At 71.9% G+C, this 57,127-nt stretch carries 54 protein-coding genes, 3 pseudogenes and 1 riboswitch (2 of these 58 running past the window's edge); of the genes and pseudogenes, 40 read left to right on the top strand and 17 right to left on the bottom strand.

Features of this window, described 5'->3' with window-relative positions; all coding sequences use genetic code 11:
- From CLT74_RS11200 to drmC, 5 genes are all read left to right on the top strand, one after another.
- Window positions 1-109 carry the final stretch of a DNA-processing protein DprA gene (locus CLT74_RS11200; protein ID WP_486582240.1) on the top strand. It extends 890 nt beyond the left edge of the window, so only the last 109 of its 999 coding nucleotides appear in the window; its start codon lies beyond the left edge, outside the window; its stop codon occupies window positions 107-109.
- A gap of 163 nt (window positions 110-272) precedes the next feature.
- The gene (locus tag CLT74_RS31290) at window positions 273-848 is read left to right on the top strand and encodes a hypothetical protein (protein WP_281601486.1); all 576 of its coding nucleotides are present in this window, start codon (window positions 273-275) and stop codon (window positions 846-848) included.
- 95 nt (window positions 849-943) lie between these two features.
- Window positions 944-4,447, top strand: a complete 3,504-nt coding sequence (gene drmA, locus CLT74_RS11190; RefSeq protein WP_099846476.1) for a DISARM system helicase DrmA — start codon at window positions 944-946, stop codon at window positions 4,445-4,447.
- Complete coding sequence (gene drmB, locus CLT74_RS11185; RefSeq protein WP_099846475.1) at window positions 4,444-6,285, top strand: DUF1998 domain-containing protein; 1,842 nt, start codon at window positions 4,444-4,446, stop codon at window positions 6,283-6,285. Before drmA ends, drmB begins: the two co-directional genes overlap by 4 nt.
- Window positions 6,282-7,085 carry a DISARM system phospholipase D-like protein DrmC gene (drmC, locus tag CLT74_RS11180; protein WP_099846474.1) on the top strand — a complete coding sequence of 268 codons (804 nt, stop codon included), beginning with the start codon at window positions 6,282-6,284 and terminating at the stop codon, window positions 7,083-7,085. Before drmB ends, drmC begins: the two co-directional genes overlap by 4 nt.
- Window positions 7,086-7,179: 94 nt before the next feature.
- Here the strand turns inward: drmC and CLT74_RS11175 are convergent, their stop codons facing one another.
- Both CLT74_RS11175 and CLT74_RS11170 read right to left on the bottom strand, forming a co-directional pair.
- A complete protein-coding gene (locus CLT74_RS11175; RefSeq protein ID WP_099846473.1) occupies window positions 7,180-8,064 on the bottom strand; it encodes a septum formation family protein in 885 nt (294 codons plus the stop codon).
- Between the two features lie 86 nt (window positions 8,065-8,150).
- Entirely contained in the window at window positions 8,151-9,038 is an 888-nt protein-coding gene (locus tag CLT74_RS11170) for a septum formation family protein (protein ID WP_099846472.1), read from the bottom strand.
- 247 nt (window positions 9,039-9,285) lie between these two features.
- Here CLT74_RS11170 and rpe point away from each other — a divergent pair, with 247 nt between their 5' ends.
- The 6 genes from rpe (at window position 9,286) to ribH (ending at window position 14,775) form a co-directional block, all read left to right on the top strand.
- The gene (gene rpe / locus CLT74_RS11165) at window positions 9,286-9,966 is read left to right on the top strand and encodes a ribulose-phosphate 3-epimerase (protein ID WP_099846471.1); all 681 of its coding nucleotides are present in this window, start codon (window positions 9,286-9,288) and stop codon (window positions 9,964-9,966) included.
- Window position 9,967: 1 nt separating this feature from the next.
- Window positions 9,968-10,948, top strand: coding sequence for a response regulator (locus CLT74_RS11160; RefSeq protein ID WP_099846470.1), 981 nt, complete (start codon window positions 9,968-9,970; stop codon window positions 10,946-10,948).
- Between the two features lie 57 nt (window positions 10,949-11,005).
- A riboswitch (FMN riboswitch) is annotated at window positions 11,006-11,178 on the top strand.
- Window positions 11,179-11,328: 150 nt separating this feature from the next.
- A complete protein-coding gene (gene ribD, locus CLT74_RS11155; RefSeq protein WP_099846469.1) occupies window positions 11,329-12,390 on the top strand; it encodes a bifunctional diaminohydroxyphosphoribosylaminopyrimidine deaminase/5-amino-6-(5-phosphoribosylamino)uracil reductase RibD in 1,062 nt (353 codons plus the stop codon).
- Between the two features lie 2 nt (window positions 12,391-12,392).
- Window positions 12,393-13,013 carry a riboflavin synthase gene (locus CLT74_RS11150; protein ID WP_099846468.1) on the top strand — a complete coding sequence of 207 codons (621 nt, stop codon included), beginning with the start codon at window positions 12,393-12,395 and terminating at the stop codon, window positions 13,011-13,013.
- A complete protein-coding gene (locus tag CLT74_RS11145; RefSeq protein WP_099846467.1) occupies window positions 13,010-14,272 on the top strand; it encodes a bifunctional 3,4-dihydroxy-2-butanone-4-phosphate synthase/GTP cyclohydrolase II in 1,263 nt (420 codons plus the stop codon). The genes CLT74_RS11150 and CLT74_RS11145 overlap by 4 nt, the downstream gene beginning before the upstream one ends.
- 5 nt (window positions 14,273-14,277) lie before the next feature.
- Window positions 14,278-14,775, top strand: a complete 498-nt coding sequence (ribH, locus tag CLT74_RS11140) for a 6,7-dimethyl-8-ribityllumazine synthase (protein ID WP_099846466.1) — start codon at window positions 14,278-14,280, stop codon at window positions 14,773-14,775.
- Window positions 14,776-14,884: 109 nt separating this feature from the next.
- Here ribH and CLT74_RS11135 read toward each other — a convergent pair whose 3' ends face one another.
- Window positions 14,885-15,748, bottom strand: a complete 864-nt coding sequence (locus CLT74_RS11135; protein WP_099846465.1) for an ABC transporter substrate-binding protein — start codon at window positions 15,746-15,748, stop codon at window positions 14,885-14,887.
- Between the two features lie 138 nt (window positions 15,749-15,886).
- Between CLT74_RS11135 and CLT74_RS11130 the strand changes: the two genes are divergently transcribed.
- From CLT74_RS11130 to argH, 20 genes and pseudogenes are all read left to right on the top strand, one after another.
- Entirely contained in the window at window positions 15,887-16,150 is a 264-nt protein-coding gene (locus tag CLT74_RS11130; protein ID WP_099846464.1) for a phosphoribosyl-ATP diphosphatase, read from the top strand.
- A gap of 45 nt (window positions 16,151-16,195) precedes the next feature.
- On the top strand, window positions 16,196-17,041 hold the full coding sequence (gene hisG / locus CLT74_RS11125) for an ATP phosphoribosyltransferase (protein WP_099846463.1): 846 nt from the start codon (window positions 16,196-16,198) through the stop codon (window positions 17,039-17,041).
- Window positions 17,038-18,009 (top strand): DMT family transporter, encoded by a 972-nt coding sequence (locus tag CLT74_RS11120; protein WP_099846462.1) that lies wholly within the window; start codon window positions 17,038-17,040, stop codon window positions 18,007-18,009. Before hisG ends, CLT74_RS11120 begins: the two co-directional genes overlap by 4 nt.
- 68 nt (window positions 18,010-18,077) lie before the next feature.
- Window positions 18,078-18,533 carry a PH domain-containing protein gene (locus CLT74_RS11115; protein ID WP_486582718.1) on the top strand — a complete coding sequence of 152 codons (456 nt, stop codon included), beginning with the start codon at window positions 18,078-18,080 and terminating at the stop codon, window positions 18,531-18,533.
- Between the two features lie 328 nt (window positions 18,534-18,861).
- Window positions 18,862-19,511: pseudogene (infC, locus tag CLT74_RS11110) on the top strand (translation initiation factor IF-3).
- A 20-nt stretch (window positions 19,512-19,531) separates the two neighbouring features.
- Window positions 19,532-19,726 carry a 50S ribosomal protein L35 gene (gene rpmI / locus CLT74_RS11105; RefSeq protein ID WP_013732809.1) on the top strand — a complete coding sequence of 65 codons (195 nt, stop codon included), beginning with the start codon at window positions 19,532-19,534 and terminating at the stop codon, window positions 19,724-19,726.
- Window positions 19,727-19,758: 32 nt separating this feature from the next.
- The gene (rplT, locus tag CLT74_RS11100; RefSeq protein WP_093404272.1) at window positions 19,759-20,151 is read left to right on the top strand and encodes a 50S ribosomal protein L20; all 393 of its coding nucleotides are present in this window, start codon (window positions 19,759-19,761) and stop codon (window positions 20,149-20,151) included.
- 68 nt (window positions 20,152-20,219) lie between these two features.
- On the top strand, window positions 20,220-21,017 hold the full coding sequence (locus tag CLT74_RS11095) for a TrmH family RNA methyltransferase (protein WP_099851753.1): 798 nt from the start codon (window positions 20,220-20,222) through the stop codon (window positions 21,015-21,017).
- Between the two features lie 226 nt (window positions 21,018-21,243).
- Window positions 21,244-22,311 (top strand): phenylalanine--tRNA ligase subunit alpha, encoded by a 1,068-nt coding sequence (gene pheS / locus CLT74_RS11090; protein ID WP_099846459.1) that lies wholly within the window; start codon window positions 21,244-21,246, stop codon window positions 22,309-22,311.
- 36 nt (window positions 22,312-22,347) lie between these two features.
- Complete coding sequence (pheT, locus tag CLT74_RS11085; protein WP_099846458.1) at window positions 22,348-24,924, top strand: phenylalanine--tRNA ligase subunit beta; 2,577 nt, start codon at window positions 22,348-22,350, stop codon at window positions 24,922-24,924.
- A 243-nt stretch (window positions 24,925-25,167) separates the two neighbouring features.
- Window positions 25,168-26,370, top strand: a complete 1,203-nt coding sequence (locus tag CLT74_RS11080; protein ID WP_099846457.1) for a nucleotide sugar dehydrogenase — start codon at window positions 25,168-25,170, stop codon at window positions 26,368-26,370.
- Window positions 26,370-27,149 carry a glycosyltransferase family 2 protein gene (locus CLT74_RS11075; RefSeq protein ID WP_099851751.1) on the top strand — a complete coding sequence of 260 codons (780 nt, stop codon included), beginning with the start codon at window positions 26,370-26,372 and terminating at the stop codon, window positions 27,147-27,149. Before CLT74_RS11080 ends, CLT74_RS11075 begins: the two co-directional genes overlap by 1 nt.
- A gap of 8 nt (window positions 27,150-27,157) precedes the next feature.
- Window positions 27,158-28,183 carry an NAD-dependent epimerase/dehydratase family protein gene (locus tag CLT74_RS11070; RefSeq protein ID WP_099846456.1) on the top strand — a complete coding sequence of 342 codons (1,026 nt, stop codon included), beginning with the start codon at window positions 27,158-27,160 and terminating at the stop codon, window positions 28,181-28,183.
- Window positions 28,184-28,289: 106 nt separating this feature from the next.
- On the top strand, window positions 28,290-29,291 hold the full coding sequence (argC, locus tag CLT74_RS11065) for an N-acetyl-gamma-glutamyl-phosphate reductase (RefSeq protein WP_099846455.1): 1,002 nt from the start codon (window positions 28,290-28,292) through the stop codon (window positions 29,289-29,291).
- Window positions 29,288-30,454, top strand: a complete 1,167-nt coding sequence (argJ, locus tag CLT74_RS11060) for a bifunctional glutamate N-acetyltransferase/amino-acid acetyltransferase ArgJ (RefSeq protein ID WP_099846454.1) — start codon at window positions 29,288-29,290, stop codon at window positions 30,452-30,454. Before argC ends, argJ begins: the two co-directional genes overlap by 4 nt.
- 55 nt (window positions 30,455-30,509) lie before the next feature.
- Window positions 30,510-31,397, top strand: coding sequence for an acetylglutamate kinase (gene argB / locus CLT74_RS11055; protein ID WP_099846453.1), 888 nt, complete (start codon window positions 30,510-30,512; stop codon window positions 31,395-31,397).
- The gene (locus CLT74_RS11050) at window positions 31,394-32,632 is read left to right on the top strand and encodes an acetylornithine transaminase (RefSeq protein WP_099846452.1); all 1,239 of its coding nucleotides are present in this window, start codon (window positions 31,394-31,396) and stop codon (window positions 32,630-32,632) included. The genes argB and CLT74_RS11050 overlap by 4 nt, the downstream gene beginning before the upstream one ends.
- Window positions 32,629-33,543, top strand: a pseudogene (gene argF, locus CLT74_RS30785) (ornithine carbamoyltransferase); the annotation flags it as partial. The gene CLT74_RS11050 and the pseudogene argF, both read left to right, overlap by 4 nt.
- 66 nt (window positions 33,544-33,609) lie before the next feature.
- Entirely contained in the window at window positions 33,610-34,125 is a 516-nt protein-coding gene (locus tag CLT74_RS30780; protein WP_199172358.1) for an arginine repressor, read from the top strand.
- Between the two features lie 58 nt (window positions 34,126-34,183).
- Entirely contained in the window at window positions 34,184-35,647 is a 1,464-nt protein-coding gene (gene argH, locus CLT74_RS11040; RefSeq protein WP_099851747.1) for an argininosuccinate lyase, read from the top strand.
- A 111-nt stretch (window positions 35,648-35,758) separates the two neighbouring features.
- Here the strand turns inward: argH and CLT74_RS11035 are convergent, their stop codons facing one another.
- The 5 genes from CLT74_RS11035 to CLT74_RS11015 form a co-directional block, all read right to left on the bottom strand.
- The gene (locus tag CLT74_RS11035) at window positions 35,759-36,178 is read right to left on the bottom strand and encodes a DNA-binding protein (RefSeq protein ID WP_099846450.1); all 420 of its coding nucleotides are present in this window, start codon (window positions 36,176-36,178) and stop codon (window positions 35,759-35,761) included.
- A gap of 53 nt (window positions 36,179-36,231) precedes the next feature.
- On the bottom strand, window positions 36,232-36,945 hold the full coding sequence (locus tag CLT74_RS11030; protein ID WP_099846449.1) for an alpha/beta fold hydrolase: 714 nt from the start codon (window positions 36,943-36,945) through the stop codon (window positions 36,232-36,234).
- 82 nt (window positions 36,946-37,027) lie between these two features.
- A complete protein-coding gene (locus tag CLT74_RS11025) occupies window positions 37,028-37,750 on the bottom strand; it encodes an ABC transporter permease (protein WP_099846448.1) in 723 nt (240 codons plus the stop codon).
- On the bottom strand, window positions 37,747-38,532 hold the full coding sequence (locus CLT74_RS11020; protein WP_099846447.1) for an ABC transporter permease: 786 nt from the start codon (window positions 38,530-38,532) through the stop codon (window positions 37,747-37,749). The genes CLT74_RS11025 and CLT74_RS11020 overlap by 4 nt, the downstream gene beginning before the upstream one ends.
- Entirely contained in the window at window positions 38,529-39,248 is a 720-nt protein-coding gene (locus CLT74_RS11015; protein WP_486582239.1) for an ABC transporter ATP-binding protein, read from the bottom strand. Before CLT74_RS11015 ends, CLT74_RS11020 begins: the two co-directional genes overlap by 4 nt.
- A gap of 124 nt (window positions 39,249-39,372) precedes the next feature.
- Between CLT74_RS11015 and CLT74_RS11010 the strand changes: the two genes are divergently transcribed.
- The 5 genes and pseudogenes from CLT74_RS11010 to CLT74_RS10990 all read left to right on the top strand — a co-directional run bounded on the left by CLT74_RS11010 (window position 39,373) and on the right by CLT74_RS10990 (window position 43,525).
- Entirely contained in the window at window positions 39,373-40,233 is an 861-nt protein-coding gene (locus tag CLT74_RS11010) for a histidine kinase (RefSeq protein WP_099846446.1), read from the top strand.
- Window positions 40,230-40,922, top strand: coding sequence for a response regulator transcription factor (locus CLT74_RS11005; protein WP_099846445.1), 693 nt, complete (start codon window positions 40,230-40,232; stop codon window positions 40,920-40,922). Before CLT74_RS11010 ends, CLT74_RS11005 begins: the two co-directional genes overlap by 4 nt.
- Window positions 40,923-41,022: 100 nt before the next feature.
- Complete coding sequence (locus CLT74_RS11000) at window positions 41,023-41,628, top strand: DNA-3-methyladenine glycosylase (protein WP_099846444.1); 606 nt, start codon at window positions 41,023-41,025, stop codon at window positions 41,626-41,628.
- Window positions 41,629-41,766: 138 nt separating this feature from the next.
- Window positions 41,767-42,905 (top strand): annotated as a pseudogene (locus CLT74_RS10995) (LLM class flavin-dependent oxidoreductase).
- On the top strand, window positions 42,902-43,525 hold the full coding sequence (locus tag CLT74_RS10990; RefSeq protein ID WP_099846443.1) for an FMN reductase: 624 nt from the start codon (window positions 42,902-42,904) through the stop codon (window positions 43,523-43,525). The pseudogene CLT74_RS10995 and the gene CLT74_RS10990 overlap by 4 nt, the downstream one beginning before the upstream one ends.
- Window positions 43,526-43,580: 55 nt before the next feature.
- Here CLT74_RS10990 and CLT74_RS10985 read toward each other — a convergent pair whose 3' ends face one another.
- The 5 genes from CLT74_RS10985 to ppdK form a co-directional block, all read right to left on the bottom strand.
- Window positions 43,581-44,420 carry a universal stress protein gene (locus CLT74_RS10985; protein ID WP_099846442.1) on the bottom strand — a complete coding sequence of 280 codons (840 nt, stop codon included), beginning with the start codon at window positions 44,418-44,420 and terminating at the stop codon, window positions 43,581-43,583.
- 72 nt (window positions 44,421-44,492) lie between these two features.
- Window positions 44,493-45,389: a universal stress protein gene (locus CLT74_RS10980; protein WP_099846441.1), complete on the bottom strand. Its 897-nt coding sequence runs from the start codon at window positions 45,387-45,389 to the stop codon at window positions 44,493-44,495.
- Between the two features lie 23 nt (window positions 45,390-45,412).
- Window positions 45,413-48,028, bottom strand: coding sequence for a cation-translocating P-type ATPase (locus tag CLT74_RS10975; protein ID WP_199172165.1), 2,616 nt, complete (start codon window positions 48,026-48,028; stop codon window positions 45,413-45,415).
- A gap of 240 nt (window positions 48,029-48,268) precedes the next feature.
- The gene (locus CLT74_RS10970; protein ID WP_099846440.1) at window positions 48,269-48,709 is read right to left on the bottom strand and encodes a hypothetical protein; all 441 of its coding nucleotides are present in this window, start codon (window positions 48,707-48,709) and stop codon (window positions 48,269-48,271) included.
- Window positions 48,710-48,721: 12 nt separating this feature from the next.
- Entirely contained in the window at window positions 48,722-51,382 is a 2,661-nt protein-coding gene (ppdK, locus tag CLT74_RS10965) for a pyruvate, phosphate dikinase (RefSeq protein WP_099846439.1), read from the bottom strand.
- Window positions 51,383-51,510: 128 nt separating this feature from the next.
- Here ppdK and CLT74_RS10960 point away from each other — a divergent pair, with 128 nt between their 5' ends.
- The 3 genes from CLT74_RS10960 to CLT74_RS10950 all read left to right on the top strand — a co-directional run bounded on the left by CLT74_RS10960 (window position 51,511) and on the right by CLT74_RS10950 (window position 54,247).
- Window positions 51,511-51,990: a GNAT family N-acetyltransferase gene (locus tag CLT74_RS10960; RefSeq protein WP_099851739.1), complete on the top strand. Its 480-nt coding sequence runs from the start codon at window positions 51,511-51,513 to the stop codon at window positions 51,988-51,990.
- A 90-nt stretch (window positions 51,991-52,080) separates the two neighbouring features.
- Complete coding sequence (locus CLT74_RS10955; RefSeq protein ID WP_099846438.1) at window positions 52,081-52,716, top strand: hypothetical protein; 636 nt, start codon at window positions 52,081-52,083, stop codon at window positions 52,714-52,716.
- A 133-nt stretch (window positions 52,717-52,849) separates the two neighbouring features.
- The gene (locus CLT74_RS10950; RefSeq protein WP_099846437.1) at window positions 52,850-54,247 is read left to right on the top strand and encodes a hemolysin family protein; all 1,398 of its coding nucleotides are present in this window, start codon (window positions 52,850-52,852) and stop codon (window positions 54,245-54,247) included.
- A gap of 108 nt (window positions 54,248-54,355) precedes the next feature.
- Here the strand turns inward: CLT74_RS10950 and CLT74_RS10945 are convergent, their stop codons facing one another.
- From CLT74_RS10945 to CLT74_RS10930, 4 genes are all read right to left on the bottom strand, one after another.
- Window positions 54,356-54,670, bottom strand: a complete 315-nt coding sequence (locus tag CLT74_RS10945) for a PRC-barrel domain-containing protein (RefSeq protein WP_099846436.1) — start codon at window positions 54,668-54,670, stop codon at window positions 54,356-54,358.
- Window positions 54,657-55,037: a hypothetical protein gene (locus tag CLT74_RS10940; RefSeq protein WP_099846435.1), complete on the bottom strand. Its 381-nt coding sequence runs from the start codon at window positions 55,035-55,037 to the stop codon at window positions 54,657-54,659. Before CLT74_RS10940 ends, CLT74_RS10945 begins: the two co-directional genes overlap by 14 nt.
- Window positions 55,034-56,260, bottom strand: coding sequence for a divalent metal cation transporter (locus CLT74_RS10935; RefSeq protein ID WP_099846434.1), 1,227 nt, complete (start codon window positions 56,258-56,260; stop codon window positions 55,034-55,036). Before CLT74_RS10935 ends, CLT74_RS10940 begins: the two co-directional genes overlap by 4 nt.
- Window positions 56,261-56,466: 206 nt before the next feature.
- Window positions 56,467-56,847: a PaaI family thioesterase gene (locus CLT74_RS10930; RefSeq protein ID WP_199172357.1), complete on the bottom strand. Its 381-nt coding sequence runs from the start codon at window positions 56,845-56,847 to the stop codon at window positions 56,467-56,469.
- Between the two features lie 107 nt (window positions 56,848-56,954).
- Here CLT74_RS10930 and tyrS point away from each other — a divergent pair, with 107 nt between their 5' ends.
- Window positions 56,955-57,127 carry the 5' portion of a tyrosine--tRNA ligase gene (gene tyrS, locus CLT74_RS10925; protein WP_486582238.1) on the top strand. 1,120 nt of this gene lie beyond the right edge of the window, so the window shows 173 of its 1,293 coding nt (coding positions 1-173); it begins with the start codon at window positions 56,955-56,957; its stop codon lies beyond the right edge, outside the window.

Below are 57,127 nucleotides of genomic sequence, written 5' to 3'. Positions count from 1 at the left end.
CTACGTCGTCAACGGCACCGCAGAGCTGGTGGACGCCATCGACGACATCCTCAGCTACCAGCCCACCGAAGCCGGCCTGGAGAACTTCCCTGACTTCGCCCTCCGCTGACCAGCGCTGGACCATCATCCGCCGGCACATCGAGGTCCAGCGCGGCTATCTACGCAACCCGTTGCCGGCGTACGCCTGGGTCTGTCCCACCTGCCGTGGGGTCCGAGGCGAGGGCTATGCGCTCTGTTTCCGCTGCCAGTCCCACCTGACCCGATCGGGCGGCGTGCTCGCGGACCTCGTGCTGCCGATTTCCTACTCGCCGCGTACCTGGCAGCACCATCACAACCTCCGCACCTACAAGGGTGCGGCCCGGTCCGAGCAGGCTCGGCGAAACCTGCTCGCCCTCCTCCTGTTCTTCCTACGCGACCACCTTGCCTGCGTGGCGGCTCGCACCGGCGCTCGGCCAACGCATGTCATCACCGTCCCCAGCACCCGAAACAGCATCAGCACGCATCCACTCACCGAGCTTGTCGGCAATCGACTCGGACTGCCCTGGATTGCCAGCACGGTTAATCCGAGCTATGGGCCCGACGACCACGACTTCCACGCCGACTGGTTTGCTCCGGCCCTGCCTGCGGCGAGCGCCCCGGTCCACGCACTGGTCCTTGAGGACACCTGGACAACGGGTGCCCGCGTGCAGTCGCTGGCCTACGCCCTCAAGGCCGCAGGTGCCACTACCGTGGCCGCGATCATTCTCGGCCGCCACGTGGATCCGACATACCCGCCGGCCAAGCGGCTGATGGACGCCATCGCCAGCCCGCTGTTCGACACCACTCGATGTGCGACGGACGCCGGCTGACGAGCTGGGCTCCGATGTGGGCGACGGTGAGCCGTTGATGCAGGTGTGCACCGAGCGGTCCGCCGATGTCGTAGGGAAACGCTACGGTCGCTGTCATGACTGGGCAGGGCGTGCTCGCCGTACCGGATGAGCGGACGATCCGCGACGAACTGCAACGGTTGGTCGTTGCCGATCTGCGCGGCCCCCTCAGCGGTCCGGCGGAGGAGTTTCCCACCAGGGAGAGCCCGTTGGACCGCTACATTCTCGGGCGGCTGGCACCCAACGGAGTGTCGGTGGATCCGGCCACTCAGGACGTTTTCGCCGACGCCACCGCGTTGGACGCGGCCGACGGCGGCACCGAACCGGCCGCACCGAGCGTGCCGAGCCTGGCGCCCTCCGCGCTCGGCTTCACCGCCAGCGTGCCGCTGTCGGTTCCCGAGCTGTGGGTCACCGCGGCCTGGGGCAGCTACGACACCGCTGCCTCCGAGCGTGAGGAACACGCCGGCCGGCCGGTCTGGCGACGGCACCAACGCGGCGGCCTGGTCGTCGTGCCGCTGCGGGAAGGGCTGATTGAGCCCCGGTCGGTCGACGCGGCGCAGCCGAACGTCGTGGTGCGGGGTCGGGTGCGTTGCCTGAGGAAGGTCTGGCTGGTCTCGCTCTTCCTGGAGAACCGGGAGCGCAGCGATTCGTCGCGCCAGCCGAAGCGATGGATTTTCCAGGTCGAGCTGGCCGCCACCGGCCCGCAGGAGAGCGAGCCGGTCTTCGTGCCCCGGCCGGAGCAGGTCACCGGCGGAGACGACGCAGACCAGGCCGAACGGCACCGGCTGGCGATGGCCTACCGGTTCCACCCGGAGTTCGCGGTGGGGCACGGCACCGCCGTCCACGCCGAGCCGTCGCCCAGCGATCCCCAACGTGCCCATCGGGTACGCACCACGACCGTCCCGATACACGAGTTGCCCTTCACCGACGTGCCCAGCAGCGACCAGGACGACGACCTGCCCGAGTTGGCCGACGTCGAGTTGGACATGCGGCGTCTCGCCGAGCTGGCCGACGGCCCGGCCTCCGCCCTCACGGCGGCGTTGCAGCCCCTCGTTGCCGGCTATCGGGCGTGGATCGACCGCAACGAGGCGAGCGCCGGTGACCCCGCCCGGCGGCTCGACGGTTACCACCGACAGGTCCGCGAGGCGCTGCGCGACGCCTGGGAGGCGGCCGACCGGATCGCCGCCGGCATCGAGCTGCTCACCGCTGCCGACCCGGCGGCCCGCCAGGCGTTCGGGTTCGCCAACCGGGCGATGTATCTACAACGTGTCCACAGTGTGGTCGCTGCCCGGCGGCGGGAGCACCCGAACCTCCCACTGGCGCAGGCGGTCGCCGATGCTGACCGGCCCGAGAACCACCGGTGGCGTCCGTTCCAGTTGGCCTTCGTCCTGATCAACCTGCCGGCCCTGGCTGACCCACGGCACCCGGAGCGAGGTGACGACGTCGAACGCGCCCTCGCCGATCTGCTCTGGTTCCCCACCGGTGGCGGTAAGACCGAGGCGTACCTCGGCCTGACCGCCTTCACCATCGCGATCCGCCGCCGCCAGCTCGACCTGGCCGGGATGACCGGCGGGGCCGGGCTCGCCGTGCTGATGCGGTACACCCTGCGGCTGCTCACCATCCAACAGTTCGAGCGGGCCGCGACCCTGATCTGTGCGGCGGAGTCCCTACGCCGGGCTGATCCGCACACGTGGGGGAGCACACCGATCCGGATCGGACTGTGGGTCGGTGGCCGGGTCACCCCGAACCGCACCCAGGACGCGAAGGACTGGCTGGACGAGCGTCGGCGGGGCCGGTCCACCCGGGGCATCGGCTCACCGCATCAGCTCACCAGTTGCCCCTGGTGCGGCACGAGGATCGAGCCGGGCCGGGACATCAAGGTGGATCGCGAACACTGGCGGACCTTGGTGCGCTGCTTCGATGTGGAGTGCCCGTTCAGTGAGGTGGGCAGCTTTCCGTTGGCCGGCGACGAGATCGGGCTGCCGGTGATCCTGGTCGACGAGGAGCTCTACCGCCATCCGCCGGCGTTGGTCATCGCCACGGTCGACAAGTTCGCCCAGTTGCCGTGGAAGGGCGAGACCGCCACGCTCTTCGGCCGCGTCGGCAAGCACTGTGACCAGCACGGCTTTCTCACCGAAGACCTCGAATCGACCGACTGGGAACGCAAGCGGCACCGGCCAGGCAACCGCGTCGTCCCCTGCGCGCGGCTGCGTCCGCCCGACCTCATCATCCAGGACGAGCTGCACCTGATCTCCGGGCCGCTCGGCTCGCTGGTCGGGCTGTACGAGACCGCAGTGGACCGGCTGGCCAGCTGGGAGCCGGTCCCCGGGCACTGGTCCCGGCCGAAAGTGATCGCCTCCACCGCCACCGTACGCCGTGCCCAGCAGCAGATCGGCGCCCTGTTCAACCGGCGTACCCGGGTCTTCCCGCCGTCGGGGCTTGATGCCGCGGACAGCTTCTTCGCCCGCCAGCGCGAGACCGAAAAACATCCTGGCCGGCGGTACGTCGGCATCTGCGCCCACGGCAACCGGCTGCGGTCGACCCTGATCCGGGTCTACGTCTCCGTGCTCGGCGCGGCGCAGAAACTCCACGAGACCTACGGCCGCAACCGGGTCACCGACCCCTACATGACCCTGGTCGGCTACTTCAACAGCCTGCGCGACCTGGGCGGCATGCGGCGGCTGGTCGAGGACGACGTCTCCAGCCGACTGATCCGCGCCGACGAACGCGGGCTCGCCCGACGGTACGACCCGTACCTGGAGGAACTGACCTCCCGGATGCCCTCGGACGCCATCCGGCCGCTGCTGGACCGGCTCGCGGTGCGCTTCGACAGCACCCGGGCCAAGGGTGCTCCCCGGCCGGTCGACGTGCTCCTCGCCACCAGCATGATCGCCGTCGGGGTCGACATCGCCCGGCTCGGCGTGATGGTGGTGGCCAACCAGCCGAAGTCCACCGCCGAGTACATCCAGGCGACGAGCCGGGTCGGCCGGCAGGCACCGGGCCTGGTGTTCACCGTCTACAACTGGGCCCGGCCGCGCGACCTGTCGCACTACGAGCGGTTCGACCACTTCCACGCCACGGTCTACCGGCAGGTCGAAGCCCTGTCGGTCACCCCGTTCGCCGAGCGGGCCATCGACCGAGGGCTGACCGGGGTGCTGGTGGCGCTGGTCCGCGATCTGGAGAGCACCTACAACGGCAACCTGCGGGCGCGGGAATTCGACCGGCACAGTCAGCTCGCCGACCACGTCGTGCGGTTCCTCAAGCGCCGCAGCGAGGTGGCCGCCGACAACACCGTTCGCCAGCGGGTGGAGGACGAGTTGGAGGCACGCCTGGACCTGTGGGCACGGGAACGGGCCCGGCCGGCCCGACGGCTGGCCTACGACAAGCCGTACCACAGCGACGACGTCGCCGGGCTGCTGCACCGCCCAGAGGAGGGCCGGTGGGCACAGACCACCTGCCCCACCTCGCTGCGCGACGTGGAGCCCGGCATCCAACTCCAGTTGCAGCTCGGTGCCGTGGTGGATGATCCACCGCCGTTCGTGCCGCCCGTTGGGGGCGGCACCGCCGGGGGGCCGACGTGAGCAGTCCGCAGCCCCGCAACCTGCGGGTCGGCGCGTTGCGCCCCAACCAACTGCTGCACACCTACGGCGTCGGCTCGGTCGCCGACCTGCCCAACCTGTCGGTGCTGACCCTCGGCTTGGCGCACTGGGATCTCACCCACTCGATGCCGGTCACCGAGGACCGGTTGTTGACGGCGGTCCGGCGCAGGCTCGGGAGCCAGGTGGAAAGCCTTCGGCTTCCGCCGCACCTGCCGGAGACCTCCGACCTGTTCGCCGACTGGACCCGAGTGGGCGTGCCGGTGGCGCTCTTTCCCACCTGGCTGCGCTGCTCGGACACCCGGTGCAACCGACTCGCGCCGGCAGATTCCGGGCTGTTCGAGCTGTTGTCGTCGCCCTACCAGCCGGACCGGGCCCGCTACGTGCACAGTTGCCGGGGCAACGGCAACTCGCGTCCGACCGCAGTGCCGGCCCGCTTCGTGCTGGCCTGCGACAGCGGTCACCTCGACGACTTTCCCTGGTCGTACGTCGCGCACGGTGGCACGGATCCCGGTGCTGGTCACTCGCTCACGCTCGCCGAACGCGGCAGCACCGGCGAGGCGGCCAACATCTTCATCTCCTGTGAGTGCAAGGCTTCCCGGCCGATGTCGGTGGCGATCGGTCTGCACGCCGAACGGACCCTTCCCGCCTGCCGCGGACGCCACCCCCACCTCGGCACGTACGAGCCCTGCGATGCCCCCACCCGCACGCTCGCCCTGGGCGCCACCAACAGTTGGTTCGCCATGCAGTTGCGGGTCTTCAGCCTTCCCCGTTCCGAGCATCCGGTCGACCAGGTGGTCGCCAAATTCTGGTCATCGGAGCTGCACCTGCTTGCCAACCTGGACGCGGAGACGGCAAAGAAGATCATGCAGACCCAGGGCTGCTGGGCCGAGTTGCGACCCTACGGCACCGACCGGGTATGGGCGGCGATCCAGCGTCGCAGCAAGGCCGAGCCGGACGACGAATCCGACGACGGCGACGATCTACGCAAGCCCGAGTGGCTGGCCTTCACGGCCGGCACCAGCACTGAGCTACCGGATTTCACCACCCGACCGGAGCCGGTGCCGCACCAGCACCGCAGGTGGCTCCGCGAGGTGGTCCTCGTCCCCCGGTTGCGGGAGGTCTCCGCGCTGTACGGCTTCACCCGGATCGACGCTCCTGAGTGGGACGTGCTCGACACCCCCGACCAGCGGCGGGCACCGCTGACAATCGGCAAGCCGACCTGGCTGCCCTGCGCCGAGATGCGGGGCGAAGGAATCTTCCTGCGGGTCGACGAGGAGGCCGTCGTCGAGTGGGAACACCGGCCAGCGGTCAAGCAACGCGAACAGTTACTGGTCCGCGCCCACGACCTCTGGCGGGTGCAGCGCAAACTGGCCCCGGAACAGTGGCCTGGTCTTCGCTACGTCCTGCTGCACACCTTCGCCCACGTGCTCATCCGTGAGCTTGCCCTGGAGTGTGGCTACAGCGCCGCCGGCATCGGGGAGCGGGTCTACGCCTGGCCCGGTGACACCCCATCCGCCGGGATACTCCTCTACACCGCGGCACCCGACAGCGAGGGCACCCTCGGTGGTCTCGTTTCCCTGGGGCGCACGGACCGGCTCGGTCAGCTCGTTGAACGGGCGTTGGAGGCCGCCCGATTGTGCAGCTCTGATCCGCTCTGCGCCGAGCACGACCCGACCGTGCACGCCCGCCTGTCGGCTGCCGCCTGCCACGCCTGTCTCTTCGCCGCCGAGACCTCCTGCGAACGCGGCAACCACTACCTGGATCGGGCCCTGCTGGTCGACACTCTCACCGACCCCGGCTCCGGATTCTTCGCCCGATGAACCACGAGCGGTTCACGGAGGTGATCACCGACATCGCCACCACGCTCCCCGCCGATCACGTCGTTGCCTGGGCCGCCGTGCTGCTGACCGTCGACATACCTGCCGACAGCGGGGTGGCCGCCGCGTTGATCGACGCCCGGCCCGGGTTCTCGGTCGGCACCCAAGCCGCACGACTGATCAAGAGCTGGCGAACCGACGCACCCGACCTGCCCGGTTCAGCGGTCGCTCTTGCCCTGCGCAGCGCCGCCCTCCTGCACCAGCGGGTGGCCGCGAGGCGTACCGAGCTGGCAGTCAGCGGGCCGACCAGCGCGGCCATGCCGGTCCGCCTCACCAGCTCCGTGGTCGTGGAGGTCATCCGTGCGGCCCAGAGCAGACTGCTCGTGGCGAGCTTCGCCGCGTACGGGGTCGCCGAGGTGATCGCCGAGCTGCGGGCTGCAGCCCACCGAGGCGTGCACATCGATCTGATTTTGGAAAGCTCGGCCGAAGACGGCGGTGCCCTACGGGGATCCGCCAGCGCCGCCAGCACCTTCGCCGATCTCCGAAACCGGGCGACGTTCTGGCACTGGCCGGCCGCACGACGAGCCGCCAGCGGAAATCCGTACGCAGCCCTGCACGCGAAGCTGATCGCCGCCGACAGCAAGGTCGCGCTGATCAGTAGCGCCAACCTCACTGACCGGGCGCTGTCTCACAACATTGAGGTCGGCGTGTTCCTCCATGACCCAGAGGTGGTGCGAAAGCTCGTCGCGCACTTCCAAGCCCTTGTCGACTCCCGGACCGGCGTGCTGCAGCGACTCTTCTGAGTAGCCGACGGCTCGACGAGGCCAGAGCAGATCCGGAATACCGACGATCGTCGGTGCGATCTGATATCTGCTGTCCCCGGGCTTGGCGGGATGGTCAGCCGATCGGCAGCGCCCGGGTGCCGGCGCCCTTCACCGAGCGGGTGAGGGTGCGGTCGCTGATCCAGAGGAAGCACTGCACCGACCGGTTGCCGCTGCGCCACTCGCCTTCGGAGGGGTGGTAGAAGATGGTGCCGACCCGGTACTGGAGGTTGCCGTCGTCCGGCAGCTTGGCGTAGCGGGCGACGGCGCTGCGGCAACCACTGTGGATCCGCTCGGGCTTGGCCAGGAACGCCGAGAAACTGCTGTCCGGCGCTCGCCAGAGGCCCACGAACTCGGCCCGGTGCTTTGCGGTGCACGTGACGGCGACCATCTCGGTCACCTCGTCGCCCTCGGTGCGGGCGTTGAAGCAACCGTGCCGCAGTGGTGACGACCCGCCGAGCGCGCCGGTCAGGCTGGCGGTGCGCCGTACCGGCACCGGGGTGTCGAGGCCGCGCAACTCGTGGACGTCACAGCGGAACCAGCGGGCACCTCCGGTCCACGCCTGCGGCGAGGGTAGGACGACGGTGAGCCCGATCCGGGCAGTGCGCCAGTCGCCGCCCAACGTCCGGCGCACCTCGCTGTCACACTCGCCGAACGCGGCGCGCATCCCCTTGCTGCCGACGGCGGGCGGGCGGGATCCGGTCGCGCCGGTGAGGGCCCCGACGTGCAGGGTTTCGGCCCGGTGTGGCTGCGCACAGTCCACAGGTGCGTACGCGCTGAGGAAGCCGACCTCCTGCGGCTGCCCGTGGCAGCTACCGGAGTCGGGCGTGAACACCGCCGGAGCCCCCATGGACGCCCAGTCGTCGACCAGGTCACCGTCGGTGCCGGCCGGTCTGGTGCAGCCGGTCGCCGCCAGCGCCACCACGGTCGCCAGGGCGACTCCGGTCAGCCATCGTCGCATCCCCGTCGACCTCCCGCTCCCCGCTGTCGAAGCGGCAGCATACGGCACCGGGCTCAGCGACCGTCCGGGCCGTTTGCGCACCGTGCTCAGGTGACGGGCAGTCCCTGCGGGCCCACGCCGCGCATCGAGCCGGTCAGCTTGCGGTCGTCGCTCCACAGGATGCACCGCACCCCCCGGTCGCCCTCCTCCCACTCCCGCTGCGACGGCGGGTAGAAGATCGAACCGGCGCGGTAGGGCAGTTCGGCGTTGTTGGGTACGTCCGCGAAGGCGGCGATCAGCTCCATGCACCGCTTGTGGGCCTGACCGGCCGAACCGACGAACTGCTTCCAGCTCATGTCCTGCTCGACGTAGACGCCGACGAACTCGGCACCGTGCGGCTCGGTGCAGAGCACCGGGGCCATGTAGTTCAGGCTGTCGCCGATCAGCTTCGGGTCGAAGCAGCGGTGCACGAGCGGTGAGTCCCCGATGAGTGCCCCGCGCAGGCTCCCGGTCCGGTTGACCGGCCGGGTGTTGTCGATGCTGTCGGTCTCGCTCAGGTCGCAGCGGAACCAGCGGGCGCCGCCGTCCCACGCCGGCACCGACGGCAGGGAGATGTTCAGGGTCAGCCGGGCGGTGTGCCAGTCACCGCCGAGCACCAGCCGGGCCCGCTGGTCGCACTCCGCCCGGGCGGTACGCAGCGCCGCCGACCCCGGCTCGGGGCGTTTGCCCTCGGCGGCGGCGTCGGTGAACGTGCCGACGTGGACTGTCTCGGCGAGGTGGTTGCGGGCGCAGTCCACGGTCTCGTAGGTGCTCGCCTGGACGACGGCGGTGATCCGGGGCAGGCAGGCGTCGGTGGCCGGCACGAACATGGTCGGTGCCCGCAGTGTCTGCCAGTCGTCGGTGAGGTCGCCGTCGGTTCCGCCCGGCTGCACGCAGCCGCTGAGCACCATCGCAGCCACACTGGCCAGCGCCAGTGCCGCGAGCCACCGTCGCATCGTCCGCCCTTTCCGGGAGCTGCCGCCCGGCTGCCGGCTCCCGCGCCCACCGGCCTGCACGATACCGTCACCATCCCCGATGGAGTGTTGCCGCGAATCGGTCGTCTGGCCAGTGGAAGCTGAGCTTCATTCCGTTTCACCGGGTCGAAGGGGGCCATTCTGCACCATTGGTCACCTCCGGGTCACGGGGTGTCTCGGTTGCTGGCACGATGTCGTGGCTGCTGGCCGCGTTCGTACACTGGGCGCTGTGACCGTACCGCCGCCGATCGTCGCGCCCAGCATCCTCGCCGCCGATTTCTCCCGTCTCGCCGAGGAGGTCCGTGCCGTCGAGGACGCCGCGGACTGGCTGCACGTCGACGTGATGGACAACCACTTCGTGCCGAACCTGACCATCGGACTGCCCGTGGTGCAGAGCCTGCGGGCCGCCACGAAGCTGCCCTTCGACGTCCACCTGATGATCACCGATCCGCACCGCTGGGCGCCCGGCTACGCCGACGCGGGGGCGTACAACGTCACCTTCCACGCCGAGGCCTGCGCCGATCCGGTGGCCCTGGCCAGGGACCTGCGGGCGGCCGGCGCGAAGGCGGGGCTGGCGATCGACCGGGACACCCCGATCGAGCCGTACCTCGACCTGCTGCCCAGCTTCGACACGCTGCTGGTGATGACCATCAAGGCCGGGTTCGGCGGGCAGCGCTTCCTGCCGCACCTGCTGGACAAGGTCCGTACCGCGCGTCGCCACGTCAACGCCGGCCACCTTGAGCTACGCATCGAGGTCGACGGCGGGATCGCTGCCGACACCATCGAGCAGGCGGCTGCGGCGGGCGCCGACGCGTTCGTGGCCGGCACCGCCGTCTACGGTGCCGACGACCCGGCCGAGGCGATACACCGACTGCGCGGGTTGGCCGAGCGCGCGGCGGCCCGGGCCTGACATGGAAACCTCCGACGATCGCAAGGACGTGATCCTCGTCGTCGACGACGACGAGGACATCGCCCGCTTCGTCGAGTTCAACCTGCGGTTGCAGGGCTTCGAGGTGATCCTCGCCGCGGACGGCCAGGAAGCGCTGGAGCTGATCGAGCGGGAGCGGCCCGACCTGGCCGTGGTCGACCTGATGATGCCGCGGGTGGACGGGCTGGAACTGACCCGGCGGCTGCGCGCCGACCCGATGACGGCGGCCCTGCCGGTGATCATGCTGACCGCGAAGGGGATGACCCAGGACAAGGTCAACGGGCTCAACGCCGGCGCCGACGACTACCTGGTCAAACCCTTCGACAACGCCGAGCTGGTCGCCCGGGTCAGCTCCACGCTGCGGCGCAACAAGGAGTTCCGGGAGGTCTCCCCGCTGACCGGCCTGCCGGGCAACAGCCGGATCCGCCGGGAGATCGCCGACCGGGTCCGTGGCGGCGCGGACTACGCCGTCGGCTACATCGACATCGACCGCTTCAAGAGCGTCAACGACAGGTACGGCTTCGTCCGGGGTGACGGCTTCATCACCGCGCTGGCCCGTAGCCTGCACCGGGCGGTGGTCGCGGTGGCTCTGCCGCCGGCCTTCCTCGGCCACGTCGGCGGTGACGACTTCGTCTTCGTGTGCACGCCCGATCAGGTGCGACCGCTCACCCTGCGGGTGTCGTCGGACTTCGAGAAGGCCGCGGACGCCCTCTACGATCCCACCGACCGGGAACGCGGCTACGTGGAGTTGAAGGACCGGCGAGGCAACATCCGCCGGGCCGCGCTCGTCACCCTCTCCATCGGCGTCGCGATCTCGGACACCGACAAGCGGATCACGGACCCGCTGGAGGCGATGACAATCGCCTCCGAGATGAAGACCGTGGCGAAGAGCCAACCCGGCTCGTACGTGGCGGTGGATCGCCGGCGCGGCGTCGCCGAGCCCGGTCACCGTCCTGTGAAGTAGCTCGCCCGGGTGGCCCGCCGCGCCGCCGAGCGTGTAAGACTTTGCTCAGTACCCACCACGCGCTGGCGGGACTCGGTGTAATTCCGAACCGGCGGTGATCCACGGTCCGACCGTGGTAAGCCCGCGACCCGGGAGCGGTTCGTCCGCCCGGTGGACCTGGTGAGAATCCGGGGCCGACGGTTGGGGGCGGCTCGTCCGCGCCCAGACAGTCCGGATGGGAGACAGCGCGCGGGACGGAAGGGGGCCGTGTGCCTCGCCGGGCTCCGGCGTGCGCGCGTCCCGGCCGGGGCGGCTGTGCCGTCCCCGGATTCCGCTGCCTGCCCGTGGCCACCCGGCCCAGCTCCCTGCCCGCGCGTACGAGCGAGAGGGCAACGCAGGCGATGGCGAGCGTCTCCGTGGACGAGGCGATGCGTCGTGCGATCGAACTCGCGGCGCGCGGGCTCGGCACCACAAGTCCCAATCCCGTCGTCGGCTGCGTACTGCTCGACGTCGACGGCGAGGTGGTCGGCGAGGGCTTCCACGCGTACGCCGGGGGACCGCACGCCGAGATCGTCGCGCTGGCCCAGGCCGGGCAGCGGGCCAAGGGCGGCACGGCGGTGGTCACCCTGGAACCCTGTGACCACGTCGGCCGCACCAGCCCCTGTAGCACCGCGCTGGTCCAGGCGGGGGTGGCCCGGGTCGTCATCGCGGTGCCGGATCCGAACCCGGTCGCCACCGGTGGTGCCGCCACGTTGCGGGCCGCCGGCGTCCGCGTCGACCTGGGGGTACGCGGCGCCGAGGCGGAGAGCGGCAACGTGGCCTGGCTGACCGCCATGCGCCGGGGCTGGCCGTACGTGATCTGGAAGTACGCGGCGACCCTGGACGGGCGTTCCGCGGCGGCCGACGGCACCAGCATGTGGATCACATCCGAGGCGGCCCGGATGGACGTGCACGCGCTGCGCGCCACCGTCGACGCGGTGGTCGTCGGCGTGGGCACGGTGCTCGCCGACGATCCCCGGCTCACCGTGCGCAACCTGCGTGACGGCAGCCTCGCCATCCGGCAGCCGCTACGGGTGGTGGTCGACTCGGCGGGGCGTACCCCGGCTGACGCGCGGGTCCGCGACGGCGCCGCCGGCACCTGGGTGGCCACCGCCGCCGAGGTGGGCGCCGGCCCGGACGGCGGCGTCGACCTGCCGGCGCTGCTCGCCGCCCTGCACGCCCGCGGGGTCCGGGCCGTGCTGCTGGAGGGTGGCCCCCGGCTCGCCGGGGCGTTCCTCGCCGCCGGCCTGGTCGACCGGGTGGTCGGCTACCTCGCGCCCCGGCTGCTCGGCGCCGGGCCGGCCGCGCTCGTCGATGCGGGTGTGACCACCATCGCCGAGGCCATCGACCTGGAACTCACCGACGTTACGCAGGTCGGTCCCGACCTGCGGATCACCGCGCTGCCCCGGAAGAGGGAGGGCTAGGCATGTTCACCGGCATCGTCGAGGAACTGGGCGAGGTCGTCGGGGTGACCCCGACGGCGGAGGACTCGTCCCTGGTAGCGGTCCGTGGCGCACTCGTCACCTCCGACGCACGACATGGCGACTCGATAGCTGTCAACGGGGTCTGCCTGACCGTCGTCGACGTCGATGGCGGGGTGTTCACCGCCGACGTGATGGGCGAGACGCTGCGCCGTTCGGCGCTGGGCGCACTGCGGACCGGCGACCAGGTGAACCTGGAACGCGCCGCCGCGCTGGGCAGCCGCCTCGGCGGTCACCTGGTGCAGGGGCACGTCGACGGCGTGGGCGAGGTGCTCTCCCGGGAGCCGGCACCGCGATGGGAGACGGTCCGGTTCCGGTTGCCCGCAGCGTTGTCCCGGTACGTGGTGGAGAAGGGCTCGATCACCGTCGACGGGGTCTCGCTGACCGTGGCCGAGGTGGGCGACGACTGGTTCGCCGTCGGCCTGATTCCCACCACCCTCTCGGCGACCACGCTCGGCACCCGGTCCGTGGGTGACCCGGTCAACCTGGAGATGGACGTGCTGGCCAAGTACGTCGAACGGTTGCTGGCCGGTCGCACCGTCGACGGGGCGGAGGTGCCGGCATGACCTTCGCCGACATCGAGCAGGCCGTGGCCGATATCGCCGCCGGCCGCCCGGTCGTGGTGGTGGACGACGCCGACCGGGAGAACGAGGGTGACCTGATCTTCGCGGCCGAGCTGGCCACCCCGGAGCTGTTGGCCTTCATGGTGCGGCACACCTCGGGCTTCATCTGCGTACCGCTTGTCGAGAGCGAGTGCGACAGGCTCGACCTGCCGCCCATGCACCACACCAACCAGGACCGGCGGCAGACCGCCTACACGGTGACCGTCGACGCCCGGGAAGGGGTGACCACCGGCATCTCGGCGGCCGACCGGGCGCACACCATCCGGCTGCTCGCCGATCCGGCCACCGGCCCGACGGACCTGGCCCGGCCGGGGCACGTGGTGCCGCTGCGGGCTCGTCAGGGCGGGGTGCTGCGCCGTCCCGGGCACACCGAGGCGGCCGTCGACCTGACCCGGCTGGCCGGTCTGCGCCCGGCCGGTGTGCTCTGCGAACTGGTGAACGACGACGGCACCATGATGCGGCTGCCGGACCTGGAGAAGTTCTGCGCCGAGCACTCGCTGGCTCTGATCACCATCGCGGACCTGATCGCGTACCGGCGGCGTAACGAGAAGCAGGTCGAGCAGGTCGCCGACGCCCGGATGCCCACCGAGCACGGGGTTTTCCGGGCCCTGGGCTACCGCAGCGAGTACGACTCGGCCGAGCACGTGGCGTTGGTGATGGGTGAGATCGGCGACGGCCGGGACGTGCTGGTGCGGGTGCACTCGGAGTGCCTGACCGGCGACGTCTTCTCGTCGGTGCGCTGCGACTGCGGACCGCAGCTCAACGCCGCCCTGGACCGGGTGGCCCGCGAGGGGCGGGGCGTGGTCCTCTACGTGCGCGGTCACGAGGGGCGCGGCATCGGGCTGCTGCACAAGCTCCAGGCGTACCAGTTGCAGGACCAGGGCCGCGACACGGTGGACGCGAACCTCGACCTCGGCCTGCCGGCCGACGCGCGTGACTACGGCACCGGCGCGCAGATCCTCTACGACCTCGGGGTCCGCTCGATGCGGCTGTTGACGAACAACCCGGCCAAGCGGGCGGGGCTTGAGGGCTACGGCCTGACCATCACCGGCCGGGAGGGGCTGCCGGTGCGCCCGCACCCGGAGAACGTACGTTACCTGCGGACCAAGCGGGACCGGATGGGGCACCTGCTCGACCAGCTTGACGAGGTGGCCGAGGCGCCGATGGGGCGTCCGGTGCCCGGCAGAGAGATCGGAGCGTAGGACAGATGGCGGGTTTCGGGGAGCCGGGTTCGGCTCCGGTCGACGCGGCCGGGCTGACCGTCGGTGTGGTCGCCGCGCGCTGGCACGGTGACCTGACCGACCACATGCTCGACCGGGCGGTGGCCGCCGCGCAGGCGTGCGGCGCGCGGGCGGTGGTGGCCCGGGTGGCCGGCTCGGTGGAGCTGCCCGTGGTGGCGCAGGCGCTGGCCCGGCGCTGTGACGTGGTGGTCGCCCTCGGCGTGGTGGTACGCGGTGCCACAGCCCATTTCGACTACGTCTGCCGCTCGGTCACCGACGGCCTGACCCGCGTCGCCCTCGACGAGGGCAAGCCGGTCGCCCACGGCGTGCTGACCGTCGACACCATCGAACAGGCCCGCGACCGCGCCGGCCTGCCCGACTCCGCCGAGGACAAGGGCTGGGCCTCCACCGTCGCCGCCCTCGACGCCGCCCTGGCCATCCGCCACGCCGCCACCACCACCCACCCCGTCGGCTTCACCACCTGACCACCCACCCCACCCCGTTGATCAAGAAGTTCGCGTCGGGATTTCGTGCTCAGGCGACGAAAACTTCTTGATCAACACGCGGGGCGGCATGGGGAGGGGGGTCGGGCTGTCAGGTGAGGTTGGGGGCTTTTGCGGTCTGGGTGAGCCACTGGTCTTCGAGTTGCTTGAGGACGCCGTTTCCTGTGAGCTGTCCGACCGTTGCGCTGACGCAGCCGGTGAGCGGGGAGTCCTTCTCCAGCAGCAGGCCGAACGCTTCCGGGCTGCCCACCTGGGGCAACTGTCCGACGATCACCGCGTCGTCGATCTCGGTGCCGGTGATGTCGAAAGCGGTTGGCAGGTCCACCACCAGGCCGTCGATCTGCCCGTTCCGCAGGGCCTTCGTGGCCTCGCCGTGGGATTTGTAGCTCCGTGGCTCGGACTTCGGCTGCACCAGGTCGGTGATTGCCTGGTAGCTGGTCGTGCCGGCCTGGGCGCCGAGCCGGGCGTCACGCAGTTCGGCGAGCGCGGTCCGGCCGGCGATCTTGGAGGACTTCAGCGCGATGACCGTCTGCCGGACCAGGTGGTACGGCGCGGAGAAGTCGACAGCTTGCTTGCGCTCCTCGCTGATCGAGAACTGGCCGATGCCGAAGTCGAAGTTCTTCGGCCCCGGCGTGGTGGCAACGTCGGACTCCACCCGTGTCCAGGTGACGTCGTCGCGGGCGTAGCCGAGCTGCTCCGCCACCGCGTAGGCCACGGCGGACTCGAAGCCCTGACCGTTTTCCGGTTTGTCGTCGACGAACCACGGCTGATCGGCCGGTTCGGCGGTGGCGATGGTGAGCTTGCCCGCAGTCTCGGTGGGCAGGCTGTCCTTGGTGCACGCCAGGGTCGACACGATCGGCATGGGTGCGGGCTGGGCCTGCGACGTGCAGGCGCTGGCCGCGAGCAGAACGGTCGCTGCGGTGGCGAACGCGAGGGTACGCGGGGTGGTGACCATGGCGGACAGCGTACGACCAACATAGGCGGAGATCGAAGGGTTGTCCCACCGCCCAGGTAGGGAATATGGGTCCCGTCCACCGGGCAGCACCGACCCGGTGCGCGTGGCGACCGAGGGCGACTGCGAGAATCCGTCTCCGTGAAGACGTTCGAGGAGTTGTTCGCGGAGTTGCAGGCCAAGGCAGCGGCCGGCACCCCCGGCTCGGGCACGGTCGCCGCACTGGAGAAGGGCGTGCACTTCATCGGCAAGAAGGTCGTCGAGGAGGCCGCCGAGTCGTGGATGGCCGCCGAGCACGAGGGGCCCGAGCGCACCGCCGAGGAGATCTCCCAGCTGCTCTACCAGGTCCAGGTGCTGATGATCGCCAGTGGTCTCGACCTGAAGGACGTCTACCGACATCTGTGAGTGCCCCCACCGTCGACCCGAAACCGATCGAAGGAGCACTCCGTCATGCTGCGTGTCGCCGTACCCAACAAGGGCGCTCTGGCCGACTCGGCCGCCCAGATGCTGCGTGAGGCGGGCTACCGCCAGCGCACCGACAGCAAGGATCTGGTCTGCCGCGACCAGGCCAACGACATCGAATTCTTCTACCTGCGGCCGAAGGACATCGCCACCTACGTCGGCTCCGGTGACCTGGACGTCGGCATCACCGGTCGGGACCTGCTGATCGACTCCGGCGCGCCGGCCGAGGAGGTCGTCGACCTGAACTTCGGCCGGGCCACCTTCCGGTTCGCCGCCCGGCCGGACGACGTCGACGACGTACGGGAGCTGGGCGGGCACCGGATCGCCACCGCGTACCCCGGCCTGGTCGAGCGGCACCTCACCGAGCTGGGCGTCAAGGCCGACGTGATCCGCCTCGACGGGGCGGTGGAGAACGCCATCCGGCTGGGCGTCGCCGACGTGGTCGCCGACGTGGTGGAGACCGGGGCGACGCTGCGTCAGGCCGGCCTGGTGGTCTTCGGTGAGCCGTTGCTGCAATCCTCGGCGGTGCTGGTCCGCCGCACCGGCGCGGCCTCGCACCCGCAGGCCGAGCAGTTGCTGCGCCGGCTGCACGGGGTGCTGGTGGCCCGCCGCTACGTGATGCTCGCCTACGACGTGCCGGCCGGGCTGTTGGACCGGGCCAGCTCGCTCACCCCGGGCATCGAGTCGCCGACGGTCTCCCCGTTGCACCGGGAGGGCTGGGTGGCCGTGCAGGCCATGGTGCTCCGCGACGACGTACACCGGATCATGGACGAACTCTACGAACTCGGCGCCCGGGCGATCCTGGTCACCAACATCCACGCCTGCCGGCTGTGAGCCGGCCGCCCGTAGCGCTCGCACTGACCCTTGTCGCCCTCGGGGGGATCGCCTCGGCGGCCCAGGGCGCGGTGAACGCGGAGCTGGGGCAGCGGGTCGGTAACGCCTCCCTGGGCGCGGTGGTCAACAACCTCGGTGGCTGCCTGCTGGTCCTGGTCGGGCTGCTGGCGCTGCCGTCGATGCGGACCGGGCTGGTCGCCCTGCGGCGGTCCCGCCTGCCCTGGTGGACGTACCTGGGTGGGCTGGGTGGGGCGGCCATCGTGGTCTTCGCCGCGTACGCCGTTCCGGTGCTCGGGGTCGCGGTGTTCACCATCGCCCAGGTCGCCGGTGGCAGCCTCGGCGGGCTGGCCTCGGACCGGGCCGGCCTGGCCCCGGTGGGTCGGCTGCCGCTCACCGTGCCCCGGCTCGCCGGGGCGCTGCTCGGGGTGGCCGCGGTGGCTCTCGCGCAGGCCGGCCAACCCGTCGGTGACCTGGCCGTCGGCCTGCTGCTGCTCGCGGTGGCCGGCGGCGTCGCCGTGGCCTTGCAGGCCGCGCTCAACGGCCGGGTCTCGGCGGCCGGGTCGGCCGCCGCCGGGGTAGCCGTCAACTTCGTCGTCAGTACGCCTGTGGTGCTGCTCGTCGCGGCGTTGGCCGGCGCGTTCACCGGTCCGTCGATCCGCTGGCCCGACGGCTGGCACCTCTACACCGGTGGGCTGCTCGGGGTCGGCATCGTGGCCAGCCTGGTCGTCGGGGTACGCGCGGCGGGAGTGCTGCGCACCGGTCTGGCCCTGGTCGGCGGACAACTCGCCGGTGCCCTGCTGTTGGACGTGCTGCTGCCGCAGGGGCCGGGTGCCCGGTTGCCGGTGCTGGCCGGCGCGCTGCTCACCCTGCTCGCGGTGCTTGTCGCCGGGCGCGGCCCACGCACCCGGGCCGGCGTCAGTGTGGCGGCGGACGGGCAGCCGGAACCGGATGGCAGACTTGTGCCATGAGCGAGCGGCGGGACGCGACGCAGCCCAGTGCCGGCACGGGTGAGCGCGAGCGGGCGACCGGCACCGAGCTGATCAGGCTGCGGCCGCGACGGATCCGGCTGGTCTGCTGGGTGTCGGCCATCCTGCTGGTCGTGGTCTTCGCGCTGATCGCCACCACGCTGACCGGACCGACAGGTAACGGCTACGGCACCTTCCAGCGCGGTGACCAGTTGGCCATGATCGGGCTCGGGTTCGTGTTCGCCCTGGGCACGCTGCTGTTCACCCGACCTCGGGTCGAGGCGGACACGCGGGGTGTCCGGGTCCGCAACATCATCGGTTCGTACGAACTGCCCTGGGAGGTCGTCCGGGGGATCCGGTTCGACAGGGGTGCCCCGTGGGCGGCCCTGGAGCTGTACGACGACGACCTGCTCCCGGTGGTCGCCCTCCAGGCAGCCGACAAGCAACTCGCCGTGGACGGCGTCCGGGCACTGCGCCGCCTGCACCAGGCGCACCTGACCGCGCTGGCTGAGCGGGCGGCCCGCTGATCCGGCCCGCCGGGCGGGTCGGTTTGAGGTGCCCGTTACCGAGGGTGTAGTGTTGTCGAGTCGACCAGGCTGTCCGCTCCGGCGGGCGGCCGTGAAAGCGGAGCGCCTGCTCCCACCCGAGTCGCCGCCTGTGGCGTCCGGGTCCGGTCACCGGTTCCGGGCATGTCCCGGTCCCGGATGCGCGATCCTGTGATCGTGCCGACCGGTCGAGCGGGCCCTGGCATATGCCGGGGCCTTCTACTTTCCGGGCCGGCTCCCACCGGGAGTCACCGGGTCGGCCACGTATGAAGATCCGACTCGAGGAGGCCCCATCAGCGTCGAACCACGCGTGAACGATCAGATCCGGGCACGTGAGGTCCGACTGGTCGGCCCCGAGGGTGAGCAGGTGGGCATCGTCCCGCTGGAGCGCGCCCTTCAGCTGGCCGCGGACGTCGATCTGGACCTGGTCGAGGTTGCGCCGATGGCGCGCCCGCCGGTGTGCAAGCTCATGGACTTCGGCAAGTTCAAGTACGAGAGCGCACTGAAGGCGCGCGAAGCGCGGCGTAACCAGCAGCAGACCGTCATCAAGGAAATGAAGCTCCGGCCGAAGATCGATCCGCACGACTACGAGACCAAGAAGGGTCACGTGGTGCGGTTCCTCAAGGCCGGCGACAAGGTCAAGGTGACGATCATGTTCCGCGGTCGCGAGCAGAGCCGCCCGGAGCTGGGCTACCGGCTCCTGCGCCGGCTCGAGTCCGAGATCACGGAACTGGGATACGTGGAGTCCGCTCCTAAGCAGGACGGCCGAAACATGATCATGGTTCTCGCTCCGCACCGGGCCGTGAAGGCATCCGCGGTCGCCGCCACGGCGTCCCGTGGTGGACCCGGGAGCGGACTGCGGAGGAGCCTGCCACCGAGGTGGCCGCCGAACCTGCGGTGACAAGTGAGAGCGCAGCAGCCGGTGAGACCGGCACGACCGCTGACACCAGCGGTCAGTAACAGGGGAGAAGACGTTCCACATGCCGAAGATGAAGAGCCACACGGGGACGGGTAAGCGCGTCCGCGTGACCGGCAAAGGCAAGATCATGAAGCAGCAGGCCGGTCTGCGGCACAACCTGGAGAAGAAGCCCTCCACCCGTACCCGCCGGCTGACCGGCGTGGTCGAGGCCGCCAAGTCCGACGTCAAGCGCCTCAAGAAGCTGCTCGGCCGCTGACGCGCGCCACCTGAATCCAAGAAGGAGTTGAGATGGCACGCGTCAAGCGGGCTGTGAACGCCCAGAAGAAGCGCCGTACCCTGCTGGAGACCGCGAGCGGTTACCGCGGTCAGCGCTCCCGGCTGTACCGCAAGGCCAAGGAGCAGGTGCTGCACTCGATGCAGTACGCCTACCGGGACCGTCGCGACCGCAAGGGCGACTTCCGGCAGCTGTGGATCCAGCGGATCAACGCGGGTGCCCGCGCCAACGGGATGACCTACAACCGGCTGATCCAGGGCCTGCGCCTGGCCGGCATCGAGGTCGACCGCAAGATCCTGGCTGACCTGGCCGTCAACGACGCCGCCGCGTTCGCGGCGATCGTCGAGCTGGCCCGGGCCGCCGTGCAGGCCGAGGGCACCGGCGGCGCGCCGGCCCAGGCCGCCTGAGTCCCACACAGCGCAGCGAGGCGCCCCTCGGCGACGGGGGGCGCCTCGCGCGTGTGGCCGAGACGATCATGCTTTTCACACCGCGTACGCCCCGGGTGGTGGCCGCGCGCCGACTTCAGCGTCGCCGCGAGCGCGACACCACCGGCCGGTTCCTGGCCGAGGGACCACAGGCGGTCCGGGAGGCCCTGGACCGCCCTGACACCGTGCTGGAGCTGTTCGGCACCCCGGCCGCCCTCGACCGGTACGCCGACCTGGCGGCGACCGCCGCCCGCGACGACGTACCCGTCTCCGAGGTGACCGACGACGCCGTCGCCGCGCTCGCCGAGACCGTCGCCCCGCAGGGGCTGGTCGCCGTCTGCCAGCACCTCGACGTGTCCCTGACCGTCGCGCTGTCCCGGAGCCCCCGGCTGGTGGCCGTGCTGGCCGGCATCCGCGACCCGGGCAACGCGGGGACGGTGCTGCGTACCGCCGACGCGGCCGGTGCCACTGCGGTGATCTTCGCCGGTGACGCCGTGGACCCGTACAACGGCAAGTGCGTCAGGGCGTCGGCGGGCAGCCTGTTCCACGTCGACGTGGTCCGGGAACGCGACCCGGTCGCGACGCTCACCGCGGCACGGGCCGCCGGGCTCACCGTGCTCGCCGCCACCGGCCACGGCGACGACGACCTGGACGCGCTGGCCGACGCCGGCCGGCTGGCCGCACCGACGGCCTGGCTGTTCGGCTCCGAGGCGCACGGCCTGCCCGCCGAGCTGGCCGAGGCGGCCGACGCCCGGGTCCGGGTGCCGCTGCACGGGCGGGCCGAGAGCCTGAACCTGGCTGCGGCGGCGGCTGTCTGCCTGTACGCTTCAGCGAGAGCACAGCGCTGACCCGAGGTCAGACGCGCGTACGACGAAGTGCATGACGAGGAGATGCGGCCCCGATGGTGAACGCACCACGGCGTTCGTTTAGCCAGCCCGCCGGTGTCGGCGGGCGGCGGGCCTGACCTGCTCTCCACGCGACTCCCACCGGCGGGCTGCGGCACAGCCGCGCGTCCGTAGACTCGCCTAGCCGCCCGCGAGGGCTGGCGCCGTCGTGAGGGAGTGCCCGTACGCCATGACTTACCGCAACGATCCGTACGACCCGAAGCAGGTCGCCCTGCTCGACCCGGCCGCTCTGGCCGAGGCCGTGACCGAGGCCGAGAAGGCGTTCGCCGCCGCCGGTGACCCGGACGCGCTGGCCGCCGTGCGTCCGGCGCATCTGGGGGACCGGTCGCCGGTGTCGCTCGCCCGCCGTGAGATCGGCGCGCTGCCACCGGCCGCCAAGGCCGACGCCGGCAAGCGGGTCAACGAGGCCCGCCGGAGCATCGAGCAGGCGTACGCCGCGCGCGCCGAGGTGCTGGACCGGGAGCAGGCCGAGCGGGTCCTGGTCGCCGAACGAGTCGACGTGACGCTGCCGTACGACAGGCATCCGCGTGGCTCCCGCCACCCGATCACGCTCCTGATGGAGCAGATCAGCGACCTGTTCATCGGGATGGGCTACGAGGTGGCCGAGGGGCCCGAGGTCGAGCTGGAGTGGACCAACTTCGACGCGCTGAACATCCCCGCCGACCACCCCGCCCGCGGCCTGATGGACACCTTCCACATCGCACCGGAGGGTTCCGGTCTGGTGCTGCGTACCCACACCTCGCCGGTGCAGGCGCGCACCATGCTCACCCGGACCCCACCGATCTACGTGGTCGTGCCCGGCCGGGTCTACCGCACCGACGAGTTGGACGCCACCCACTCGCCGGTCTTCTACCAGGTGGAGGGTCTGGTGGTGGACAAGGGCATCACCATGGCGCACCTGCGCGGCACCCTCGACCACTTCGCCCGGGCCATGTTCGGCGCGGGGGCGAAGACCCGGTTCCGGCCGCACTACTTCCCGTTCACCGAGCCGTCGGCCGAGTTCGACGTGTGGTTCCCGGAGCACCGCAAGGGCCCGCAGTGGGTCGAGTGGGGTGGCTGCGGCATGGTCAACCCACGGGTGCTGCGGGCCTGCGGCATCGACCCGGAGGTCTACTCCGGCTTCGCCTTCGGCATGGGCATCGACCGTACGGTGATGTTCCGGCACGGGGTGGGCGACATGCGGGACCTGGTCGAGGGCGACGTCCGGTTCACCCGGGCGTTCGGCCACGGGGCTTAGTGCGGGCGCGAGTTACGGAGACGGTGGTTAACAGTCATGCGAGTTTCTCTGAGTTGGCTGCGCGAGTACGTCGACCTTCCCGACCTGTCCGTCGGCGAGCTGGAGCGGTCCCTTGTCGACCTCGGCATCGAGGTCGAGTCCATCGTGGACCTGTCCGGTACGGTCACCGGGCAGTTGGTGGTCGGTGAGGTTCTGGAGATCGAGGAGCTGACCGGCTTCAAGAAGCCGATCCGGTTCTGCCGGGTGAACGTGGGTGCCGCGAACGGCACCGGCGAGCCGCAGGAGATCGTCTGCGGTGCCCGCAACTTCGCCCCGGGCGACCGGGTCGTGGTGATCCTGCCCGGCGGGGTGCTGCCGGGTGGCTTCGCCATCGGCGCCCGCCGGACCTACGGGCGCAACTCCAACGGGATGATCTGCTCGGTCAAGGAACTGGGCCTCGGCGACGACCACGCCGGCATCCTGGTGCTGCCCGAGCACGTGGTGGCCGAGCCCGGCGACGACGCCCGGCCGGTGGTCGGCCTCAACGACATCATCGTCGAGGTGGAGATCACCCCGGACCGGGGCTACCAGATGTCCCTGCGCGGGCTCGCCCGCGAGCTGGCGCACGCCCTCGGCCTGGACTACTCGGACCGGGGCCGGATTCCCGCGACGCCCGGCACGCCCGAGCCGGCGTACCCGGTCGAGGTTCGCGACCCGGTCGGCTGTGACAGGTTCGCGGCCCGGATGGTACGCGGGGTCGACCCGACGGCGCAGACCCCGGACTGGATGCGGCAACGCCTCACCGTCGCCGGCATCCGCAGCATCTCGCTGCCTGTCGACATCACCAACTACGTGATGCTCGAACTCGGCCAGCCGATGCACGCCTTCGACGCCGACCGGATCGCCGGCCCACTCGTGGTGCGCCGGGCGGTACCGGGGGAGAAGCTGACCACGCTCGACGGGGTGACCCGCGCCCTCGCCCCCGAGGACATGGTCATCTGCGACGCCGGGCTGCCGAACCCGCTCGCCGCCGAGGGCGACGGCACACCGATCTCGCTCGCCGCCGTGATGGGCGGAGAGACGAGCGAGGTCCTGCCGGGCACCGTGAACGTGCTCTTCGAGGCCGCGCACTGGGACCCGGCGATGGTCGGTCGCACCGCACGCCGGCACAAGCTGTTCAGCGAGGCGGCGAAGCGCTGGGAGCGGGGGGTGGATCCGGCGCTGCCGCTTGTCGCCCTGGACCGGGCGGTCGGGCTGCTCACCTCGTACGCGGGGGGCACCGCGAGCGAGCAGGTGCTGGACATCGACCACGTCCGGCCGCGTACCCCGGTCACCCTGCCGGCCGATCTGCCCAGCCGGCGGGTCGGTGTGGACTACCCGCCGGCGCGGGTGGTCGCCCTGCTGGAGCAGGTCGGCTGCACCGTGGCGGGTGGCACCGACCGGCTGGCCGAGGACCCGGGCGAGGTGGCGGTGGCCGCCGGTGGCGGTGAGACGCTGAGCGTCACCCCGCCGACCTGGCGGCCCGACCTGACCGACCCGGCGGACCTGGTCGAGGAGGTGGTCCGCCTCGACGGGTACGACAAGGTGCCGTCGGTGCTGCCGACCGCGCCGCCCGGCCGGGGTCTGACCTGGCAGCAGCGACGCAACCGGGCGGTGTCCCGGGCCCTTGCCGAGCGGGGCCACGTCGAGGTACTGGCGCACCCGTTCGTCGCCGCCGAACTGGCCGACCAGCTCGGCCTGCCCGCCGACGACCCGCGCCGCCGGACGGTGCGGTTGGCCAACCCGCTGTCGGAGGAGGAGCCGCTGCTGCGTACCACGCTGCTCGGCCCGCTGCTCGGCATCGTCCGGCGCAACCTCGGCCGTGGCCTGCGGGATCTGTCCCTCTACGAGATCGGTACGGTCTTCCACCCCCGGCCGGAGGCCGGTAGCCCACCGGCGATGGGCGTCGAGCGGCGGCCCACCGACGCGGAGTTCGCCGCCGCCGACGCGGTGGTGCCGGATCAGCCCCGGCACGTCGCCGTCGTACTGACCGGCGACATCGAGCCGGCCGGCTGGTGGGGCGGTGGCCGGGCAGCGGGCTGGGCGGACGCTGTCGAGGCGGGTCGCGCGGTGCTCGCCGCCGCCGGGATGCCGGACCAGCGGGTCGAGGTGCGTTCCGCCGAGTACGCCCCCTGGCATCCGGGCCGCTGCGCGGAACTGCTCGTCGACGGAACGGTGGTGGGCCACGCCGGTGAGCTGCACCCGCAGGTCGTGGCGACGCTGGAGCTGCCGAAGCGTACCTGCGCCATGGAGCTGGACCTGGACGCTCTGCCGTCGGCCCCGCCGGTCGGCGCGCCGACGGTGTCGACGTTCCCGCCGGCGCTCATCGACGTGGCGCTCGTGGTGGCCGACCCGGTGCCGGCGGCGCAGGTGCGGCAGGCGCTCGCCGAGGGTGCCGGTGAGCTGCTGGAGTCGGTGCGCCTGTTCGACGTGTACGCCTCGGAGCAGCTCGGGGCCGGCCGCAAGTCGCTTGCCTACAAGCTCACCTTCCGCGCGCCGGACCGGACGCTGACGGTCGAGGAGGCGGTCGCCGCCCGTGACGCCGCTGTCGCCCGGGTGGCCGAACGTTTCGGGGCCACCCTCCGGGGCGCCTGACGGGACGGCAAGGGCCCCTTCCCCCGACGCCTCGCGCTGGGGAAAGGGGCCCTTGCCGTCGCCGCGGGACGCCCCGATGGCGTGCGCTGGGTGATGGCGATGGTGCGGTGGGTGACGGGTCGACCGAAAGGTCAACACCGATAGCTGTTTGGTTACCCGCGAGTCATCTCCGAGCGGTTAGCCTGCTTGGATTCCGAGTGCCGCCACCGTCACCACCCCGCCACCCCCACGGGAGTCCCCCTCATGTCCGATGATCCACCCGCCTCGGTCGACGTCTGCATAGTCGGTGGTTGTGGCCGGGTGGGCCTGCCACTGGGCATCGCCTTCGCCGCCCGTGGGCTCTCCGTCGTGCTGTACGACATCAACGCCGAGGCCGTCGCCGGCGTCAACGCGGCCACCCTGCCCTTCGCCGAGCCCGGCGCGGCTGCTCCGCTGGCCGAGGCGGTGGCCGCCGGGCGGCTGCGCGCCACCACCGACCCGGCAGCCGTCGGGGTCTCGGAGCACCTGATCGTCGTGGTCGGCACGCCTGTCGACGAGCACCTCAACCCCGATCTCGGTGCCGTGCCCCGGGCGCTGGAACGCTGCGCCGAGCACCTGCGGGACGGTCAACTGATCGTGCTGCGCAGCACCGTCTACCCCGGTGTCACCGCGCTCACCGAGAAACTGCTCGCCGGCAAGGGCCTACGCGCGGACGTCGCGTTCTGCCCGGAGCGGATCGCCGAGGGGCGGGCGATGACCGAGCTGTTCACGCTGCCGCAGATCGTGGCCGCGCGGACCCCGGAGGCGCTGACCCGGGCGGAGAAACTGTTCCGGCACCTGACCGACCAGATCGTCCCGCTCGAACCCGAGGAGGCCGAGCTGGCGAAGCTGTTCACCAACACCTGGCGGTACATCAAGTTCGCCACCGCCAACCAGTTCTGGATGATGGCCAACGACTTCGGGCTGGACTTCGCCCGGATCCGGCACGCGGTGTCGTACGACTACCCGCGCGCCGCGGACCTGCCGATGCCCGGGTTCGCCGCCGGACCGTGCCTGTTCAAGGACACCATGCAACTGGCCGCGTTCAACCGGAACAACTTCGTCCTCGGTCACTCGGCGATGCTGATCAACGAAGGGTTGCCGCTGTACCTGGTGTCCCGCCTGGAGGACCGCTTCGACCTGGCCAGCTCGACGGTGGGCATCCTCGGCATGGCGTTCAAGGGCGGCAGCGACGACCCCCGGGAGAGCCTGGCGTACAAGCTACGCAAGATCCTTGCGTTGAAGACGCGGGAGACGCTGTGCACCGACCCGTACGTGGCCGACGAGCGCTTCGTCGACCTCGACGAGGTGCTGCGCCGGGCCGACCTGCTGGTCATCGCCGCGCCGCACGAGCAGTACGCCCGCCTGGACACCGACAAACCGGTGATCGACATGTGGGGTCTGACCGGGCAGGGGGTGCGGGTGTGATGAATCCCCGGGTATCGGTGATCGTGCCGGTCTACAACGAGGGTGAGGCGATCGTCCGCTGCCTGGAGCGGATGCTGCGCGAGCTGATGCTGCCCGCCGAGGTGCTGATCGTGCACGACATGCCGGAGGACACCACGGTCCCGTACGTCGAGCGGATCGCGCGTACCGACCCGAGGGTCCGGGCGGTGCTCAACACCTACGGTCGGGGGCCGGCCAACGCGATCCGGTTCGGCATCGACGCCGCGCTGGCGCCGGTCGCGGTGGTGACGATGGCCGACGGGTGTGACGATCCCCGGCAGATCGACGAACTGGCCCGGTTGGTGGACCGGGGCGTGGTGGTCGCCGCCGCCTCCCGGTACATGCCGGGTGGCCAGCAGGTCGGTGGGCCGAGGCTGAAGCGGATGATGTCCCGCTGGGCCGGGCGCAGCCTCTACACCTTCGCGCGGGCGGGCACCCGGGACGCCACGAACAGCTTCAAGGCGTACGACACGGCGTTCGTCCGGGAGGTCGGCATCGAGTCGCGGACCGGCTTCGAGATCGGGCTGGAGCTGACCGCGAAGGCCACCCGGCTGCGCCTGCCGGTGGCCGAGATTCCGACCATCTGGCTGGACCGGCCACTCGGTGAGTCCCACTTCGACCTGGGCCGCTTCCTCCCCGGCTACCTGCGCTGGTACCTGTTCGCCTACGGTCGACGGCTGAGCCGGGAGAAGCTGACCGCCCGGGTGCGGATGGCGGCCGTGCCGAGTCCGCGTGGCACCGAGTACGAGAAGACGGCATAGGAGCGTACGTGGCGAAGGTCCTGGTAACTGGTTCGGCCGGCTTCATCGGCGGCTATCTCGTCGCGGAACTGCTCGACCGTGGCCACGAGGTGGTGGGTGTCGACAACTTCTCGAAGTACGGCCCGGTCGCCCAGAGCCACGAGGGGCACCCCCGCTTCCGGTTCGTCGAGGGGGATGCCCGCGACACCGATCTGCTGACCGGGCTGCTCGACGGCTGCGACCACCTGGTCGCCGGTGCCGCGATGATCGGTGGGATCTCCTACTTCCACGCGTACGCCTACGACCTGCTCGCCACCAACGAGCGGATCATGGCGGCGACCTGCGACGCGGCGATCCAGGCGCACCGCGCCGGCCACCTGGCGAAGGTCACCTACCTGTCCTCGTCGATGGTGTTCGAGTCCACCGAACACTGGCCCAGCCGGGAGGGCGACGAACGGCGCATCCCGCCGCCGCTGTCCTCGTACGGCTTCCAGAAGCTGGCGGTGGAGTACTACGCCCGGGCGGCCTGGGACCAGTACCAGCTGCCCTACACGATCGTGCGACCGTTCAACTGCGTCGGCGTGGGGGAGGGGCGGGCGCTGGGCCAGGCCGAGGTGCTCTCCGGCAACGTCAAGCTGGCCATGTCGCACGTGGTGCCGGACCTGGTGCAGAAGATCGTCAAGGGGCAGGATCCGCTGCACATTCTCGGCGAGGGTGACCAGGTGCGGCACTACACCTACGGCGGCGACCTGGCCCGGGGGATCGCGCTCGCGATCGAGCACCCGGCGGCCCAGAACGAGGACTTCAACCTCTCCACCGCCGAGTCGACAACGGTCCTGGAGCTGGCCGAGCTGATCTGGCACAAGATCAAGGGCGCTGGCGTTCCGTTCCGGCACGTCAGCGACGAGCCTTTCCAGTACGACGTACAGAAACGCGTACCGGACACCACGAAGGCCCGCGAGGTGCTCGGTTTCACCGCGACCACGTCCCTGGACGAGATGCTCGACGAGGTCATCCCCTGGGTCACCCGGGCGGTCGCCGAGGGCCGCCTCTGAGGGCGACCCTCGTCGGCCGATTCATTACCATACGGCTCACTGTATGAACTTGCAGACCGAGGTGTGCTCCTGCTAACCTTCGCTGCATAGTCATGCGGAGGTGGGTATGGGGATTCGGGCCGCGGTCGCCGGGGCGAGCGGGTACGCCGGTGGCGAACTGCTCCGTCTGCTCGCCGGGCACCCCGAGTTCGAGGTGGTCGCCGCCACCGCGCACAGCCAGGCCGGGCAACGGCTCGACGCCGTCCACCCACAGCTGACCGGGCTGGACGTGACTCTCGCTGCGACCACGCCGGAGGTGTTGGCCGAGGCCGATCTCGTCTTCCTCGCCCTGCCGCACGGCGAGTCCGCCGCCATTGCGGCGCAACTGCCCGCCGGAGTACGGATCGTCGACCTCGGGGCCGACCACCGGCTCGTGGACGCCGACGCCTGGGCCCGTTACTACGGCGGCCCGCACGCCGGGGCGTGGACCTACGGCCTGCCCGAGCTGCCCGGTCAGCGGGAGCGGATCGCCGCCGCCGACCGGGTGGCCAGCACCGGCTGCTACGCGGCGACGATCACCCTCGCGCTGGCCCCGCTGATCGCCGCCGGTGCCGCCCGACCGGACGACGTGGTGGTCGTCGCCGCGTCCGGCACCTCGGGTGCGGGCCGGGCCGCCAAGGCTCACCTGCTGGCCAGCGAGGTGATGGGCGACCTGTCGCCCTACAAGGTGGGCGCGCACCAGCACGTACCCGAGATCAAGCAGGCCACCGGCGCGACCGGCCTGTCGTTCACGCCGGTGCTGGCGCCGATGCCGCGTGGCATCCTGGCCACCGTCACCGCGTTGCCGACCGGCGAGGCCGACCCGCGCGCGGTGCTGGCGCAGGCGTACGTGGACGCGCCGTTCGTGCACCTGTTGCCTGAGGGACGGTGGCCGCACACGGCGGCCACGCTTGGCGGCAACTCCTGTCACCTGCAGGCCACAGTCGATGTCGACTCCGGTCGGCTGATCGTGGTCGCCGCGTTGGACAACCTCGGCAAGGGTGCCGCCGGTCAGGCGGTGCAGAACGCCAACCTGATGTTCGGTCTGCCCGAGACCACGGGCCTGTCCGTCTGGGGGACCGCGCCATGACCGTCACCACACCCCGGGGGTTCCGGGCGGCCGGGGTGGCCGCCGGCCTCAAGACCAGCGGCGGGCCGGATGTGGCGCTGGTGGTCAACGACGGCCCGGACGCCGGTGTCGCCGGGGTCTTCACCGCCAACCGGGTCAAGGCCGCGCCGGTGCTCTGGACCCAGCAGGTCGTCCGGGGTGGCAGCGTACGGGCGGTGGTGCTCAACTCCGGTGGTGCGAACGCCTGCACCGGCCCGGCCGGTTTCCAGGACACCCACGCCACCGCCGAGCACACCGCCGCCGCGTTGACCTCGGCCAACCCGCAGCCGGTCGGCGCGGGTGAGGTGGCGGTCTGCTCCACCGGCCTGATCGGCGAGCGGCTGCCCATGGACCGGCTCCTGCCCGGGGTCGACGCCGCCGCCGGAAGCCTGGGCGACAACGGGGCTGCCGCCGCCGAGGCGATCATGACGACGGACACCCGGCCGAAGACCACTGTCGTCTCCGGTGACGGCTGGACCGTCGGCGGCATGGCCAAGGGCGCCGGCATGCTCGCCCCGGCGATGGCCACGATGCTCTGTGTCCTCACCACCGACGCAGTGGCCGGGTCGGCGACGCTCGACGCGGTGCTGCGAGCGGCCACCCGGGTCACCTTCGACCGGGTGGACTCCGACGGCTGCATGTCGACGAACGACACGGTGCTGCTGCTGGCCAGCGGCGCCTCGGGGGTCACGCCGAGCGAGGCGGAACTCGCTTCGGCGGTCACCGCCGCCTGCCACGACCTGGCCCAGCAGTTGCTCGCCGACGCCGAGGGCGCCACCAAGCAGGTCGCCATCGAGGTCGTCGGTGCCGCCGACGAGGACGACGCGGTCGAGGTGGGGCGGGCGGTGGCCCGCAACAACCTGGTCAAGACGGCGTTGTTCGGCAACGACCCGAACTGGGGTCGGATCCTGGCCGCCGTCGGCACCACCGCCGCCGCGTTCGAGCCGGACGCCGTGGACGTGGCGGTCAACGGCATCTGGGTCTGCCGGGGCGGCGCGGCGGCCGAGGACCGTTCTAAGGTCGACCTCTCCGGCCGGGACGTCACCATCCGGATCGATCTGCACGCCGGTACCGCCGAGGCGACGGTGTGGACGAACGATCTGTCGCACGCATACGTGCACGAGAACTCGGCCTACTCAACGTGAGCGCGAGGAATGTAGCGCAGCGGAGTCCCGCAGTCGCGAACGAAAGGTCGGCCCGGTGAGTCTGAACTCCGATCTGAGCCGCGCCCAGGTCAAGGCCGAAACGCTCATTGAGGCGCTGCCGTGGCTGGCCCGCTTCTCCGGCTCCACGGTTGTGATCAAGTATGGCGGCAACGCCATGGTCGAGCCGGAGTTGCAGCGGGCCTTCGCCGCCGACATGGTGTTCCTGCGGTACGTGGGACTCAAGCCGGTGGTGGTGCACGGCGGTGGACCGCAGATCTCGGCCATGCTCGGTCGGCTGGGGATCGACAGTGAGTTCCGGGGCGGCCTGCGGGTGACCACCCCGGAGGCGATGGACGTGGTCCGGATGGTGCTTGTCGGCCAGGTGGGCCGGGAACTGGTCGGGTTGATCAACGCGCACGGTCCGTTCGCGGTTGGTCTCTCCGGCGAGGACGCCGGCCTGTTCACGGCGGTGCGGCGGCCCGCGTACGTCGACGGGCAGCCGGTCGACGTCGGCCAGGTCGGCGATGTGGAGTCGGTGGACGTCTCGGCGGTGGACGACCTGATCGCGGCCGGCCGGATCCCGGTGATCTCGACGGTGGCGCCGGACGTGGACGGGGTGCTGCACAACCTGAACGCGGACACCGCCGCCGCCGCCCTCGCGGTCGCCCTGCGGGCGCGCAAGCTTGTCGTGCTCACCGACGTGCCCGGCCTGTACGCCGACTGGCCCGACACGTCCAGCCTGGTCAGCGAGATCAGCACGGACGAGCTGGCGAAGCTGCTGCCGTCGCTGGAGTCCGGCATGGTGCCGAAGATGGAGGCGTGCCTGCGGGCCGTCAACGGGGGAGTGCCGGCCGCGCACGTCGTGGACGGCCGGGTCGCCCATTCCACCCTGCTGGAAGTGTTCACCTCGGAAGGGTTCGGAACGATGGTGATTCCCTCATGAGCGCGCTGGTCAGCCGGTGGCGGCAGTCGATGATGGACAACTACGGCACGCCGCCGCTGGCGTTGGTGGCCGGTTCCGGCGCCGTCGTGGTCGACGAGGCCGGCCGGGAGTACGTCGACCTGCTCGGCGGCATCGCTGTCAACTCTCTCGGCCACGGCCACCCGGCGGTGGTGGCGGCGGTGTCGAAGCAGGTCGCGACGCTCGGCCACGTCTCCAATCTGTACGTCTCCGAGCCGCCGGTGGCGCTTGCCGAGTTGCTGCTGGCACTGGCCGGCCGGCCGGGGCGGGTGTTCTTCGCCAACTCGGGAGCCGAGGCCAACGAGGCGGCGTTCAAGCTTTCCCGGCGCACCGGCCGGACCCATGTGGTGGCCGCTGTCGGCGGCTTCCACGGCCGCACCATGGGCGCGCTGGCGTTGACCGGTCAGCCGGCCAAGGCCGACCCGTTCCGTCCACTGCCGGGCGAGGTCACCCACGTCCCGTACGGTGATGTGGCCGCCCTGGCCGCGGCGGTGACCGACGCCACGGCCATGGTGATCCTGGAGCCGATCCAGGGTGAGAACGGTGTGGTGGTCCCGCCCGCCGGCTACCTGGCCGAGGCCCGGCGGATCACCGCCCGGCACGGCGCGCTGCTGGTGCTCGACGAGGTGCAGACCGGGGTCGGTCGGACCGGCCACTGGTTCGCCCATCAGGCCGACGGCGTCGAACCGGACGTGGTGACCCTGGCCAAGGGGCTCGGTGGTGGGCTGCCCATCGGTGCCACCCTGGCCTTCGGTCCGGCCGCCGACCTGCTCGGCCCCGGTTCGCACGGCAGTACGTTCGGTGGCAACCCGGTGAGCTGCGCGGCAGCCCTGGCGGTGATTTCCACGATTGCCAGCGAAGGGCTGCTCGACCACGTCAAGCGGATCGGCGAGCGGCTGCGACGGGGGCTCGAGTCCCTCGGTCATCCGCTGGTGGGCGGCGTACGCGGTGCCGGGCTCCTGCTCGGCGTCACCCTGACGGCATCGGTGTCCGCCGCCCTCGCCGGGGCGCTGCGCGACGCCGGTTTCCTGGTCAACCCGATCCAGCCCGACGTGATCCGGCTGGCGCCGCCGCTGATCCTCACCGGGGCCCAGGTCGACGCCTTCCTGGCCGCGCTGCCGGGTGCTCTGGCCGCGTCGACGGCAGCAGCGGATCGCGTCGACCAGGAACCGCCGTCCCGCAGCCCGATCCCGACGCCGACGGAGGCTTCCGCATGACCCGGCACTTCCTGCGCGACGACGACCTGTCCCCGGCCGAGCAGGCCGCGGTGCTGGACCTGGCCGCCCGGATGAAGGCCGACCGCTTCGGGTTCACGCCGTTGGCCGGGCCGCGCTCGGTGGCGGTGCTCTTCGACAAGCAGAGCCTGCGTACCCGGATCTCCTTCGACGCGGGCATCGCCGAACTCGGTGGTCACCCCCTCGTGGTGGACACCCAGGTCACCCACTTCGGGCGGGGTGAGTCGCTCGGCGACGCCGGTCGGGTGCTGTCCCGCTACGTGGCCGCGATCGTGTTGCGTACCCATGGCGACGACCGGATCGCGGAGGTGGCCGCCGGAGCCACAGTGCCGGTGGTCAACGCGCTCACCGACGGGTTCCACCCGTGCCAGCTGCTCGCGGACCTGCTCACCGTCCGCGAGTGGTGCGGCGGCACCGCCGGGCGGACGCTCGCCTATGTCGGGGACGCGGGGAACAACATGTCCCACTCGTATCTGCTGGCCGGCGCGACCGCCGGGATGCACGTGCGGGTCGCCGGCCCGGCCGGTTTCCATCCCGACCCGGACGTGGTGGCCCGCGCCGCGGCGGTCGCCGCCGGCACCGGCGGTTCGGTCCGGGTGCTCACCGACCCGGTCGCCGCCGTCCGCGACGCCGACGTGGTGGCCACCGACACCTGGACCTCGATGGGTCAGGAGGGGGACGGGCTGGACCGCAGCACCCCGTTCCTGCCGTACCAGGTCAACAAGGCGTTGCTCGGGCATGCCGGGCCGGACGCGATCGTGTTGCACTGCCTGCCGGCACACCGTGGCGAGGAGATCACCGACGAGGTGCTCGACGGTCCGCGCAGTGCCGTCTTCGACCAGGCGGAGAATCGGCTGCACGCCCAGAAGGCGCTGCTGACGTTTCTTCTGGGGAGACCCTGTGAGCGCGAGGAACGCAGCGAAGCGGAGTCCCGCAGTCGGGAACGAAAGGTTGGCTCTGTGACCGCACCACTGACCCGTGGCGCCCGGCACGCCCGCATCGTCGAGCTGATCCGCGACCGGGCGGTCCGGTCGCAGACCGAGCTGGCCGAGCTGCTCGGCGACGAGGGTGTCCAGGTCACCCAGGCCACCCTCTCCCGAGACCTCAAGGAACTCGGCGCGGTCACCGCCCGGGGCGGTGACGGCCGAGCCGTCTACGTCATTCCCGAGGACGGGCACCGTCCGCTGCGTGACGCCGAGGCAGCTCCGGCCCGCCTGGTGCGGCTGCTGCGCGAGCTGCTCAACGAGGTCGACTCCAGCGGCAACATCGCGGTCCTGCGTACCCCACCGGGTGCCGCCCACTACCTGGCCAGCGCGTTGGATCGGGCGGGCCTGTCGGAGGTCGTCGGCACCATCGCCGGCGACGACACCATCTTCGTCGTGGCGCGCGCCGCCGACGGTGGCGCCGCGCTCGGTGAACGGCTCGCCGGCTGGGCCCGTCGGGACGACAGCGCCGAAGGGAGCGGTACGGCATGAGCGATGTTGCGTCGGACCCGGGTGCCCGGTTGGGGGCCTGCTGATCGTGGGGACCACAATTGACCGGGTGGATGACAAGAGCCTGACCGAGAACAGCGCAGCGGCCAATCGGACGAGCCTGTGGGGAGGTCGGTTCGCCGGCGGCCCGTCGGAGGCTCTCGCCCGCCTGTCGGTGAGCGTGCAGTTCGACTGGCGGCTGGCCCCGTACGACATCGCCGGTTCCCGGGCGCACGCCCGGGTGCTGGCCGGCGCCGGCCTGCTCGACCCGGATGAACTGGGCCGCATCCTGGCCGCCCTCGACGACCTGGAGGCCGCCTGCGCGTCGGGTGCCTTCCGGCCCACGGTCGACGACGAGGATGTGCACACCGCCCTTGAACGCGGGCTGCTGGAACGGCTCGGCAGCCTCGGTGGCAAGCTGCGCGCCGGCCGGTCCCGCAACGACCAGGTCGCCACCGACCTGCGGCTCTACCTGCGCGACCACGCGCGGGGCGTGGCCGCGCGGCTGGTCGAGCTGGCCGAGGCGCTTGTCGAGCAGGCCGGGCGGCACGTGGACACCGCCGCACCCGGCATGACGCACCTGCAACACGCCCAGCCGGTGACCTTCGGCCACTGGCTGCTCGCCCACGTGCAGCCGCTGCTGCGGGATCTGGAGCGGCTCCGCGACTGGGACCACCGGGCCGCGGTCAGTCCGCTCGGCGCGGGGGCGCTCGCCGGTTCCGGGCTGCCGCTGGACCCGGTGGCGGTCTCGAAGGAGCTGGGCTTCCGGACGTCCTTCGCCAACTCGATGGACGCGGTCGCCGACCGGGACTTCGTCGCCGAGTTCCTCTTCGTCACCGCGATGATCGGGGTGCACCTGTCCCGGCTCGGTGAGGAGGTGGTGCTCTGGACGTCGCAGGAGTTCGGCTGGGTGGAGCTGGACGACGCCTTCGCCACCGGCTCGTCGATCATGCCGCAGAAGAAGAACGCGGACATCGCCGAGCTGGCCCGGGGCAAGTCGGGTCGGCTGGTCGGTGGGCTGGTCGCGGTGCTGACCATGCTCAAGGGCCTGCCGATGACGTACGACCGGGACATGCAGGAGGACAAGGAGCCGGCCTTCGACGCGGTGGACACCCTGGAGCTGCTGCTGCCGGCGCTCGCCGGGATGATCTCCACGATGACGGTACGCGTCGACCGACTGGTCGCCGCCGCGCCGGTGGGCTTCTCCCTGGCCACCGAGGTCGCCGACTGGCTGGTCCGCAAGGGCGTGCCGTTCCGCGACGCGCACGAGATCACCGGCCGGCTGGTCGCGCTCTGCGCGGCCCGGGACTGCGCCCTCGACGAGGTCTCCGACGAGGACCTGGCCGCCGTCAGCGAGCACCTCGACCCCAGCGTCCGCGACGTGCTCTCGGTCCGGTCCGCCCTCGCCGCCCGGATCACCCCCGGCTCCACAGGCCCCGGCCCGGTCGCCGACCAACTCGCCACCGCCGCCGACCAGCTGGTCACCTGGCGCGACTGGTCCGCCGACCCCGTCGTCCCCCGCTGACCCGCACCCCGCCCACCCCGGCTTCCGGTTTGCAACTTCGGGGAAGACGCTGCCTCCCGGTCCGCTGAGGCAGCGTCTTCCCCGAAGTTGCTGCCTCACCGTGGCCCGGGTTCAGGTGGTGGGGGACGTTCGGGTGGACAGGCGGTCGTAGCGTTGGCGGGCGGCCTGGGCGCTGCCGAGGCCGAGGCCGTGGCCGATCGCCTGCCAGGTGAGGCCCCGGTTGCGGGCCAGGTCCAGCAGCCCTGCCTCCATGGTGTCGATCTCCGCGCGCAGGTGCGGGAACAGGTTGAGCGCGGCGAGCAGGTCGTCGTGGTCGACCGGTTCCTCGCCGGGTACCGGCTCGGCGGCTCCGGCGGCCAGCGCCAGGAGCACGGCGATCACCTCGTACGGGTCGGCGGTGTACGGGTTGGTGTGCCGGCGTCGTTGTGCCTCGGTGGCGGCATGGCGTTCGGTGAGCCGGTGCAGGGCGGCGTAGGTGCGAAGGGCCCTGTCGGAAGGCGCTGCGGAACTGGTCGGTGAATCGGTGCTCATGCGCCAACCGCACCATATCAACGAAACGTTGTCAACGAAACGTTGATGTCCGGTCAGCCGCCGACCCCCCGGACCGCCTCGATGATGGTCTCGGCGACCTCGCTGGGCCGGGCCACCGCCATCGCGTGCGAGCCGCCGGGAAGCTCCCGCTGGCCCTGCGGCTTCGCCCGCTCGGCCATGAACCGGTGCGCGGCGACCGGGATGTTCATGTCGGCGTCGCCGAACACGAACCAGGTGGGCAGCGACCGCCAGGCCGGGTCGCCGGTGAGACCGTCGTTCAGCGCCTGCTCGGTGACCGGTCGCTGGGTCCGCGCCATGAGCGCGGCGGCGTCGGCGGACGCGTCCCCGGCGAACTGCCGGTGGTAGGCGTCCTGGCCGATCGCGACCTCGTTGCCGCCGGTGGACACCGGGTACTGCACGAGCGTGTCCGCGAGGGTGCTGCCAGGGAACTGCCCGGACAGCGACAGCGCGGACTCGCCGGTGTCCGGGCAGAGGGCGTTCACGTACACGAGGGCACGCACAGAAGGGTTGTCGCCCGCCGCCTGGGTGATCACCATGCCGCCGTACGAATGGCCGACGAGGATGACCGGCCCGCCGACCCCCCGTATCACGTCCGTCAGGTAGGCGGCGTCGCCGGAAAGGCTGCGCAGCGGGTTGGCGGCGGCCACCACGGCGTAGCCGCCGAGCCGCTCGATCACACCGTTCCAACTCGCCGACTCGGCGAACGCGCCGTGCACGAGGATGATGGTGGGCCGCTGATCGGACATGAGGTACTCCCTGACTCCGAGACGCTGTTCACCTACCGACCGCGCCGGATTACCCACCAGGTGAGGATGAAACGCGGCGCACTCAGGCGTCCCGGCGTCGGAAGGCGGCCACCGCCCCACCGGCGATGACAACGACCCAACCGAGCAGAACGAGCAGGCCGGTGGCGGGCGTCAGGGTCTGTGTCGGGTCGGGAAGGTAGAGCAGGCTTCCCGCCCGGTCCGGCAGGTAACGAGCATGCGGCGTGACGGCGTCCAGCACCGGCGAGACGACCAGGACCAGGCTGAGCGTGACGACCAGAGCGGAGACGACGGCCCGCAGGAGCGCGGCAAGAGCGAGCCCGAGCAACCCGATGAGCGCGAGGTAGGCCGCCGCGCCGACGACGTCCCACGGGGGACCGTCGGTGACCACCGGGACGTCCCGCGTGGCCAGCGCGATTCGGGCCGTGAGCAGCCCGGCGGCGAGCGCCGTAGCGGCGGTTCCGGCGGCCCAGGCCAGGTAGGCGAGGGCCTTGGCTGCCGGCACGGCCAGGCGGTCCGGCACGCACAGCAGGGTGGTGTGGATCTGCCCATCGGCGTACTCGGTCCCGACCGCGAGGACGCCGAGCGAGATGGCGCCAGCCTGAAGGTACGGCACCGCCTGGAGGACGACTGCGACCGGCTCGTTCGGCCCGACCGGCGAGGCGGCCAACGCCCAGGTGATGGCGACGGCTGCGCCGATCGTGCCGAAGACCGCGGCCAGCACCGCGGGCAGGCCGAACAGCTTGGCCAACTCCGCGGCGGTGGCGCGGGCGCAGGAGCGGATCACGCGTCCCGCCGCAGGAAAACCGCACTGGCCAGTGCGAGCAGCCCTGCCGTCCAGGTGGCCATGACCAGGCCGCCGGTGACCGGGGCGAGCGCGTCGTCGAACGCCAACAGGTCACCGGCGAACATGCTCGTGCCCGCGAGATCGGGCAGGAACCTCGCGAGCGGGGTGAGGTGCGACAGCAGCACGGAGACCGAGACGAGCGTGCTGTTCACCACGAGCACGATGATCGGGACGATCCCGTTGCGGGTGAAGACCGTGACCGCGAGGGCGATGAGCGCCGTGAGCATCCAGTAGATCCCGGCACCGACAGAGCGGGACAGCACCCCTTCCGGGGCAGGCGGAGCGTCGGTGCCGACTATCCCGCCGGCCAGCGCCAACGACGCGGGAAGCACCACCAGAGCCGCGACCGCGACCAGCAGGACGACGGTGACGGCCTTGGCGGCCAGCACGCCGAGGCGGTTGGGGGTGGCGGTGAGGGTCGTGGTGATCTGCCGACCGCCGCCGATCCTGGCACTGTTCGCGGTGTACTCGCCGCCGACGGCGACGACGCCGAGGACCACCGCGCCGACCGTGCCGATCGGCACCGCGGAGAAGACCGCCTCGACCGGCGAGGTGTAGGCCGTCAGCTCGGGCCGTCCGCTGCGCAGCGCGGCGCGGACGCCGATGGCGTTGATCAGAGTGATCGCGACCGGACCGAGCACCGTGACAGCCAGCGCCACAATGGTCGCCGGCAGCGTCGCCGTCTTTCGAGTCTCGGCGGCGACCGTGTCGAAGAAGGTCATCGCCCACCTGCCGTCGCCCCGGTGAGGGCGAAGAAGGCATCCTCCAGGGTCGGGTAGCCGGCCGTGACCTCGCGGATCGGGCCGGCGGCGACTACCCGGCCGTGGGCGATCACGACCAGGTCGTCGGCGATCTCGTCCACCTCCCTCATCAGGTGGCTGGAGAGCAGCACGGTGCCACCGGCTTCCGCGTGCCCGCGTAGCAGACCGCGGATCCAGCGAATGCCTTCCGGATCGAGCCCGTTCACCGGCTCGTCCAGCACAAGTGCACGGGGTTCGCCGAGCAGCGCGGCGGCCAGCCCGAGCCGCTGGCACATGCCGAGCGAGAACCGGCCGACCCTGGTTCCTCCGGCGGCGCCGAGACCGACCTGATCGAGCGCCTCGGCCACCCGTCGGACCGGGATGCCGTTGCTGCGCGCCATCCAGGTGAGGTGGTTGCGTGCGGTACGGGAGCGGTGTGCGCCGGAGCCGTCAAGCATCGACCCGACGGTGCGTAACGGCTGGCGCAGGCGCCGGTACGGCTGGCCGTCGACCAGGGCCGTGCCGGCATCCGCCCGGTCCAGGCCCAACAGGATGCGCAGGGTGGATGACTTTCCCGCACCGTTCGGCCCCAGCAGACCTGTCACCCGGCCCGGTGCGGCCCGGAAGGTGACATCGGTGAGGATCTCGCGGGAGCCGCGCCGCTTGACCAGACGCTCGACTGACAGCATGAGCACCATGTCAGCGCAGAGTGCCGGTCCGCGTCATCGGACCAGAGCCGGGACTTCCGCCAGTCCGCCCACCTCAGGTCGCTCCGACCCAGGTCCGATGTCAGGTCACGGTCCGGGTTCCTAGACTCGCGAGATGGCACCTGACGGGCGACCGACACGGCGGCCCTGGCTGTCCGCCGTCGCTGTCTCGGTGCCGGTGGCTCTGCTCCTCTGCCTGATGACGGCGGGCACCGTGGGGCCGGCCGGGACGCTCCTGCTGACGGTGATCACCACGACCTCCGTCGCAGCGTTGCTCTGGGCGGTGATTGGCGCCCGTCAGGAACGGCGGGTGTACGAGGACCGGCTGACCGCATGGGCGGCTGAGCGGGCCGCGGCGGCGGAACGGTTGCGCATCGCCCGTGAGCTTCATGATCTCGTCTCACATGGCCTGGGCCTGGTCACCGTACGTGCCGCCACCGCTGCTCGGGTGACCGGGCCAGCCGGTGAGGCCGAACGGGCGAACGCCCTGTCCGACATCGAACAGGTCGGTCGGGAGACCACGGCCGAACTGCGACGGATGCTCGACGTGCTCCGCGCACCTGGCGCCGAGCCCGCTCCCTTGCGGCCACCCGACACACTCGACGCCCTACCGGAGATCGTGCGGTCCACGACCGCCGCCGGGATCGCCGCCACTGTCGAGGTGCGGGAGGTCGGTGAGGTCCCACCGGGTGTGCAGCTCACCGTGTGCGCGATCGTCCGCGAGGGCCTGAGCAACACAGCCCGGCACGCCGGGCCGACCTGCGTGCACGTATCCGTGGATCGCGACGGCGACGCGATCGTGGTGGAGGTACGGGACACCGGCCCCCGCCCCGGCTGGCGACGCCGCCCCGGGGCCGGCCACGGCCTGGACGGTCTGCGTGAGCGGGTGAGCATGCTCGATGGTGCCCTGCGCGCCGGCCCGGCCGGGCCGGGCTTCCAGCTCACCGCGCGCCTGCCGGCCCGGCGGTCCGGATGACGACTGAAGCAGCGGGCGCTTCCACGAGCATCCGGGTGCTTGTCGCGGACGACCAGCCGCTCCTGCGGCACAGCCTCGCCCTGCTCATCGACGGCACCCCGGGCCTCACCGTCGTCGGTCAGGCTGCCACCGGCCACGAGGCCGTGTCGCTCACCCGTGAACGCCGCCCCGACGTCGTCCTGATGGACATCCGGATGCCCGACGGCGACGGCATCGAAGCGACCGGCTGCATCGCCGCCGCCACCGACCTGAGCGGTACCAGGGTCCTCGTGCTCAGCATGTTCGCACTCGACGAGTACGTGGCCGCCGCGCTGCGCGCCGGGGCACACGGCTTCCTGCTCAAGGACGCCCACCCGGACCAACTCGTCGACGCCATCCGACGGACCCACGCGGGCGAGTCCCTCTTCGCTCCCAGCATTCTCACCCGCTTCGTCGCGCATTACCTCGACCGGCCCGGCCCGCCCGCGGTCCGTAAGATCGACAGGCTGACCGGCCGCGAGACCGAGGTGCTGTCTCTCGTGGCCCGCGGCCTGTCCAACGACGAGATCGCCCGGACACTCACGATCTCGATCAAGACCGTCAAGACTCACGTCGGCAACCTGCTCACCAAGCTCGACGCCCGTGATCGAGCCCAGCTCGTCATCGCCGCCTACGAGAACGACCTCGTCGCACCTCGATCCTCTGCGTGATCTTCACGTCCTGCCTGCCGGATGTCGGCGGCTGTGGCCTGTCGCACCAGCATGGGAGCGCGGCTTGCCGGTCGGGCCCCGGGCCGGGTTACCTAAATCCGTGGACCATCCCTGGCTGCGCGCTCCCGCCGCACACGTCCCCGAGACCGCACGAACGCTGCTCGGCTGGGAGGTGGCGGCGAACGGGGTCCGGATCCGGCTGACCGAGGTCGAGGCGTACGCGGGAACCGGGGTGGATCCCGCCTCGCACGCGCATCGCGGCCCCACGCCTCGGACGACAGTGATGTTCGGGCCGGCCGGCCACGCGTACACGTACTTCGTCTTCGGTATGCACTGGTGCCTCAATGTCGTCTGCGGTGCCGAGGGGGAGGCGGCGGCGGTCCTGCTGCGCGCTGGTGAGGTGGTCGACGGCCTGGACCTCGCCCGGAAGCGGCGCGGTGGGGTGCCCGATCGCGACCTGGCCCGTGGCCCTGCCCGGCTGGTGGTCGCGCTCGGTGTCGACGCGGCGGCGAACGGCACGAGCGTGGTCGACGGGACCGGGCCGCTGCTCCTGACGCCGCCGACCCGCCCGGTCACCCCGTCGGAGGTCTCCGCCGGCCCACGCGTCGGCGTGGCCGCCGCGCACGACGTGCCCTGGCGCTTCTGGATCACCGGCGACCCCACGGTCAGTCCGTACCGCCGGCACGTGCCACGACGGCGAGGCTGAGTGTCGCCCGCCGGGATGGGACGGGCGTGACGGGGGACACTGGTACGAGGCAGGCTCGCGGAATAGTTGACTCGTCAAATATGTTGTCGGGGGCGTCGGGGTCAGCCTGCCCCGGTCGGACGACACGAGGGAGCGGTCATGCAGTTCGGAGTCTTCACCGTCGGCGACGTCACGGTCGACCCGACGAACGGCCGGGAGCCCACCGAGGCCGAGCGGATCAAGGCGATGGTCACCATCGCGCTGAAGGCCGAGGAGGTCGGTCTCGACGTCTTCGCCACCGGCGAGCACCACAACCCGCCGTTCGTGCCCTCGTCGCCGACCACCATGCTGGGCTGGATCGCCGCCCGTACCGAGCGGCTGCTGCTCTCCACCGCGACCACGCTGATCACCACGAACGACCCGGTGAAGATCGCCGAGGACTACGCGATGTTGCAGCACCTCGCCGACGGCCGGGTCGACCTGATGATGGGGCGGGGCAACACCGGGCCGGTCTACCCCTGGTTCGGTCAGGACATCCGCAACGGCATCCCCTCGCCATCGAGAACTACGACCTGCTGCGCCGGTTGTGGCGCGAGGACGTGGTCGACTGGAAGGGGAAGTTCCGCACCCCGTTGCAGTCGTTCACCTCGACACCCCGCCCCCTCGACGGCGTGCCTCCGTTCGTGTGGCACGGCTCCATCCGCAGCCCCGAGATCGCCGAGCAGGCCGCCTACTACGGCGACGGGTTCTTCGCCAACCACATCTTCTGGCCGGCCGAGCACACCCGGCGGATGGTCGGGCTGTACCGGCAGCGCTTCGAGCACTACGGCCACGGCTCCGCCGATCAGGCGATCGTGGGACTCGGTGGCCAGGTGTTCATGCGCCGCAACTCCCAGGACGCGGTGCGCGAGTTCCGCCCGTACTTCGACAACGCGCCGGTCTACGGCCACGGTCCCTCGCTTGAGGAGTTCACCGCGCAGACCCCGCTGACCGTGGGCAGCCCGCAGCAGGTCATCGACCGCACCCTCAGCTTCCGCGACTACGTGGGTGACTACCAGCGGCAGCTGTTCCTCGTCGACCACGCCGGGCTGCCGTTGAAGACCGTCCTGGAGCAGCTCGACCTGCTCGGCGAGGAGGTCGTGCCGGTGCTGCGCAAGGAGTTCGAGTCGCTGCGGCCCTCGCACGTGCCGCTGGCGCCGACCCACGCCTCGCTGCGGGCCACCGTCGGCGGTGGCAGCGACAGCACCGTCCACGCCGTCGACGACGTCACCGGCCGGGCACCGGAGGCCGCCCGATGACCACGCGTACCATCGCCGTGGTCTCGGCCGGACTCAGTCAGCCCTCCTCGACCCGGCTGCTTGCCGACCAGCTCGCCGCCGCCACCCGCGACGAGCTGGTCCGGCACGGCGAGCAGGTCGCCCTGCGCCCGGTCGAGCTGCGCGAACACGCCCACGACATCGTCAACCACCTGCTCACCGGCTTTCCGTCGGAGTCGCTCAAGCAGGTACTGGACGAGGTCACCGGCGCCGACGGGCTGATCGCCGTCAGTCCGATCTTCAACGCCTCGTACAACGGGCTGTTCAAGTCCTTCTTCGACCTGCTGGACGCCGACACCCTGGGCGGTCGCGCGGTGCTGATCGGCGCGACAGGTGGCACCGCACGCCACTCCCTGGCGTTGGAGCACGCGCTCCGGCCGATGTTCACCTACCTGCGGGCCGTGGTGGCACCGACAGCTGTCTTCGCCGCGCCGGAGGACTGGTCCGGCGGCGCCGTCGACGGTGCGTTGCGGGCCCGGATCGGTCGCGCCGGTCGGGAACTTGCCGAGCTGGTACGGCGCGGCGCGCCGTCCAGCGGGCCCGCCGACCCGTTCACCCTCACCACCAGCTTCGACCAACTGCTCCGGGGTCAGGACGCCTGACCCGCACCGGACCCGACCGGGCCGCCGAGCCGACGGCGACCCGGTCGGGCGGTGGTCACTGCTCCGGCTGGTACGGGTGGGCGATGAACACCGGACAGCGGGCGTGGTGCACAAGCGCCTGGCTGACCGAACCGAGCAGCAGCCCGGCGAAGCCACCCCGACCGCGCGACCCGGCCACCACGAGCGCCGCGGCTGCGGTCGCCTCGATCAGCGCCTGGTCGGGGTTGGGCGCGACGATCACCCGTTCCTCCACGGTCAGACCCGGGTGGCTGCCCCGCGCCGCCGCACCGGCGGTGGCGAGCAGGGCCGCCGCCTCCCCGCCGTCGTCACCCTCGCCGGCGACGTGCACCAGCACCAGCGGGCCGCCGCGCCGGCCGGCCTCCTCGGCGCCGTAGCCGACGGCGAGCTCGGCCGACTCCGAACCGTCCACACCGACAAGCACCGGACCTTCGGTGGGGAGCGGACGGTCGGGCGGACGGATCACCAGCACCGGGCAGTGGCCGTGCGCGGCGACCTGGGTGCCGACCGAGCCGAGCAGCAGCCCGGCGAAGCCGCCCAGGCCCCGGCTGCCCACCACCACCAACTCCGCCCGACGGGACTCCTCGACAAGCGTCGCGCCCGGCCCGCCGGCCACCTGACGCACCTCGACCGTCAGGCCCGGCCACCTGTCGACCAGCTCCTCGGCGGTCTGTTCGAGCATCTTGCGGCCGTCCTCCGAGGCCGCCGGGACACCCACCTCGTACGGGTTGATCGGCACGCCGTAGCCGAGCGGGTGCAGGTAGCCGTGTACCAGGTGCAGCGGCCGGGACCGCCACACCGCCGCCTGTGCCGCGTGCTCCGCGGCCACCAGGCTCGGCGGCGATCCGTCCACCCCCACCACGACAGGTCGGTTCATCGTCTCTCCATGGGTCGGTAAGCGTTCATTGTCGACGCGTCCCGTTGTCGGGACGCGTCGACACACCACCTGTCAGTTCCCCTCGACCGTACGCAGCTTGCGGACGATCGCCAGCGGGGAGTGGGCGTGGTGCAGCACGGCGTGACTGACCGAGCCGAGCAGCAGCCCGCCCAATGCGCCGCGGCCCCGCGCGCCCACCACCACCAGCTGGGCGGTACGGGACTCCTCCACAAGCGCCCGGCCGGGGGAACCACGCACCAACCGCTGCCGCACCGGCACCTCCGGGTAGCGCTCGGACCAGCCGGCCACCGCCTCGGCGAGCGTGCGCTCCTCCTCGTCCCGGTAGGCGTCCAGGTCGTAGACCAGGGGCAGGATGTCACCGGGACCGGCCGGGGTCGGATAGAGCCAGGCGTGCACCGCGACCAGTTCGGTGCCGCGCCACGCCGCCTCCTCGAAGGCGAACCGGACCGCCTCCTGGGACAGCTCCGAGCCGTCGACGCCGACCACCACCGGCCCGTCCGCCCGCGATTCGTCGCGAACCACAAGCACCGGGCAGTCCGCGTGGGCGCTCACCTGCACGGCCACCGAGCCGAGCAGCAGCCCGGCGAAGCCGCCCAGGCCCCGGTTGCCGAGCACGACCAACGCCGCGTCCCGGGCCTCGGCGAGCAGGACGGTGCTCGCCGCCCCGTCGACCACCGCACCGGTAACCGCCACCTCCGGGGCCACCTTGCCGGCCTCGGCGACGGCTTCGGCGAGGTACCGCTCGGCCTGGTTGCGCAGTCCGCCGTCGGCCGGCGCGCCCGGCGCGGGACCCAACGGCACCCGCATCAGCGGCCAGATGAAGGCGTGCACGATCCGCAGCGGACGGTGTCGGTACGCCGCCTCCCGCGCGGCGGCGCGCACCGCGTGCAGGGCGACCTCGGAGCCGTCAACACCCACCACGACGGGGGCGCCGGAGTTGCTGGCCATCACGTCTCTCCTCACTTTCCCGGTCAGCCTCGCTCACCTGACGGCGTCAGGGTAGCCAGGTCGGTTCTCGGTGCGCGTCGGGTCAACCGCAGCACGAGGCCGGGTAGGACGCTCACCGCGCCGCAGGCCAGCAGCTCGGTGACGCCGAGGGCCTCGGTGCCGAGCAGCTCCCGCAGCTGCGGCAGCAGCACCCCGGCGAGCTGGAGCAGCGCGGACACGGCGACCGCGAGCGGCAGCGCCAGGTTGCCCCGCCGTTGCCCGGGCGGGCGTGGCGCGCGGACCGCCAGGGCCACCCCGAGCTGGGCCAGGCCGAGCACCATGAAGATCACTGACTGCCACGGCCGGCCCCAGTGGGCGGCGAGCACGCCGGCGCCCAATGTCACCGCGGCGATCAACGCGCCGCCGACCAGGATCTGCCGGCCCAGCCCCGCGCCGAGCACCGACTCCTGCGGCGAGCGGGGCACCCGGCGCAGGGTGCCCGGTTCGGCCGGTTCGGCGCCCAGCGCCACCCCGGGCACCCCGTGCGTGAGCAGATTGATCCAGAGGATCTGCGCCGGCAACAGCGGCACGGGCAGGCCGAACAACGGCCCGAGCAGCATCACCGCGATCTCGGCCACCCCACCGGAGAGGGCGTAACGCAGGAACCTGCGGATGTTGTCGTAGATCCGGCGGCCCTCACCGATCGCGGTGGCGACAGTGGACAGGTCGTCGTCGACAAGCACCAGGTCGGCCGCCTGCCGGGCCACCTCGGTACCGCCACCCATGGCCACCCCGATGTCGGCCCGACGCAACGCCGGAGCGTCGTTGACCCCGTCGCCGGTCATCGCCACCACATGCCCCCGGGACTGCAACCCGACGATGATGTCGAGCTTCTGCTCCGGCTGCGTACGGGCGAACACCCGGGCCGCCGGGGGAGCCTCGGCGGGATCGCCGTCGTCGCCGCGTACCACCGGGTCGCCCTCGGACCACAGGCCCAGCTGGCCGGCGATGGCCGCCGCGGTCGCCGGATGGTCCCCGGTGACCAGCACGAGCCGGACACCCGCGTCGGCGAAGCCGCCGGCGATGTCCGGCGCCCCGGCCCGCAGCGGGTCACCGACAGCGACCAGACCCACCGGGCGCAGCCCTTCGGGGTGGGCGGGGTCGGCCGGCGGGGTGTCCACCAGGGCGGCGGCCAGCGCCAGCACCCGCAGTCCGTCGCCGGCCATCCGGTGCGCGGCGGCGGTCAGGGCGGCCACCTCGTCGGGGTCCGCGTCGAGCAGCGGCGTGGTGAGCACGTTCTCCGGCGCGCCCTTGCACACCACCAGGTAGCGGCGGTCACAGGAGCGGTGCACCGTGGTCATCCGGCGTAGCTGCTGGTCGAAGGGGTGCTCGGCGACCCGGGGCCAGGCGTTGCGGGTGGTCTGCGGGTCCAGGCCGCAGCGGGCGGCGAAGGCCACCAGCGCCGCCTCCAGCGGATCGCCCACCGCGCCCCAGCGGGGCCGCTGCTCGGTCGGCGGCGCGAGGGTCGCGTCGTTGCAGAGCAACCCCGCCCGGGCCAGCCGACGCAGCTCGTCCGGCACGGCTACCGGCGCGCCGTCGCGGTGCAACGTGCCGTCCGGGGCGTACCCGCTGCCGGAGACACCGAACCGGGAGCCGTCGCCGGTGACCGCCTGCTGCACGGCCATCCGTCCCTCGGTGAGGGTGCCGGTCTTGTCCGAGGCGATCACGGTGACCGAGCCGAGCGTCTCCACCGCGTGCAGCCGGCGGGGGATCGCCCGGGCCGCGGCCATCCGGCGGGCGCCGAGCGCGAGGGCCAGTGTCACCACCGCCGGCAGCGACTCCGGCACCGCGGCGACCACCAGGCTCACCGCGGTCACCGCCATGTCCACGAGGGACCTGCCGCTCAGCACGCCGACGACGAAGACCAGCCCGGACAGCGCCACGGCGGCGACGCCGAGGGTCCGGCCGAGCGAGGCGAGCCGGCGTTGCAGCGGGGTCGCCGCCGGCCGGGTGGTGGCCGCCAGGGTCGCGATGCGGCCCAGCGCACTCGCCGCGCCGGTGCGCACCACCGTGCCGGCGGCCCGACCGGTGGTGACCACAGTGCCGGCGCTGGCCTCCTCGCCCGCCGCGCGGGACACCGGCACCGACTCGCCGGTCAACGCCGACTCGTCCAGGTGCAGCCGGTTCGCGTCGTGCAGCAGCAGGTCGGCCGGGACCACGTCACCGGCCTCGACCCGGACCAGGTCGCCCCGGACCAGTTCGGCAGCGGGCAGTACCGCGTCACGGCCGTCGCGGACCACCCGGGCGGTCGGTGCGGCGAGCAGGTCGAGGGCGGCGATGGCCCGGTCGGCGCGTACCTCCTGCACCACGCCGATTGCCGTGTTGACCGCGACCACCAGCAGGATCACCGCGGTGTCGGGGTAGTCCCGCAGCACGGTGGTGACCACGGCGGCGGCGAGCAGCAGCGCGACCAGGGGATCGGTGAGCTGATGCCCGATCCGGCTGGCCAGGTGCCGGCGGGGCGGTGCCGCGGCGGCGTTCGGCCCGTCCACCCGCAGCCGCTGAGCGGCCTCGGTCGAACTGAGCCCGGTTCCGCGCGCCGCCGCCACGGTGCTGTCGCTGCGTACGTCCCCGTCCGCGACCTGGACCTGTCCGGCCACCGTCCGCTCCGCCCTGTGCCCCAGGCGTGCCCCAGCGGTACGCCCCTCCGACCTCAGCCTCGCCCAGCGCGGCGGCGTCCGGCAGGGGCGTCCGCCCACACGGACCGGGACCAACGGCCCTGCCGGCCGGGTTGGGCCGAGTCGTGATCCGAGCACCACCGGTGATGGTGCCGCCTCCGTCCGATCGGAGGCAGCACCATCACCGCAAGTGCTCGCCGTGGCGCGCCGCCCGGCGTCACCTCACCGTTGGACGACCAACCGACGGGCCCGCAACAGCCGGGCCCACCAGGGGCGAGCGGCCCGGGGAGCCGGGGCGCGTACGCCCCGGAAGCTGACCCAGCCACCCGGTCCCATGCTCAGCCGGCCGACCGCCGGCGGTCGCCGCCGGCCCAGCGCCGTGACACCGGCGGTGACCAGGCCGACCGCCAGCACCCCGGCGGTGGCGACCAGCAGCCGGTCCGGGTCGGGCAGCGGCCGGTAGCGGACGCGTCCGCCAGCGGCGACGAACACACCGACCGGGCGTCCGTCGCGGATCACCGGCACCAGTGCGGCCGGCGGCGTGCCGGGCAGGTCCAGCACCGGCCCGACCGGCAGCGGCGCCACCGGCTGCGGTGCCGCCTCCGGGGCAGGTCGGGGCGGGACCAACGGAACCGGCCCGGTGGCATTGAAGATCGCGGTCATCTCGGGTACCTCCTATCGGGCGTCGGAGCCGGCGCAGTCGCGGGCCACCGCGGCCCGTCCGGCGGCCAACCGGGCGATCGGCACCCGGTACGGCGAGCAGGAGACGTAATCGAGGCCGGCCTCGGCGAAGAACTCCACCGACTCCGGGTCACCGCCGTGCTCACCGCAGACGCCCACGGTCAGCTCGGGTCGCGCGGCCCGGCCCTCGGCCACCGCCAGACGGACCAGCCGGCCCACCCCGGCGACGTCGATGGTCTCGAACGGCGACGCCTCGACGATGCCCCGTTCCAGGTAGTCACCGAGGAACGAGCCCTCCCCGTCGTCCCGGGAGAACGCCCAGGTGGTCTGGGTCAGGTCGTTGGTGCCGAGGGAGAAGAACTCCGCCTCGCCCGCGATCGCGCCGGCGGTCAGCGCGGCTCGCGGTGTCTCGACCATCGTGCCGACCGGGATGGGCGGCGCACCGGGCACGGTGGCCAGGACATCGGCCACCTCGGCGCGCACCACGGCCAGCTCGTGCGCGTCGACGACAAGCGGCACCATGATCTCCGGGCGCGGGTCGCCACCCTCGGCCACTCGCCGCGCCGCCGCCTCCGCCACGGCCCGGACCTGCATCGCGAACAGGCCCGGCACCACCAGACCCAAGCGGACCCCACGCAGGCCCAGCATCGGGTTGCTCTCCTGCATCCGGCGGACGGCGGCCAGCAGCACCGCGTCGCGGCCCGGGTCCTGCCCGAGCGCCTCCGCCCGGGCCACCCGCGCGGCCAACTCGGGCAACGGGGGCAGGAACTCGTGCAGCGGCGGGTCGAGCAGCCGGATGGTGACCGGCAGGCCGTCCATCGCCGCGAGGATCGCGACGAAATCCTCCCGCTGCAACGGCAGCAGGTCCGCCAACGCGGCGTGGACCTCGTCCAGCCCGTCGGCCAGGATCAGCCGCTCCACGAGCGTCCGGCGGGCGCCGAGGAACATGTGCTCGGTACGGCACAGGCCGACACCTGTCGCGCCGAGCGTGCGTGCCCGCGCCGCGTCGGCGGGGGTGTCGGCGTTGGCGCGTACGCCGAGCCGCCGCACCGAGTCGGCGTGCCGCAGCAGCCGGTCCACCGCCGAGACCAGCCGGTCGGACTCCGGTGCCAGCTCGCCGGCGAGGTAGCGGGTCACCGGGGACGGACGCACCGGCACCTCACCGAGGTAGATCCGGCCGGTGGTGCCGTCGATGGAGATCAGGTCACCGGCCCGGACCGTCCGCCCGTCGACGCGGAACTCGCCGCGGTCCGGGTCGATCTCCAGCGCCTCCGCCCCACACACGCAGGTGCGTCCCATGCCCCGGGCGACCACCGCGGCGTGCGAGGTCTTGCCACCTCGGGCGGTCAGGATCCCGGCGGCGGCGATCATGCCGGGCAGGTCGTCCGGGTTGGTTTCCCGGCGGACCAGGATCACCGGTCCGTCCGCCGCGGTGGCCGCGGCGCTGTCGAACACCACCCGACCGGCGGCGGCCCCGGGTGAGGCGCCGACCCCGGTGGCCAACGGTTCCGGTGTCGCCTCCGGATCGAAGGTGGGGAACATCAGCTTGGCCAGCTGCGCCCCGCTGACCCGGGTCAACGCCTCGTCCCAGCTGATCAGACCCTCGTCGGCCAGTTGCGCGGCGATCACGAACGCCGCCGCCGGGGTGCGCTTGCCGACCCGGGTCTGCAACATCCACAACCGGCCCCGCTCGATGGTGAACTCCACGTCGCACAGGTCCCGGTAGTGTCGCTCCAACGTCGTCATGATCCCGGTCAGCCGCCGGTAGCTGGCCGGATCGATCCGGGACAGCTCGTCCAGCCCCACCGTGTTGCGGACCCCGGCCACCACGTCCTCGCCCTGAGCGTCGGACAGGTAGTCGCCGTACACGCCGGGTGCGCCGGTGGCCGGATCGCGGGTGAACGCCACCCCGGTACCCGAGTCCGGGCCCAGGTTGCCGAAGACCATCGCCATCACGTTGACGGCGGTGCCCAGGTCGTCCGGAATGTGCTCGCGGCGTCGGTAGAGCACCGCCCGGGACGCGTTCCACGACTCGAAGACCGCCCGGATGGCCAGGTACAACTGCTCGTGCGGGGCCTGCGGGAAGTCGTGACCGACCCGGTCGGCGAACACCTTCTTGTACGTCTCGACAAGTCCGTGCAACTGCTCCGCCGTGGGGCCCTCCGGCCCGGCGGTGGCCCGCAACGCGTCCAGCTCCCGGTCGAACTCGACGGCCGGCACGCCGTGCACCGTCCGACCGAACATCTGGATCAGCCGCCGGTACGAGTCCCAGGCGAACCGCTCGTCCCCGCTGATCCGGGCCAGCCCGGTCACCGTGGCGTCGTTGAGCCCGATGTCGAGGATCGTCTCCATCATCCCGGGCATCGAGTACCGCCCGCCGGAGCGGACGGCCAGCAGCAGCGGCTCGACCGGATCGCCGAGCCGCCGGCCCAGCCGCACCTCGATCTCCCGCAGGTGGGCGTTGACCTCGTCGAACAGTCCGTCGGGCACCGCCCTGTCGGCGAGGTAGGCCCGGCACGCGTCGGTGCTGACGGTGAACCCGGGCGGCACCGGCAATCCGAGCCGGGTCATCTCGGCGAGGTTGGCGCCCTTGCCGCCGAGCAGGTCGGCCTTGCCCCGGCCGCCCTCGATGAAGTCGTACACATACCTGGTCATGACCCGGCCTCCACTTCGCCGTCGATGCCTCTTCCTCTTGGTAGCAACGCCGCTGCCCGTGGGGGCAGGGCCGAAAGCCGATCCGGACCGGGCCGGTGGTCCTCAACCGGGGCGCGTATGGTCGGCCGGTGACCGACGACCTGCGGCTACGCCCGGTGCGCGAGGACGACCTGGTGGAGTTCTTCGTTCACCAGCTCGACCCCGAGGCCAGTCAGATGGCCGCCTTCGGTGCCGAGGACCCGACGGACCGGCGGGCGTTCGCCGCGCACTGGGTCCGCATCCTCACCGGCCCGGAGAACCTGTCCCGCACGGTGACCGTCGACGGCGCTGTGGTCGGACACGTGCTGGCCTTCCCGGCCGACGACGGCATTGAGGTCAGCTACTGGATCGACAGGGCGCACTGGGGCCGTGGGTACGCCACCCGTGCCCTGACCGCGCTGCTGCGGGAGGTCACCCGCCGGCCGCTGTACGCGCGGACGGCCACCGACAACGCCGCGTCGCTGACGGTGCTGCGCCGCTGCGGCTTCGTCGTCCGGGGGACCGGGCGGGCGTACGCCCCGGGACGCGGTCACGAGATCGACGAGTACGTCCTGGAACTGCCCGCGTGATCCGCCCTCGGTCGGCGCGGTCCGCCGCCCAGCCGAGCGTGACCCGCCCCTGACACCCGGGCTGACCAGGGCGGCGACTACTCTCGCGGGGTGAACTGGCTGGAACTGGTCGGCTGGGCCGGCTCCGCGTTGCTCGTGTGGTCGCTGCTGCAGACGCGCATCCTGCGGCTGCGCGCCCTCAACCTGGTCGGCTGCGCCGTGCTGATCGGCTACAACGCGACGATCCCGGTCTGGCCCATGGTCGGGTTGAACGTGGTGTTGGCCGTGATCAACATCTGGTACCTGCGGCGGCTGCTCACCACCCGCCACGACGAGCAGACGTACCAGGTCGTCGAGGTGGGTGCCGACGACGCGTTCCTGGCCCACACGCTGCGGGTGCACGCCGCCGACATCGCCCGGTTCAACCCGGGCTTCCGGCCGGACCGGCTGGCCGGCCGATCGGCCTTCCTCGTGGTACGCGCCGACGAGGTCGTCGGTGTCGTGCTGGTACGCGACGTCGGCGACGGGGTGGCCCAGGTCGACCTGGATTACGTCACCCCGCCGTTTCGTGACTTCACCCCCGGCGAGTTCGTCTACCGGCGCAGCAGCCTGTTCACTGACCGGGGGTTCCGTCAGGTGGTGAGCCCACCCGGCATGATCGCCCCGTACTACCACCGCCTCGGGTTCCGCCGAGCGGGGGAGTCGTACGTCCTGGACCTGCCCGCACCGGCGCTGCCCCAGAGCTGAGCGGGTAGGCGGTCCGAACCGCCCCGGCAGGGCGATGATTCACCGTCGGAGCGAGTGGGCATAGGCACCGCTACGCCGGCGGGGCCACCACCGGCGGCGCCCCGGGGCGCGGTCCAGCGAGGGAGAACCAGGCGTGCAGAGCTACTGGAGCCAGCTGGCCCTGGTCGCAGTCCTGATCGTGGTGAACGCGATCTTCGCGGGCAGCGAGCTGGCGCTGGTGTCGCTACGCGACAGCCAGGTCCAACGGCTGGAACGCACCGGGCGTACCGGTCGGGTGCTGGCCCGGCTGGCCCGCGACCCCAACCGCTTTCTGGCCACCATCCAGATCGGCATCACCCTGGCCGGGTTCCTCGCCTCGGCCGCCGCCGCGGTGTCGCTGGCCCGGCCGCTGGTTCCGCTGCTGGAGGGCGTCGTCGGCCGGGCCGCCGGCCCGGTGTCCGTGGTGCTTGTCACCCTGGTGCTGACCTTCGTCACCCTGGTCTTCGGAGAGCTGGCCCCGAAACGGATCGCCATGCAGGTCCCGGAACAGTGGGCGCTGCTCGTCGCCCGTCCGCTGGATCTGCTCGCGGCCCTCACCCGGCCGGTCGTCTGGGTGCTCGGCGCCACAAGTGACCTGGTGGTACGGCTGTTCGGACTGGACCCGAAGCCCGAACGGGACGAGATCAGCCCGGACGAGCTGCGCGACATCGTCGCCGGCCACCACGGCTTCACGAAGGAGCAGCAGACAATCATCGCCGGCGCCGTGGAGATCGCCGAGCGGCGGCTCCGGGCGGTGCTGGTGCCGAGGTTGCAGGTCTTCTGTCTGGACAGCGGCACCACGGCCGAGGCCGCCCGACTCGTGCTGGCCGCCTCCGGGCACTCCCGCGCGCCCGTGGTACGCCACGGCGGACTTGACGACTCGGTGGGTGTCATCCACCTGCGTGACCTGGTCGGTGTCGGTGAAGACCAGCCGGTCGATGAGTACGCCCGTCCACCGATGCTGTTGCCGGACTCGGTACCGGTGGTCGACGCGCTGCGCCGGTTCAAGGCCGAACGTCAGCACATGGCCCTGGTTGTCGACGAGCGCGGTGCCGTCGAGGGCATCGTCACCCTGGAAGACATCCTCGAAGAGATCGTCGGGGAGATCTACGACGAGACCGACCGGGATGTCGGTGAGGTACGCACCGAGGCCGACGGGGCGCTGCTGCTGCCGGGCACCTTTCCCATCCACGACCTGCCCGACATCGGGGTGGACCTGCCCGGGCGACCGGACGGCGACTACACCACGGTGGCCGGCCTGGTGCTGGCCGGTCTCGGCCGGATACCCACCGCCGGGGAGCATCTCACCGTCGACGGCTGGCGGCTGGAGGTCACCCTCGCCGACGACCGGGCGGTCTCCGGTGTCCGGCTGTCTCGCACGGCGGCCTCAGCCGACCCGGACGCGCCCGAGACCACCGCGCCGACGGGCACCGACGACTCCGAGGCCCCGCCGGACGACGCGGCGAACACGCCCACCGACGCCCCGTCGGTGCTGGACGGCACCCGACGCTGAGACCGGGTGAGGGCTGCCGGACCCCGCCGGGGACCGGCGCAGCCGGCCTGGGGTCCAGGCACGCCGAGCTGCGCCACCTGGATCGCGCCTGCTCCGGCAGGCACTGAGTCAGCTCCGTGCGACCCCACCCGGACCGGGCGGCTCGGGCAGCGGTGGCTCCAGCCGTACCTGGTGCACCGGCACCTGCCAGGTGCTCCGGCCGAGCAGCCGGGCCAGTGCGCGGATCGCCCACGGGCCCGACGGGTGACGTTGCGGCCCGATCAGCCGCCCGCTCAACCGGCCGTACCAGTGCCGGGTGACGACCAGGTCGGCGAGCCGCAGCGGGCCGTCGGCGGAGCCGCGCAGCACCAGGTCCACCACCCGACCCAACCGGCGGCCCTGGTGGTCGTACACGGTCCGGCCGAGTAGCTCACCCGCTCGCACGGCCGGCCCCGGGAATCCGCTCGATCAGGTTCCGGCGTAACCACTGCTCCACCGGCGAGGTGGGCAGCTCGTCGGCGCTCACCCGCAGCCACACCGCACTGTCGACCCGCGCGACGAGCGCGTACGGGATGCGCAGCGGCGCCAGCGGCCGATCCGTGACGAACCGCTCGGCGGTCAGCACCAGCATCCGCCCCAGCCGCCCACCGACCCGCTGCCCGAGCGCACCCGGCCCACTGAGCAACGACCGCAGGTACGGCACCCCGTCCGCGCCGAACGCGAACTCCACGTCGTCAACCTTGCCGACCAGCCGCCCGTCACGGTCGACGAGCTGCCGGTCGAGCAGTTCCTGGCTGACCTGGATCCTCACTGTCCCATCCTCGTACCGATCGCCAGCGGTACGGCGACGATCGAGGCGGCGAGGATGATCAGCAGCAGCACCGCTCCCAGCAGGTTGAGTGCTCGGCCGTTGACCCGGTCGCCCAGGTAGGTACGGTCGTTGGCGACCACCAGGATCGGCAGGTAGGTCAGCGGCAACGCCACCGCACTGATGATCAGCATGTACTCGGTGAGGGTCACCGGGTCGACGGTGGTGAGCAGCATCAGCACCCCGAGCAGCACGCTGACCAGCAGCACCGTGTGGAAGCGGGCCGCCTCGCGCGGGCTCACCCGCTTGCCCCACTGCCAGCCGAAATACTGCGCCGCCGCATACGCGGCGGACAGGCCCGTCTCCAGCGCGGCGCCGAAGGTGACCGCGAAGAACGCAAGTGCCGCCACGGCCAGGCCGGCCGCGCCGAAGGCCAGCACCACCGGATGCGCGACCTGGTCGAGGCTGTCCACCGACAGGCCGGCGGGGCGCAGCACCACGGCCGCCGTGGCGATGAGTGACAGGGCGAGGAATCCGCCGATCGGGAAACCGACAAGGACGCTGAAGCGGGCGTCGGCCAGGTCGTCAGCGCTCCAACGCTCCTCGACCCCACCCGAGGAGAAGAAGAAGACCTCGTACGGGCTGACCGTCGAGGCGAACAGCGCCACCGCGACGAACCAGTACGCCCCCCACCCCTGACCGGAGTCGTCGGGTGCCACCGCGCTGCGGCCGAGCGCCGCCCAGTCGGTCGGCAGCCAGAACAGGGCGATGGCGAAGACCACCAGAGCGAGCCCGGCCAGCCCGAAGACCCGTTCCATCACCGGGAACCGCATCCGCCACAGCACCAGCCAGACCGCGATCCCCGCGACAGGTACCCAGAGCAGGTAGGGCACCCCGGTGGCCAGCCGCAACGCCAGTGCCACCCCGCCCAGCTCGGCGGCGAGGGTGATCACCGTGACCAGGTACGACGCCACCAGGTTGATCAGTGCCATCCGGGCGCCGAGCCGCTCCCGGACCAGGTCGAACACCGCCCGGCCGGTCACCGCCGCGATCCGTCCGGCCATTTCCGCGTACGCGCAGATGGCGACCACCCCGAGCAGCAGCACCCAGGTGTGCGCCATGCCGAAGCGGGCACCGGCCTGGCCGGCAGCGACCAGGTCGCCGATGTCGACGAAGCCGCCGACTGCGGACAGGATGCCGAGCGTGGCGGCGAGGAGCTTCCTCACGGCGGTGGTGCGGGCTCGGTCATCGACGCGACGATAACGCCGCGAAAGCCGCTACCTACCCGAAACCGTCCTCAGCGCTGGCCCCGACGATGACCGGCGGTCCGGCCCGGGCGTAGGTCCGGGTCGACGGTCTGCCACCCGCTCAGCGAGCGCTGTCAGATCGGCGGACCTTGTCAGGCTGCGGGCCGGCCAGCCTGCGGGCCTTGTCAGTCGGTGGTCGGATAGAGGTTCTGCAGGCGGACCTGGCCACGGGCGACCAGCCGCCGGTCCGCGTCGGTGATCTCCACCTGCCACAACTGCTGGCTGCGTCCCCGGTGCACCGGGGTGCCGACCGCGACCAACTCACCCTCGCCCACGGCCCGCAGGAAGTCGGTCTGGTTGGACACCCCGACCACCCGGCCGCGCTCACCCAACCAGATGCCGGCACCCAGGCTCGCCACCGTCTCCACCACCGCGCAGTGGACCCCGCCGTGCAGGATGCCGTACGGCTGGTGCAGCTCCGGGCGGACCCGCCAGCGGATCGTGACCCGGTCCTCGCTGATCTCGTCCAACTCCAGCCCGAGCAGGGCGAAGAAGCCACCCGACATCTTCGACACGTCCACGGCCACCTCCACGATCTTGGACTCGCCAGCCTAGTGGCGGTGACTGCCGCCGGAACCCGGTAGGGCAGGACCGGGCTGATGGGGGAGAATCGGTGACCGTGACCGACCGTAACCTCTCGCCGGCCCGGCGGGACTCCCTGACCGATGACCTGCGCTGGCGGGGCCTGCTCCAGGACTCCACCGACCCGGACGAGTTGCGGACGCTGCTCGATGGCCCGGGGACCGCCTTCTATGTCGGCTTCGACCCGACCGCGCCGAGCCTGCA

This window comes from Verrucosispora sp. CNZ293 (genome assembly GCF_002754655.1).
This window is presented reverse-complemented; position numbering and strand designations above follow the sequence as displayed.

Bases quoted from the DNA above. Each gene is read 5' to 3' on its own strand.
- drmA (WP_099846476.1), top strand. From the start codon at position 944: ATGACTGGGCAGGGCGTGCTCGCCGTACCGGATGAGCGGACGATCCGC.
- drmC (WP_099846474.1), top strand. From the start codon at position 6,282: ATGAACCACGAGCGGTTCACGGAGGTGATCACCGACATCGCCACCACG.
- CLT74_RS11175 (WP_099846473.1), bottom strand. From the start codon at position 8,064: ATGCGACGATGGCTGACCGGAGTCGCCCTGGCGACCGTGGTGGCGCTG.
- CLT74_RS11170 (WP_099846472.1), bottom strand. From the start codon at position 9,038: ATGCGACGGTGGCTCGCGGCACTGGCGCTGGCCAGTGTGGCTGCGATG.
- CLT74_RS11160 (WP_099846470.1), top strand. From the start codon at position 9,968: ATGGAAACCTCCGACGATCGCAAGGACGTGATCCTCGTCGTCGACGAC.
- ribD (WP_099846469.1), top strand. From the start codon at position 11,329: ATGGCGAGCGTCTCCGTGGACGAGGCGATGCGTCGTGCGATCGAACTC.
- CLT74_RS11150 (WP_099846468.1), top strand. From the start codon at position 12,393: ATGTTCACCGGCATCGTCGAGGAACTGGGCGAGGTCGTCGGGGTGACC.
- CLT74_RS11145 (WP_099846467.1), top strand. From the start codon at position 13,010: ATGACCTTCGCCGACATCGAGCAGGCCGTGGCCGATATCGCCGCCGGC.
- ribH (WP_099846466.1), top strand. From the start codon at position 14,278: ATGGCGGGTTTCGGGGAGCCGGGTTCGGCTCCGGTCGACGCGGCCGGG.
- CLT74_RS11135 (WP_099846465.1), bottom strand. From the start codon at position 15,748: ATGGTCACCACCCCGCGTACCCTCGCGTTCGCCACCGCAGCGACCGTT.
- hisG (WP_099846463.1), top strand. From the start codon at position 16,196: ATGCTGCGTGTCGCCGTACCCAACAAGGGCGCTCTGGCCGACTCGGCC.
- rpmI (WP_013732809.1), top strand. From the start codon at position 19,532: ATGCCGAAGATGAAGAGCCACACGGGGACGGGTAAGCGCGTCCGCGTG.
- rplT (WP_093404272.1), top strand. From the start codon at position 19,759: ATGGCACGCGTCAAGCGGGCTGTGAACGCCCAGAAGAAGCGCCGTACC.
- CLT74_RS11095 (WP_099851753.1), top strand. From the start codon at position 20,220: ATGCTTTTCACACCGCGTACGCCCCGGGTGGTGGCCGCGCGCCGACTT.
- pheS (WP_099846459.1), top strand. From the start codon at position 21,244: ATGACTTACCGCAACGATCCGTACGACCCGAAGCAGGTCGCCCTGCTC.
- pheT (WP_099846458.1), top strand. From the start codon at position 22,348: ATGCGAGTTTCTCTGAGTTGGCTGCGCGAGTACGTCGACCTTCCCGAC.
- CLT74_RS11080 (WP_099846457.1), top strand. From the start codon at position 25,168: ATGTCCGATGATCCACCCGCCTCGGTCGACGTCTGCATAGTCGGTGGT.
- CLT74_RS11075 (WP_099851751.1), top strand. From the start codon at position 26,370: ATGAATCCCCGGGTATCGGTGATCGTGCCGGTCTACAACGAGGGTGAG.
- argC (WP_099846455.1), top strand. From the start codon at position 28,290: ATGGGGATTCGGGCCGCGGTCGCCGGGGCGAGCGGGTACGCCGGTGGC.
- argJ (WP_099846454.1), top strand. From the start codon at position 29,288: ATGACCGTCACCACACCCCGGGGGTTCCGGGCGGCCGGGGTGGCCGCC.
- CLT74_RS11050 (WP_099846452.1), top strand. From the start codon at position 31,394: ATGAGCGCGCTGGTCAGCCGGTGGCGGCAGTCGATGATGGACAACTAC.
- CLT74_RS11035 (WP_099846450.1), bottom strand. From the start codon at position 36,178: ATGAGCACCGATTCACCGACCAGTTCCGCAGCGCCTTCCGACAGGGCC.
- CLT74_RS11030 (WP_099846449.1), bottom strand. From the start codon at position 36,945: ATGTCCGATCAGCGGCCCACCATCATCCTCGTGCACGGCGCGTTCGCC.
- CLT74_RS11020 (WP_099846447.1), bottom strand. From the start codon at position 38,532: ATGACCTTCTTCGACACGGTCGCCGCCGAGACTCGAAAGACGGCGACG.
- CLT74_RS11015 (WP_486582239.1), bottom strand. From the start codon at position 39,248: ATGGTGCTCATGCTGTCAGTCGAGCGTCTGGTCAAGCGGCGCGGCTCC.
- CLT74_RS11010 (WP_099846446.1), top strand. From the start codon at position 39,373: ATGGCACCTGACGGGCGACCGACACGGCGGCCCTGGCTGTCCGCCGTC.
- CLT74_RS11005 (WP_099846445.1), top strand. From the start codon at position 40,230: ATGACGACTGAAGCAGCGGGCGCTTCCACGAGCATCCGGGTGCTTGTC.
- CLT74_RS10990 (WP_099846443.1), top strand. From the start codon at position 42,902: ATGACCACGCGTACCATCGCCGTGGTCTCGGCCGGACTCAGTCAGCCC.
- CLT74_RS10985 (WP_099846442.1), bottom strand. From the start codon at position 44,420: ATGAACCGACCTGTCGTGGTGGGGGTGGACGGATCGCCGCCGAGCCTG.
- CLT74_RS10980 (WP_099846441.1), bottom strand. From the start codon at position 45,389: ATGGCCAGCAACTCCGGCGCCCCCGTCGTGGTGGGTGTTGACGGCTCC.
- CLT74_RS10970 (WP_099846440.1), bottom strand. From the start codon at position 48,709: ATGACCGCGATCTTCAATGCCACCGGGCCGGTTCCGTTGGTCCCGCCC.
- ppdK (WP_099846439.1), bottom strand. From the start codon at position 51,382: ATGACCAGGTATGTGTACGACTTCATCGAGGGCGGCCGGGGCAAGGCC.
- CLT74_RS10930 (WP_199172357.1), bottom strand. From the start codon at position 56,847: ATGTCGGGTGGCTTCTTCGCCCTGCTCGGGCTGGAGTTGGACGAGATC.